Annotated in this window: 38 protein-coding genes; 12 read left to right on the top strand and 26 right to left on the bottom strand. The window is 62.4% G+C overall.

The window, feature by feature from the left end; genetic code table 11:
• Window positions 1-71 precede the first annotated feature (71 nt).
• On the top strand, window positions 72-2,696 hold the full coding sequence (locus ACFRFQ_RS08890) for a LuxR C-terminal-related transcriptional regulator (protein ID WP_378655793.1): 2,625 nt from the start codon (window positions 72-74) through the stop codon (window positions 2,694-2,696).
• Window positions 2,697-2,781: 85 nt separating this feature from the next.
• On the opposite strand, the gene meaB is transcribed toward ACFRFQ_RS08890, so the two are convergent.
• From meaB to mutA, 3 genes are read right to left on the bottom strand one after another with little or no spacing between them, the layout of a single operon-like run.
• Window positions 2,782-3,804 carry a methylmalonyl Co-A mutase-associated GTPase MeaB gene (gene meaB, locus ACFRFQ_RS08885; RefSeq protein WP_378655790.1) on the bottom strand — a complete coding sequence of 341 codons (1,023 nt, stop codon included), beginning with the start codon at window positions 3,802-3,804 and terminating at the stop codon, window positions 2,782-2,784.
• Between the two features lie 17 nt (window positions 3,805-3,821).
• Window positions 3,822-6,074: a methylmalonyl-CoA mutase gene (scpA, locus tag ACFRFQ_RS08880; protein WP_378655788.1), complete on the bottom strand. Its 2,253-nt coding sequence runs from the start codon at window positions 6,072-6,074 to the stop codon at window positions 3,822-3,824.
• Complete coding sequence (mutA, locus tag ACFRFQ_RS08875; protein ID WP_378655785.1) at window positions 6,071-7,966, bottom strand: methylmalonyl-CoA mutase small subunit; 1,896 nt, start codon at window positions 7,964-7,966, stop codon at window positions 6,071-6,073. The genes scpA and mutA overlap by 4 nt, the downstream gene beginning before the upstream one ends.
• Window positions 7,967-8,367: 401 nt before the next feature.
• On the opposite strand from mutA, the gene ACFRFQ_RS08870 reads away from it, so the two are divergent.
• From ACFRFQ_RS08870 to ACFRFQ_RS08860, 3 genes are read left to right on the top strand one after another with little or no spacing between them, the layout of a single operon-like run.
• Window positions 8,368-9,072 carry a TVP38/TMEM64 family protein gene (locus tag ACFRFQ_RS08870; protein WP_378656309.1) on the top strand — a complete coding sequence of 235 codons (705 nt, stop codon included), beginning with the start codon at window positions 8,368-8,370 and terminating at the stop codon, window positions 9,070-9,072.
• A gap of 31 nt (window positions 9,073-9,103) precedes the next feature.
• A complete protein-coding gene (locus ACFRFQ_RS08865) occupies window positions 9,104-9,721 on the top strand; it encodes a hypothetical protein (protein ID WP_378655782.1) in 618 nt (205 codons plus the stop codon).
• Window positions 9,722-9,735: 14 nt separating this feature from the next.
• Complete coding sequence (locus tag ACFRFQ_RS08860) at window positions 9,736-10,269, top strand: hypothetical protein (RefSeq protein ID WP_378655779.1); 534 nt, start codon at window positions 9,736-9,738, stop codon at window positions 10,267-10,269.
• A 52-nt stretch (window positions 10,270-10,321) separates the two neighbouring features.
• Here the strand turns inward: ACFRFQ_RS08860 and ACFRFQ_RS08855 are convergent, their stop codons facing one another.
• From ACFRFQ_RS08855 to ACFRFQ_RS08845, 3 genes are read right to left on the bottom strand one after another with little or no spacing between them, the layout of a single operon-like run.
• Entirely contained in the window at window positions 10,322-11,608 is a 1,287-nt protein-coding gene (locus ACFRFQ_RS08855) for an SPFH domain-containing protein (RefSeq protein ID WP_378655776.1), read from the bottom strand.
• Between the two features lie 3 nt (window positions 11,609-11,611).
• Window positions 11,612-12,043, bottom strand: coding sequence for an NfeD family protein (locus ACFRFQ_RS08850; RefSeq protein WP_138868560.1), 432 nt, complete (start codon window positions 12,041-12,043; stop codon window positions 11,612-11,614).
• A gap of 37 nt (window positions 12,044-12,080) precedes the next feature.
• Complete coding sequence (locus ACFRFQ_RS08845; protein WP_378655772.1) at window positions 12,081-12,914, bottom strand: DUF3097 domain-containing protein; 834 nt, start codon at window positions 12,912-12,914, stop codon at window positions 12,081-12,083.
• Between the two features lie 67 nt (window positions 12,915-12,981).
• On the opposite strand from ACFRFQ_RS08845, the gene ACFRFQ_RS08840 reads away from it, so the two are divergent.
• The gene (locus ACFRFQ_RS08840) at window positions 12,982-13,800 is read left to right on the top strand and encodes a hypothetical protein (protein ID WP_378655769.1); all 819 of its coding nucleotides are present in this window, start codon (window positions 12,982-12,984) and stop codon (window positions 13,798-13,800) included.
• 19 nt (window positions 13,801-13,819) lie between these two features.
• Here ACFRFQ_RS08840 and ACFRFQ_RS08835 read toward each other — a convergent pair whose 3' ends face one another.
• Both ACFRFQ_RS08835 and ACFRFQ_RS08830 read right to left on the bottom strand, forming a co-directional pair.
• Window positions 13,820-15,508, bottom strand: coding sequence for an enoyl-CoA hydratase-related protein (locus ACFRFQ_RS08835; RefSeq protein WP_378655766.1), 1,689 nt, complete (start codon window positions 15,506-15,508; stop codon window positions 13,820-13,822).
• Between the two features lie 261 nt (window positions 15,509-15,769).
• Window positions 15,770-16,258 carry a hypothetical protein gene (locus tag ACFRFQ_RS08830; RefSeq protein ID WP_378655763.1) on the bottom strand — a complete coding sequence of 163 codons (489 nt, stop codon included), beginning with the start codon at window positions 16,256-16,258 and terminating at the stop codon, window positions 15,770-15,772.
• A 77-nt stretch (window positions 16,259-16,335) separates the two neighbouring features.
• On the opposite strand from ACFRFQ_RS08830, the gene ACFRFQ_RS08825 reads away from it, so the two are divergent.
• Entirely contained in the window at window positions 16,336-16,677 is a 342-nt protein-coding gene (locus tag ACFRFQ_RS08825; RefSeq protein ID WP_378656307.1) for a metallopeptidase family protein, read from the top strand.
• Window positions 16,678-16,786: 109 nt separating this feature from the next.
• Window positions 16,787-17,395 carry a transcriptional regulator gene (locus tag ACFRFQ_RS08820; protein ID WP_378655761.1) on the top strand — a complete coding sequence of 203 codons (609 nt, stop codon included), beginning with the start codon at window positions 16,787-16,789 and terminating at the stop codon, window positions 17,393-17,395.
• Window positions 17,396-17,444: 49 nt separating this feature from the next.
• Here ACFRFQ_RS08820 and ACFRFQ_RS08815 read toward each other — a convergent pair whose 3' ends face one another.
• The 12 genes from ACFRFQ_RS08815 to ACFRFQ_RS08760 form a co-directional block, all read right to left on the bottom strand.
• The gene (locus ACFRFQ_RS08815) at window positions 17,445-18,512 is read right to left on the bottom strand and encodes a ferrochelatase (protein WP_378655758.1); all 1,068 of its coding nucleotides are present in this window, start codon (window positions 18,510-18,512) and stop codon (window positions 17,445-17,447) included.
• A gap of 218 nt (window positions 18,513-18,730) precedes the next feature.
• Window positions 18,731-19,606: an LLM class F420-dependent oxidoreductase gene (locus tag ACFRFQ_RS08810; protein ID WP_378655755.1), complete on the bottom strand. Its 876-nt coding sequence runs from the start codon at window positions 19,604-19,606 to the stop codon at window positions 18,731-18,733.
• 125 nt (window positions 19,607-19,731) lie between these two features.
• Window positions 19,732-20,397, bottom strand: a complete 666-nt coding sequence (locus ACFRFQ_RS08805) for a DUF305 domain-containing protein (RefSeq protein ID WP_378655752.1) — start codon at window positions 20,395-20,397, stop codon at window positions 19,732-19,734.
• Window positions 20,394-21,962 (bottom strand): LVIVD repeat-containing protein, encoded by a 1,569-nt coding sequence (locus tag ACFRFQ_RS08800; protein ID WP_378655750.1) that lies wholly within the window; start codon window positions 21,960-21,962, stop codon window positions 20,394-20,396. Before ACFRFQ_RS08800 ends, ACFRFQ_RS08805 begins: the two co-directional genes overlap by 4 nt.
• Before the next feature lie 158 nt (window positions 21,963-22,120).
• A complete protein-coding gene (locus ACFRFQ_RS08795) occupies window positions 22,121-22,888 on the bottom strand; it encodes a hypothetical protein (RefSeq protein WP_378655747.1) in 768 nt (255 codons plus the stop codon).
• A 72-nt stretch (window positions 22,889-22,960) separates the two neighbouring features.
• Window positions 22,961-23,758, bottom strand: coding sequence for an NADH-dependent enoyl-ACP reductase InhA (gene inhA, locus ACFRFQ_RS08790; RefSeq protein ID WP_378655744.1), 798 nt, complete (start codon window positions 23,756-23,758; stop codon window positions 22,961-22,963).
• Between the two features lie 57 nt (window positions 23,759-23,815).
• Window positions 23,816-24,565 carry a 3-oxoacyl-ACP reductase FabG1 gene (fabG1, locus tag ACFRFQ_RS08785; protein WP_138868549.1) on the bottom strand — a complete coding sequence of 250 codons (750 nt, stop codon included), beginning with the start codon at window positions 24,563-24,565 and terminating at the stop codon, window positions 23,816-23,818.
• A gap of 67 nt (window positions 24,566-24,632) precedes the next feature.
• On the bottom strand, window positions 24,633-25,613 hold the full coding sequence (locus ACFRFQ_RS08780; RefSeq protein ID WP_378655741.1) for a VWA domain-containing protein: 981 nt from the start codon (window positions 25,611-25,613) through the stop codon (window positions 24,633-24,635).
• The gene (locus tag ACFRFQ_RS08775) at window positions 25,610-26,584 is read right to left on the bottom strand and encodes a DUF58 domain-containing protein (RefSeq protein WP_045067714.1); all 975 of its coding nucleotides are present in this window, start codon (window positions 26,582-26,584) and stop codon (window positions 25,610-25,612) included. Before ACFRFQ_RS08775 ends, ACFRFQ_RS08780 begins: the two co-directional genes overlap by 4 nt.
• Entirely contained in the window at window positions 26,581-27,675 is a 1,095-nt protein-coding gene (locus ACFRFQ_RS08770) for an AAA family ATPase (protein ID WP_378656305.1), read from the bottom strand. The genes ACFRFQ_RS08775 and ACFRFQ_RS08770 overlap by 4 nt, the downstream gene beginning before the upstream one ends.
• Before the next feature lie 272 nt (window positions 27,676-27,947).
• Window positions 27,948-29,519 (bottom strand): NlpC/P60 family protein, encoded by a 1,572-nt coding sequence (locus ACFRFQ_RS08765; protein WP_378655737.1) that lies wholly within the window; start codon window positions 29,517-29,519, stop codon window positions 27,948-27,950.
• Between the two features lie 406 nt (window positions 29,520-29,925).
• A complete protein-coding gene (locus tag ACFRFQ_RS08760) occupies window positions 29,926-30,468 on the bottom strand; it encodes a DUF6676 family protein (protein ID WP_378655734.1) in 543 nt (180 codons plus the stop codon).
• Window positions 30,469-30,950: 482 nt separating this feature from the next.
• Here ACFRFQ_RS08760 and acnA point away from each other — a divergent pair, with 482 nt between their 5' ends.
• Window positions 30,951-33,752 carry an aconitate hydratase AcnA gene (acnA, locus tag ACFRFQ_RS08755; RefSeq protein ID WP_378655731.1) on the top strand — a complete coding sequence of 934 codons (2,802 nt, stop codon included), beginning with the start codon at window positions 30,951-30,953 and terminating at the stop codon, window positions 33,750-33,752.
• 139 nt (window positions 33,753-33,891) lie between these two features.
• Entirely contained in the window at window positions 33,892-34,458 is a 567-nt protein-coding gene (locus ACFRFQ_RS08750) for a TetR/AcrR family transcriptional regulator (protein WP_378655728.1), read from the top strand.
• A gap of 51 nt (window positions 34,459-34,509) precedes the next feature.
• On the opposite strand, the gene ACFRFQ_RS08745 is transcribed toward ACFRFQ_RS08750, so the two are convergent.
• Window positions 34,510-36,141: an ABC-F family ATP-binding cassette domain-containing protein gene (locus ACFRFQ_RS08745; protein ID WP_138868543.1), complete on the bottom strand. Its 1,632-nt coding sequence runs from the start codon at window positions 36,139-36,141 to the stop codon at window positions 34,510-34,512.
• Between the two features lie 158 nt (window positions 36,142-36,299).
• Here ACFRFQ_RS08745 and ACFRFQ_RS08740 point away from each other — a divergent pair, with 158 nt between their 5' ends.
• The 3 genes from ACFRFQ_RS08740 (at window position 36,300) to ACFRFQ_RS08730 (ending at window position 38,761) form a co-directional block, all read left to right on the top strand.
• A complete protein-coding gene (locus ACFRFQ_RS08740) occupies window positions 36,300-37,439 on the top strand; it encodes a lycopene cyclase family protein (protein ID WP_378655725.1) in 1,140 nt (379 codons plus the stop codon).
• A gap of 19 nt (window positions 37,440-37,458) precedes the next feature.
• Window positions 37,459-37,857 (top strand): DoxX family protein, encoded by a 399-nt coding sequence (locus tag ACFRFQ_RS08735; protein ID WP_378655723.1) that lies wholly within the window; start codon window positions 37,459-37,461, stop codon window positions 37,855-37,857.
• Between the two features lie 82 nt (window positions 37,858-37,939).
• Window positions 37,940-38,761, top strand: a complete 822-nt coding sequence (locus ACFRFQ_RS08730; RefSeq protein ID WP_378655720.1) for a Ku protein — start codon at window positions 37,940-37,942, stop codon at window positions 38,759-38,761.
• 4 nt (window positions 38,762-38,765) lie between these two features.
• On the opposite strand, the gene ACFRFQ_RS08725 is transcribed toward ACFRFQ_RS08730, so the two are convergent.
• The 5 genes from ACFRFQ_RS08725 to ACFRFQ_RS08705 all read right to left on the bottom strand — a co-directional run bounded on the left by ACFRFQ_RS08725 (window position 38,766) and on the right by ACFRFQ_RS08705 (window position 57,669).
• Entirely contained in the window at window positions 38,766-52,928 is a 14,163-nt protein-coding gene (locus ACFRFQ_RS08725; protein ID WP_378655718.1) for an amino acid adenylation domain-containing protein, read from the bottom strand.
• A 338-nt stretch (window positions 52,929-53,266) separates the two neighbouring features.
• Window positions 53,267-55,351, bottom strand: coding sequence for a condensation domain-containing protein (locus ACFRFQ_RS08720; RefSeq protein ID WP_378655715.1), 2,085 nt, complete (start codon window positions 55,349-55,351; stop codon window positions 53,267-53,269).
• A gap of 150 nt (window positions 55,352-55,501) precedes the next feature.
• Window positions 55,502-55,924 (bottom strand): metal-sulfur cluster assembly factor, encoded by a 423-nt coding sequence (locus ACFRFQ_RS08715; protein ID WP_033232097.1) that lies wholly within the window; start codon window positions 55,922-55,924, stop codon window positions 55,502-55,504.
• Window positions 55,921-56,400, bottom strand: coding sequence for a Fe-S cluster assembly sulfur transfer protein SufU (gene sufU / locus ACFRFQ_RS08710; protein ID WP_378655711.1), 480 nt, complete (start codon window positions 56,398-56,400; stop codon window positions 55,921-55,923). Before sufU ends, ACFRFQ_RS08715 begins: the two co-directional genes overlap by 4 nt.
• 3 nt (window positions 56,401-56,403) lie before the next feature.
• Entirely contained in the window at window positions 56,404-57,669 is a 1,266-nt protein-coding gene (locus ACFRFQ_RS08705) for a cysteine desulfurase (RefSeq protein WP_378655709.1), read from the bottom strand.
• Window positions 57,670-57,671 lie beyond the last annotated feature (2 nt).

Here is a 57,671-nt window from a genome sequence, read left to right as displayed (position 1 = left end):
CAGTACAAACGGTAGTAAACGACAAACCGTTCGCATGGCGCGAGTGCTGCCGGTAGAAGGAGTCCGCTCTGGTGATCGGTAAGGACCGCCACAATTGGTCGTCTATTCCCGACCGGCGTGCCTACCCCGAGTCCATTTCACACCGTACGCAATTCACGAAACTCGACAACCATGCTGCCCTGACCATTATCCGCGCGCCGATCGGCTACGGGAAATCAACCCTCGTCGCCTCGTGGTTACGCACCATTCACACATCCGAGCACATTTCCGTCGTGGTCCCGGAGCCCGCTCCCGTCATGACGTCCCGTGAATACTGGGCACACGTGCTGCAACAGTTCCTCAGTGCCGAAAGAGTATTTCCGAATACTGTGATCGATCCGGCGCAAGATCCATTCACTGCGATAGTTCGCATACTCCGCGACAATTCGCGCTCGGTCATTCTCGTATTGATCAGGCCGGACAAGGTGGACGGCAGGTTGGACGAAAGCCTCGCCGACCTCGTCAAATATTGCCAGAATGTCAATCTCGTCGTGACGTTGACGGGTCGCACGATGTTTCCCGAACCACATTTACTCGATATCGATCAGGAATCAATCAGCGCACACGACCTTCTGTACACCATGAAGGACGCGACCAGCGTGCTCGAAGGATCCGGTGCATATATTGTTCCCGGCGACATCGAAACTATTCACTCGATGACCGGCGGATTGCCAGGCCTGGTACGCCGCTCGATATCGGTTCTCAAAAACCTTCCGACGGACGGTCGACGCGAACATCTTCTCGGGCATAACCTGCGACGAGTAATCCAGCACTACACCCAGGAATGTATCGCGGCCGAGGCGCACGTGGTTGGACAATACGATCTCCTCGTCGCTACGGCGCCGGCCCGTGAACTCACCGTTGATACGGTCACATACTTGCTGGAATCCGACGAATCCCCTCAGCAGGTTCGGGATCGACTCATTGCACTCGAAGCGGCCGGGATTCTCTCGTATGTCGACACCGAGGTCGTGGAAACCTGGAGATTGGCACCGGCGATCCGCCAATCCATCCTGGCGTCCCATCCCGCCGGGGGAAGTCACCCGGCTGGCCGCTTGTCCTCACTGTCGCGCGCACAACTCGATGCCGGAGAACACGCATCGGCACTCGACTATGCACTCGAGGCACAGGACTGGCCACTGGCAGTCGACATTCTCGACAAGCACTGGGCAACAATGATCGCGGACAATCTCGAGTTGGTGCGCTCTGCCTTCCAACAGATTCCGCCCGAGTCCACCGCCAAGCACTCGAGTTTCCGGGCCGCCCGAAACCTGTACCTGCAACATCCCGACGAGCAGGTGACTTTCGGGTTCTCACTACCTGAATCGACCGAGGGACTACGTGAACTCGGAGCGAGCGCCGAGGCTGTGTCAGCTCTGACCATTGGTTGCATTCAGGCATTGATGCTCATCCATGCCGGAGAATACAAACGCGCAGTCGACGTCACTGTGCGCCTGATCGAGCTGAGCCGCATCATCGAGGAATCCGATCGGCACGACATCAGCGCCCAGCTTTCCACCATGCGAGCGCAATGGGCGATCACTTTCCAGCTGAACGGCCGGCTTGTCGAGTCGACAAGCCTGGCTCGAATGGCTTACTGGGGTGCGAGTTCACAGAAAATCGGTTACATCGCGCGAAGCGCCGCCGGTACCGCGGCGTTGAACTGGGCGATGGTCGGCGAACTACACCGGGCACGGAAATGGTCGGACCTCGAGGAGCAACATCGGAACATCGAGATCACGATGCAGTCCCAGGTCAAGGTTGCGGGATTGACGGCATGTGCCCTGACATCGCTCGATTCGCTCGATTTCGCGGGTGCCGAACGGGCGCTGACCGAACTCGGACTCCCTGCCGAGAACGACGCACTTTATGCGGACGAATTCTGGGCGTTCACCGTCTACGCGCGGAGCCAATTCGCCCTCAGCAACACCGACGCGTTCTCGGCGTTGTCCCTGCTACGTCGAACAGTCTCCGCCCACCCCAGCCAGTGCAATCCGACGTCCATGGCGGGGCCGTTGATGCGCTCCACCGAGATCGATCTACTCCTGGCCCTCCGCGAAGGAAACAAGGCAGCAGTACTGGCAGAGAGCATCATCGATCCTGAAAGCAACCCGTGGACCCTGGTGTCGGTCGCACGCGTCCGACAACGTATGGGCCAGAACAAGTCCGCAATCACCCTGTGCCATCAGTACCAGTGGGACGGCGAGCCTTATCCGCGCGCACAGATGGAATCCCTTCTGGTTCAGGCAGTTGCGCATTCGGAACTCGGTGAGCAGCGTCATGCAATCAATGCGTGGTCCAAGGCCTGCGCTGTCGCAGACCAGACCGGATTACTGCGCCCTTTCGCGACCATCGCCGCGGAAGACATCGCCGCGCTGGAGGCAGCCGCATCCACGCGGTCCAGTGCACTCGCGGAGTTCATGAAAGTCGTTACTCCGGAATCATTTCCGAAATCCGTGCACATTGTCACCCTGACGGGTGGGGAACAACGGGTCCTCGCACTGCTTGCCCTCGGAATGACCTCAGTGTCGATGTCGAGGGAACTTCATCTCTCCACCAACACGATCAAGTCTCAATTGCGTTCCCTGTACAAGAAACTCGGAGCACACACTCGCGACGAGGCGATAGCACAAGCACATGCACTGCAGTTGATCTGAGGGTCGAAACTGAAAAGGCACGGTCGTTGTATCTCCTCGATATCGATGAGATGCAACGACCGTGCCTTTTCTGAACCCTGTAGTGCTACTTGTCGCTTCCGTCGAATGCGTCCAGAATCCGCTGAGCGGCCAACGCGGCCGTCAACGAACCCTCGCGTACGCTCTGCTCGACATCGGTGCGGATCTCCCGAACACGATCGTTGCTCGAAAGTCGGCGAAGCAGTTGGTCGTTCACCATCGTCCAGGTCCAGTCGACCTGTTGCTGTCGACGCTTCTCCTCGAACTGCCCGGCCTCGGTGAGCACCTCGCGGTGCTTGGTGACAGTTCCCCAGAACTCGTCCAGACCTACTCCCTCGAGGCCGCTCATCGTGATGACAGGCGGCTTCCAAATGGCGTCGTGCGGGTAGATCAGACGAAGTGCTCCGGCCAGTTCGCGGGCAGCGCCCTTCGCTTCGCGCTCGTGCTTGCCGTCGGCCTTGTTGACCGCGACGAGATCCGCGAGTTCGAGTACGCCCTTCTTGATCCCCTGCAACTGATCGCCCGTACGAGCGAGGGTCAAGAAGGTGAAGCAGTCCACCATGTTCGCGACGGTGACCTCGGACTGCCCGACACCGACAGTCTCCACGAGGATGACGTCGAAACCGGCCGCTTCGAGAAGCACGATCGTTTCGCGGGTCGCCTTGGCTACACCACCGAGGGTGCCGGACGTCGGTGACGGACGAATGTAGGCGTTCGGCTCTACGGTGAGCCGAGCCATGCGCGTCTTGTCACCGAGAATCGAACCGCCCGTGCGGGTGGACGACGGATCGACCGCCAACACCGCAACCCGATGTCCCTTGCCCAGCAAGTACATTCCGAGCGCGTCGATGAACGTCGACTTGCCGACGCCGGGAACGCCGGTGATGCCGATTCGGTGTGCTCCCCCGGCCTCGGGCAGCAACTTCAGCAGAAGTTGCTGCGCGAGCGCCCGGTGATCGTCGCGAGTGGACTCGACGAGGGTGATCGCCCGAGCGAGGCCGGCGCGCTGATTGTTGCGCACCGCCTCGGCGAGGGAATCAACAGATGGCCTAGCCGTCGGCGTCGGCATGTCGAGAGACGGACGTGCCATCTTCAGTGAATCCCTTCTCAGCTCTGATCGTGGCCCAATTGAACGGCCAGCTTCTCCAACAATCCGCTGGCAGCGTCGGCGATGACGGTGCCGGGCGGGAAGATGGCAGCGGCGCCGGCTTCGTAGAGCTCGTCGAAGTCACCGGGCGGGATGACGCCGCCGACGACGATCATGATGTCGGGTCGACCGGCCGCAGCCAGAGCTTCCCGCAATGCCGGCACCAAGGTGAGGTGTCCGGCTGCCAACGACGACACACCGACTACGTGGACGTCGTTGTCGGCCGCCTGGTTGGCGACCTCTTCGGGGGTCTGGAACAGCGGTCCCACGTCAACGTCGAATCCGATGTCCGCGAAGGCCGTGGAAATGACCTTCTGGCCACGGTCGTGGCCGTCCTGGCCCATCTTCGCAACGAGGATGCGGGGACGACGTCCCTCGTTCTCGGCGAACTTCTCGACCAGTTCCATTGCTTTGCTGATGTTGCTCACCGATCCTGCCTCGTCGCGGTACACACCACTGATGGTGCGGATCTCGGCCTGGTGGCGTCCGTACACCTTTTCGAGGGCGTCGGAAATCTCGCCGACGGTAGCCATCGCGCGAGCTGCGACGACAGCGAGCGCGAGGAGGTTGTTCTCCATGCCGCCTTCGGTGGATGCCGCTGCGCGCGTGAGGTCGGCGAGTGCAGCCTCGACGGCTACCGGATCACGTTCTGCGCGAAGGCGAACCAGCTTCTCGAGCTGTTCCTTGCGCACCTTGGAGTTCTCGACCTTGAGAACCTCGATGGTGTCGACCTCGTCGGGAACGTACTTGTTGACGCCGACCAAGGGCTGACGACCGGAGTCGATACGTGCCTGCGTGCGAGCCGCAGCTTCCTCGATGCGAAGCTTCGGGATGCCCTCGTTGATGGCTTGAGCCATTCCGCCGGCTTCTTCGACCTCTTCGATGTGCTTACGAGCCCGGTTGGCGAGTTCGTTGGTGAGCCATTCGACGTAGTAGGAGCCACCCCACGGGTCGATGGGACGCACGGTGCCGGACTCCTGCTGCAGCAGCAGCTGGGTATTGCGGGCGATGCGGGCGGAGAAGTCGGTCGGCAGTGCGATCGCTTCGTCGAGTGCGTTGGTGTGCAGGGACTGGGTGTGCCCCTGGGTGGCAGCCATGGCTTCGACGCAGGTACGCGGGACGTTGTTGAAGACGTCCTGCGCGGTCAGCGACCAGCCGGAGGTCTGCGAGTGGGTACGCAGCGAGAGCGACTTCGCGCTCTTGGGATCGAATTTGGCAACCAGCTCGGCCCACAGCAAACGCCCCGCCCGCAGCTTGGCGACCTCCATGAAGAAGTTCATGCCGATCGCCCAGAAGAAGGACAGACGCGGTGCGAACTTGTCGATGTCCATACCGGCGTCGAGGCCGGCGCGGATGTACTCGACGCCGTCCGCGAGGGTGTACGCCAGTTCCAGATCGGCGGTCGCGCCGGCTTCCTGGATGTGGTAACCCGAGATGGAGATGGAGTTGTACTTCGGCATTTCCGCGCTGGAGTACGCGAAGATGTCCGAAATGATCCGCATCGAAGGCTTGGGCGGATAGATGTAGGTGTTACGAACCATGAACTCTTTGAGGATGTCGTTCTGGATCGTTCCGGCCAGCTTGTCCGGGGTGACACCCTGCTCGCCGGCCGCAGCGACGTACAGCGCGAGGATCGGCAGCACAGCGCCGTTCATCGTCATCGAGACCGACACCTGCGAGAGGTCGATTCCGTCGAAGAGCTGACGCATGTCGAGGATGGAATCGATTGCGACACCGGCCATTCCGACGTCACCGGCAACGCGCGGGTGGTCGGAGTCGTAGCCGCGGTGCGTAGCGAGGTCGAAGGCGACCGACAGGCCCTTCTGGCCGGCCGCGAGGTTACGACGGTAGAACGCATTCGACTCGGCGGCGGTGGAGAAGCCGGCGTACTGACGAATGGTCCACGGCTGGTTCACGTACATGGTCGGGTACGGACCACGCAGGAACGGGGCTGCGCCCGGGAAGCTGTCGAGCGGGTAACCCGACTCGGCTGCGGCCGTGCGGTCTGCGCCGGTGAACACCGGCTTGACGTCGATGCCTTCCGGAGTGGACCAGACAACCTGCTCAGCGGCATAGTTGTTGGCGTTGGCACCCTCTTCGATGAGCGCCTGGGCCTGCTCGACCGACGGCGGTGTGGGTGCCGGAGACTGCGGGTCCTCGAGTGGGACCTCGGCGAAACTGCCGATCACGTGCTTGACCTCTCGTGTCGTCACTTGGAGCTTCCCGTCTCGATGAAGTCGAGCAGTTCGGTCAGAGCCGACACTGCGTCGATGCGGGCTGTGAGGAATCCGTCCGGACGAGAATCGCCCGCGGCATCGCCGACGGCCTTTTCCGGTCCGGCCAGCAGCACCTTGGTGATACCGGCGGCGCGAAGCTCGGCGACGGCTGCTGCTGCGCTCTCGCCGTAGCGCTTGTCGGTGCCACACAGCACGGCGACGGTGGCGCCGGAAGCCTTGACCGCTGCGGAGATGGCTTCTGCGCCCACCTCGAGTGGGCCGGGGTTGACTGCGTCGATACCACCCGAAGCGAGCAGGTTGGATGCAAACGTGGTGCGCACGTTGTGTTCTGCAACCGAGCCCAGCGGCGCGAGAAGCGCGGTGGGGCGGGCGCCGCCGGCGGCGAGGAACGCGTCCGAGCGGTCACGAAGTGCTTCGAACGCAGCTGCGTAGCGGGCAACGGCCTGGCCGGGCTCGACGGCTGCGGCGGACAGCGGCGTTTCGCCGAGGTTCGGGAACTCGTTGACACCGGTGACCGTGGTCTTGCGGTGTGCGATGTCGGAGTCACGCTTGGCCTTGGTGGTGGCGATGCGATCGGAGACGATTCCCGCCTCGAGCGCGGCGAGATATCCACCGGCAGCTTCGATTTCCTGGAAGAACTCCCACGCGGTTGCGGCGATCTGCTGCGTCAGGTCCTCGACGTACCAGGAGCCTGCCGACGGATCGAGCACGCGGCCCAGGTGCGACTCCTCGAGGAGAAGCAGCTGCGTGTTGCGGGCGATGCGTGAGGAGAACGACTTGCTGACACCGAGGGTGCCGTCGGCGAGGGCGACGTCGAACGGGAGAACGGTGACGGCGTCTGCTCCGCCGACACCGGCGCCGAACGCGGCGAGGGTGGTGCGCAGCATGTTCACCCAGGGATCACGCTGAGCCATCATCGCGGCGGAGGTGACAGCGTGCTGCGGTGCTCCACCGAAGTCGGATGCCCCGCATACCTGCGCGATGCGGGCCCACACGAGACGTGCGGCGCGGAACTTCGCGATGGTCTGGAACTGATCGTCGGTGGCCGAGTAGCGGAAAGCCAACTGCGACAACGCAGCACCGATGGTCAAGTTGCCGTCTGCGGTGAGGGCGCGGAGGTATTCGAGACCAGCTGCGACTGCTGCTCCGAGCTCCTCGGCGTCACCGGCGCCTGCATTGTGGAATGCCGTGCCGTCGACGGTGATTGCCCGCACTGTTTCGGTGCGAGCGTCAGCGGCAACGGCCAGTTCGACAGCTTCCGTCAGATCGACGTCGACTGCGCCGGAGAACGAACTTGTCAGCGGCGCGGCCCCGAGGTTGACGCGGATGCCGGCGCGATCGCTGACGCCGTCGCCGGACTCGGCGCGGGCATCGAGAAGTGCCAGGATCGCGCGGGTGGCGGCGCTTGCCTCGGCTCCGGCGTCCAGCGTGAGCGGAGCGAGGTCGAGAAGCACACCCTCGAGCGCTGCGGTCAGTTCGTCGACGGACACTCCGCCGAGTCCGGCCTTGAGCCAGATCGCACTGACACCGTTCTCGAGCGCGTCGAGGATGGTCCGGTTGGTGTCTGCAGCGGAACCGGTTCCGAATTGAGCCGAAACCAACCAGCCTGCATTGACGTCACGATGGGCGTCGACGCCGCGGACGTACGGGAAGCTGCCGGGCAGCGTCTGCTCGGGGCGTTCGTCGCGGGGGCTGTACAGCGGTGCGACAGTGACGCCGTCGTATGTAACGGTTTCGAGCAGTTTCTGCGGCTCGGGGCCCAGTTCTGCCGCATCGACTCTGCGGGACTTGGCGAGCACTCCGGCGACGGAGCGTTGCCACTCCGCATATGCCTGCTCGACAGCCTCGGCTTCTGAAGCTATTGACACTGTGTCCGCTGCCTCTCGTTGTGCGTAAGCGTTATACCGATTATCGGATCTGTTCATCGAATTGCTCGTTATGGCTGTGATGCTAACCCGCCTCCGAACGTGCTTATCGTGAGGATCACGTCACGTTCGCGGAGGACGGGTCTGATACGGCCGCCCGACAACCGCCCTACCGGCTGGTACAGCGCGGACGGGCCCCTGGCCCCGAATCCTTACCTATCGATTGTTCAGCGTGTTTACGAGTTACCGGCGAGTTGGTTTCCACCGACGGAACCTTCCACGTCATCCCCACCCGAAGGGTAGTGGTTTTCATCACATCTTGCTGGTAGGGGCACCCGGTTTCCGGACGGCCGGGCCTTATACGTCGGGTTTCCTCACCCGCACCGGTAACCTTGTGCCCTGTGATGGGGCGCCTGCTGGACCGAAGATCGATCGCGATAGTCCTGCTTGTGCTCGCACTCTTCGGAGCCGCCCTCCTGGCGCCACACCCGTCGGTATCTCAGGTCCGGGAGTGGGCGGATTCCATCGGACCGATGTTCCCTCTTGTGTTCTTTCTCGTTCATTCGCTGGTCACCGTCGCGCCGTTCCCTCGGACGGTCTTCACCCTCAGCGCCGGTGTGCTGTTCGGATCGGCGACGGGCATTGCGCTCACGATCGCGGCAACCACAGTCAGTGCCGTACTGGCTCTCTATCTTGTCCGCGCCATCGGCCGAGAAGTGGTGTGGCAACGGATATCGAGTCCGACGATCAGGCGGGTGGACGAGCGGATCGAGAAGCGTGGATGGCTGGCCGTGGGGTCCCTGCGCTTGATCGCGTTCGTTCCGTTCTCGGTGGTGAACTACTGCTGCGGCATTTCGTCGATCCGCTTGGTGCCGTATGTGATCGCCACAGTGGTGGGGATTCTGCCCGGCACGATCGGAATCGTTGTTCTCGGCGACGCTCTGTCCGGCGAAGCCGACCCGCGCCTGCTTGTGCTGTCAGGAATGTGCATCGCCATCGGCATCGGCGGATTGCTGTTCGACGCCCGCAAGACGTCGGTGGAACTGCACGAAACACCCGCTAGTCAACCTGTCAAGGTTGATATTCAAAAGTCAACTCCTAAGGATTGACATATGGAAGTCAACCTCTTAATGTTGACTCATGTTCGTGCTGACGGTCGACCAACGCAGTAGTCGCCGCGACGTCGACCGTGTCGACAGCGTCCTTCGCGACCTCGCGTCCGCTCCCCTTGTCCGACAGTTCGAAAGGACAGCAGGCGACGAGATTCAAGCAGTCACCGACGATCCCCAACTCCTGGTGAATCTCGTCCTCGAACTACTTCGTCGCGAACACTGGAGTATCGGAATCGGAATCGGCCCCGTCGAAGAACCGCTCCCCGCCCAGACCCGCGCCGGGCGCGGTCCGGCATTCGAGGCGGCGCGCCTCGCCGTCGAACGCGCCAAGAAGGCCCCCGCGCGTATCGCCGTCGAGCAGGCCCCTGCCGACGGCGACCTGGCCGAACTCGCCGCGGACATCGACGGCGCCTTGACCATGCTGGGAACAATCGTCCTTCGCCAAACTGCCGACGGACGCGAGGCCATCGCGTTGACGGACAACGGCCTCAGCCAAGTCGCCGCGGCTCAACAACTCGGAATCACCAAGCAGGCCATGTCGAAACGCCTGATCACCGCCGGCTGGCAAGCTGAACTCGCCGGCCGGCGGCTCGCGCAGCGGCTACTTGTCCGAGCACAGACCTACACTGCTCGCACCACACACTGACAGGGGCGCACTACATGGTTGTTCTGGCACTGATCGCACTTGCAGTTGCAGCTGCCGCGCCGCTCATTGCGGCGGCGTTGCCGAAACTCAGCGGCGGCCATGTCCAGATCCCCGAATGGGTGTCCGCCACCGTAGCTCTACCAGCCCTCGGCGTTGCGGCATTGGCCGCGAGCCGAACCATGCCGGTGACGGGTTTTGCACTGGGCGCAACACTCGTCCTGTGTGTCCTGGCCGCTGCCACCGCGGGCGCTCCGGTGGTACTTGCGACGTTCAAAGTCGCACGGCGCCAACCCGACGGCAGCCCAGCACCCAATGCGGGTCCGTTGCGCGGCGGCCGCGTCATCGGAATCCTCGAGCGCATCGCCGTGGCAGTCTCGATCTTGGCCGGTTGGCCGGAGGGAATCGCGATCGTTCTAGCGGTCAAGGGGTTGGCCCGGTATCCCGAACTGCGCGAACCCCGTGCTTCGGAGCAGTTCATCATCGGAACTTTCGCCAGCGTCCTGTGGGCGATTGCCGTGTGCGGAATCGGAAAAGCGCTGATCACGTAGTTCCGTGATCAGCGCTTTTCGTCCGACAAGATTTCTCGATACCGGTCCGCGGCTAGTGTCGCGGTCCGCCCTCCGGCGGTTGGTCCTGGTAGGGGTACTTCTGCTGGAAGTCTCCCGGTTCCGCCTGCTGCTGGAACTGTCCGGACCATTGGCTTTCACCTGGCGGCGGCAGTGCCGGATCGGTGAACCCCTGCGGCGGCTGCGGGGCGCTCTCTCGCTGTGAACGAACCGCTGCCGCCGGATCCTCTACCGGAGTCCTGGCCGCAATTTCAGCCGCGCGGACGGCTTCGGCGATGGCCGGGTCGGACTTTGTCTCGAACCATTCCGCTACCTCGTCGGAATCGTCCTCAGGGCTGGGCAGGTTTTCTTCGGCAGTGGGCGGTTCGTATCGGAACACGCCGTCGTCGCCTGGAGCGCCCAGTGTTTTTGCGAAGCCCTTGAGTGCGTCACCGAAATCGCTTGGTACAAGCCAGACTTTGTTCGCATCACCCTGCGCCATCTGAGGCAACGTCTGAAGATATTGGTACGCAAGAAGTTCCGGTGTCGGCTTTCCTGACTTGATGGCGGCAAAAACCTTCTCGATGGCCTTGGCTTCACCTTGCGCCTGCAGGTACTTTGCGGCCCGATCACCTTGTGCGCGAAGGATCTGCGATTGACGCTCACCCTCGGCGTTGAGAACCGATGCCTGCTTGTTGCCTTCGGCCGACAGGATCTGACTTTGCTTCGCACCCTCGGCCGTCTTGATCGCCGCTTCGCGGTGTCCCTCGGCCGTGAGAATCATGGCGCGCTTCTCGCGGTCAGCCTTCATCTGCTTCTCCATCGACTCCTGAATCGACGGCGGCGGATCGATACTCTTGAGTTCCACGCGTGCGACCCGCAGGCCCCAGCGGCCGGTTGCTTCGTCGAGCACGCCACGCAACTGACCGTTGATGGAATCACGCGAGGTGAGAGTTTCTTCCAGCGTCATACCTCCGACGACGTTACGCAGTGTCGTCGTGGTCAACTGTTCGACGGCGGCAATGTAGTTGCTGATTTCGTAGACCGCTGCCTGCGGATTGGTGACCTGGAAATACACCACGGTATCGATGGACAACGTCAGGTTGTCCTGAGTGATCACCGGCTGCGGCGGAAACGACACCACGCGTTCACGCAGGTCGACCTTCGCTCGCACCCGATCCGCGAACGGGATCAGAAATGTGAGCTGACCCGACACGGTCTTCGAGTATCGGCCGAGTCGCTCGATGACCGCGGCTTCTGCTTGCGGCACCAGCGCTACCGACTTCGCAACGACCACGATCACAAAAAGTATCAAGACGCCAAGAACTATCAGTGCTGCCATGTTTTACGGTCCCCTCCAGACAACTGCTGTTGCCCCGTTGATTTCCATCACCGTCACCGTTGTCCCCGCTGGGTACACGTCAGCGCTGTCCAGCGGACGAGCCGTCCACACCTGACCATCCAGCTTGACCTGACCCGCATGCTCGCCGACCTCTTCGAGAACGACGGCACGTTTACCTTCGAGTGCTTGGATTCCCATCCGAGTTGGCGGCGGAGTACCGAAGCGCCGCAACAGGAAAGGCCGAACACCAAGAATGAGCACTCCCGAAAACACGCCGAACATGATGGCGTCGACCCACACGGGAAAATCGGTGACCGAACTGACACCGGCAGTAGCGAGCGCCCCACCGGCGAGCATCAGCAGAAAGAAATCTCCTGCCAGTGCTTCCGCGCCGGCGAGCACAAGTGCCCCGACAAGCCAAAGAAGTGCAGCCACAACACCATCTAACCAGAGAGTGTGATCTGCGCCGCGCCTACGTCAGGTTCGGCTCGGTGACAAAATCGACCAACTGCTCGACTGCGCCTATCAGGGGAGCTTCCAGGTCCCGGAAGCTCTCCACCGAGTTGTAGACCCGTCGCCAACCCTCCTGAGGCGTGCCCCAGCCGAGTTCACGGCAAATTCCGGTCTTCCAATCCTCACCCCGCGGAATCTTCGGCCACGCCGTGATTCCGACGGACTTCGGACGTACCGCTTCCCAGACATCGATGTACGGATGGCCCGTCACCAACACGTTCGGACCGAGGCCCTGAGTCAGCTGCGTTTCCTTCGATCCGGTTACCAGGTGATCGACCAGGACGCCGACTCGTCGTCCGGGTCCTGGGCCGAACTCGGCAAGCCGCTCCCCCAGATTGTCCAAACCCTCGAGGTGCTCGACGACAACACCTTCCACACGCAGGTCATGTCCCCACACCCGCTCCACCAGGGCCGCGTCGTGGACACCTTCGACCCAGATGCGACTGGGAAGGGCTGTGCGAGCACGTAATCCTTCGACCCGGGTCGAACCGGACGCGGACCTCGCCGGCTTTGCCGACGCCGCCTTCGGTGCCGGACGCACCAACGTCACGGGCGCGCCGTCGATGAGGAAGGCAGCCTCACGCATGGCGAACAGTCGCTTCTGTGAGCGACCGTCCTCCAGCCTGACAAAATCACCGTCGTACGTGCGCTCGAAACCGACGACCGCGCCGCAGAATCCCGTCGCCGCATCCTCGACGACGAGGTCGCGCTCCGCCGCGACCTGAGGCACTTGGCGCTTCTGGGTGCGGGCATGGCCCGCGAAGATGTCACCGTATCCGTTTCCACCGCTCACGCAGGACAACGCTAGGTGACGACGCCCACGGCACACAGGTTGCCACGCCGAACTAAACTCTTCTGTCATGAGTTCTCCCAGCGCAACGCTCACCGTGTGGGCAGCATCATGGCTCGCCGGCGACAGTGCCCCGGACGACGTCATCGATGCGCTCGTGGCGTGGGCGCCGATGCATCTGATCGGTGCCGCTGACGCGGAAACCGCTTCGACTCTCGGACTCGACTGGCCGGGCATTACCGACGGTGGCGCGCCGATGTTGCTCCGAGTACTTCGACGCGCGGGGAACATCGCGCCGGGAGATCTGCGATTGGTGCTGCCGGCACCCGGAGACGTGCGGGGGTTGCCTGCGGGAACAGGGTTCGCGGCCGCCGCCCTAGGTGCCGGTGAAGGTGTCCTCGTGGGCGGTCCGAGATCTGCCGGCATCGGATTGGTGCCGGTGACAGAAGGTCCCGATGTTCTGCGGTGGAGTGTGTACTCCGTGCCGACCGTGACGGGACCGGCCGAGTACGTCGGACTCGGGGAAGCTGAATACGCGATGCGCGAAGCCGTCCGTGATGCCGCTGCGGCACTGCTGACGCTACAGACCGTCCCCACCGGAACTCCGGGCGACGATGCACGGGCCGCAATTACCGAAGCACTCTCCGACCTGGCGCATCACCGCTACCCGGATTCCCTTGCACCTCGGGCGTTGCGCGTCCTCGACAGCGCTGATCAGGTTGCCGCGATTTTGACTGTGGCCGAGCATGATTCGACCAATCAGCCACCCAGCATCTCCGCTGCGCAGACCCGGGAGGCCTTGTTGCGACCATTGTGGGCCGCGGTACGATCCGCGCGAACGGCAGCCGTGGCGAGTGTGGCATCGCACCACCCGGCAGGCGGAAACTAGTCAGCGAACCGTCCATCCCTCACAACTTGAGCACGAAGTTTCGACGTTTCTCCGCGAATCCGTTGCGATTGCCGAACATATCGCTTTTCATTTCTTCGAGCTCGCGCTGCTCGTACGGCTCAACGGGATCACGTTCGAGCCGCAATCGTTTACGCTCGAGCATCGACTCCCGCCGATCTCCGACCACAACGTCGGCTGCAATCTTGTCGAGCCACGCCTCGAACAGAATCTGATCACGCGGTCCGATCTCATCGACAAGTCCGATCTGTCGGGCATGAGTGATGCTGATGGGTTGACACTCGGAGAGCAGCCGCCGAGCCTGATACTCGCCAACTCGGGCCGGGAGTGTGTAGGTGTGCAGTTCCGAACCGAACAACCCCATCGTGGCGTAGTGCGGATTGAGAACTACACCGGCCCGGGCTGCGACGATGTCCGCTCCGAGCGGAAGCATCACACCGCCGGCCCCGGCGTTGCCGGTGAAGGCTGCCACGACAACCTGATCAGTGCAATTGACGATCTCGCTCGCAACGGCATTGATGGCTTTGATGTTCGACCACGCCTCACCGGCCTGATCGGCGGCGGCCTCGATCACATTGAGGTGAATACCGTTGCTGAATCCGGCGTAATCACCAGTCAGCACCAACACCTCGGTATCGAGCCCGACAGCCCAGCGCAGCCGATCGGTCAACCGTCGGCACTGCGCAGTGCTCATCGCGCCGTTGTAACAACGAAACGAAAGGTATCCGATATCGCCGTCCCGGCGGTAGTCGATACCTGGGTACCGGCTTACCTGCACCTGCGGGACAAAAGTGCCGGGGCGAACCACGGCTGTCGCCGGGAGCTTGAAACTCCCTGGATCCACCCGGCGCGCTTGCCCGATCCAGACAGTGCCGGCGCCGGTGGCAACGCGGATTGCCTCGTGGTGATACTCGAGAATGGTGCCGGGCGGCGCGTCGACATGCGCGTCGAGATGCGCGTCGTAGACAAAGACGCGGTCGAGTCCCAGCGCGGTGTTCACGCCGGGAGAACCGTCAGCCGCATTGATCGCCCGCACGACGCTCTGTGCGTCCTGAGACCACGAGAACGCGCGATCTGCTTGCTTCATCACCGGCCGCGTCGTTGCGGACGCCACTGGCCGCGGTATCGATTCGGAGGCAAGAGGCGCAAAACCCGCAGTTCCGAACTTGTCGACCACTTCCTGAATGCATTCCACCGCAGCGCCGGTAACCGCATCGTTGTACACCGCAGATTTGGGGGCGCCGTCGCGCAGGTCGAAAGTTCGCCACGCCCACACCGGTCCACCGTCGAGTTCTTCACGGGCTTCCAATGCCGTAACACCCCATCTGCTTTCACCATCGCTGATCGCCCAGTCCAGCGAAGAAGGACCTCGATCCCCCGGCGGGCCGGGATGAATGATGATCGTGGTCCACCGAGACCAAATCGATTCCGGGATATACGCTTTCAAGTACGGGCAGATGATGAGGTCGAAGTCGGCGGCCGCAGTGGCGGCTAGCGCCGACTCCGCGTCCGACACCACTGCCGTCCGCACCCGATGCCCCGCCTCCCGCAGCACCAGCGCAGCCCGCTGCGACAGCCCGTTGTCCGAGGTGACAAGCAGAAGAACCGTCAGCGTCGGCGTCGCCGGCTCACTTGGCCGGTTTCGCGTGAACAGGCCAGACGCGACGGTGCGCAATCGTCGCCCATTCACCCAACTGGCACGTTGCCTAGACGTTGCTGGTGGCAATATTGCGTCGACTGACGGAACCTGCAGCGACACAGCTGACGAAACCGCCCTGGGGGTCGAAACCATGAATTCCCCTGCTTGCATACTCGGGTATCTGCGGCGTAGACCAGGCTCCCCCAAGCAGGACCGACGCACCGATAGGTTGAATTAGGTACTTGGGGACCATATACCTACAGTCGGTTTGTTTCAACAGCTACTATCAAGCAAATAGTTTGCCGGTGCGCTTTACGAGATTTTGTGATTGATCGCGATATGCCGGTCGATCCGGATGTGCTCGTCCAACGACGGGTAACGCAAACCGGTGTCCTGCCCGTACCCCTGGCGGCGTAACCACGCCAGGACATCTCCCCAGAACCAGATGCCCCCTGCCACCGAGTTGTAGGGAACCGGGAAAGGCGTCGACGCTTGCCGCACTCCTCGCACCCACTGCCCGACGGCTTGCCGCGTCACTCCGGCGCGATCTGCGATGTCCTGCCGGGACACCAGATCCGGATGAGTCCGCTCGGGTCGCACACCGGAGCCGACAAGTTGGTCGACAAGAGTGATCGCGGTAGTCGCTGCCCGCATACCCTCCGCAGTAAGAGTCAACAACTGCAGACCTTTTCGCTCCTCCACCCGTCCACCCAGGGAGTCGGCGAGCATCTGTTCCTGCGAGTGCGTCAGCAAAGGAACGATAAACGTGAATTCGTAACGCTGGTACAGATCATCGGCCACTCCACTAACTTAGCCGCACGCTGCACTGTTTCCAGATGGACACACCCGGAGCGACGCGATACCCGCACAATAGGCAGATGATCGACGTCGACGACGCTCAGTTCGAGGAAATGGTCAAACGCGCCTTGGACACGCTGCCACCCAAACTCGGTGGTGAAATGGCCAACGTTGCGGTCACCGTTCAACTCGAAGGAGGCCCACCCGGACTCCTCGGTTTGTACCAGGGAATTCCGCTCACGAAGCGAACAACCACGTATGCCGGAGTACTGCCCGACCGCATCACCATCTATCGCCGATCGATCTGCTCGATCTGTTCCACCGAGGACGAGGTTGTCGAGCAGGTTCGACGCACCGTCATTCACGAGATCGGGCATCACTTCGGCATCGGCGATCCTCGTCTGAGAGAGCTCGGATGGTGACATCACACTCACCTAGGCCATGAAAACGAGCTAGAGGTTGATAATCACCGAATAGTCATGTCAGCTGTACCGACACGCCCGCAACAACTGAACATCTACAGGAGTTCCCATGGTCAACCTGATCCAGATCGCCCCCAAGAACACGCCGACCTTCGCCATGAGCCGTCAGAAGGCCGCCGAACTGTTGGGCATCTCGGTCGACAGCGTTGCCTTCCTCCTCAAGTCCCGGTACCTACCCGATTTGGACGCGGGCCGCCTGATCACCATGGCAAACCAGCCGTGGATGTACACGGACGGTGACTATCCGGTCCTGCAGCAGGGCGCCTCCGAGCTTGCCCCCAAGAAGTTGGTCCCGCCGCGCAAGTACATCGGCGAGAGTGCAGCGCACTCCGACGCCGAATGTGTGGAAGCAAATCAGGGAGTCTGGGCCGGATTCAACGTCGACCAGGTCCTGGCCGCTCGCTTTCTCCCAGTCACACTGCGCAAGTTCCCGGTGTCTGTCCTCCAGATTCACGAGGTGAACCGAGGCGACGAAGAGAAGGTGTCGTTTGTCGCAACCCTCGCCGGTCGCGTCCGTGAACTGGGTGCTCCGGCGCTCAATTACATCGATCCGTCGCTGAGCGCCGAAGACCAGGCGATCGTCAGCACCCTGCTGACCTCACGAAGCACGTCGACGGTGCCCGGGCCGTGCGGAAAGCTGAAGCAGCCCAACGCCTAGCGCTGCAGATGGGCCTAGCGTTGCAGATGGGCCTAGCGCTGCAGATGACCTAACGCTGGGGCCGCTGCACTGCTGCACAACAGTTGACCGCACAGGAAACGCCGTTGGTGGTCGAGCCGAGTAGCGGCTCGGCCCCGAGGCGGAGCGGCGGCTCGCCGGCCAGACGTTCGGTAATAAGCGTCGGCACCAACCGAGCAAAACGTGGGTCTCGGCCTGGCGTCGCCGCCCGTACAAAATCCATTCCGAGTTCTGCAGCTTTGTCCTTGGCTTCGGTATCGAGATCCCACACCACTTCGAGGTGGTCGGAGACAAACCCGACGGGACAGACGATCACCGCACGAATGTCCTTGGTGGACAACACATCCAGATGATCACAGATATCAGGATCGAGCCACGGCACCTGCGGCGGCCCGGACCGTGACTGCCACACAAGATCAAAATCGTCGACACCGACCGCCGCGGCGACCAGACGCGCGGCTTCAGCAACCTGACGGCTGTACAGGTTTCCGCCCATCTCGGGCGGTCCGGCATTTCTGTCTGCGGCAATCGGCACCGAATGCGCGGTGAAGACCAGTCGTGCATCGCCGCGAGTTGCCTGTGGCAGAGTCGCGCGCGCAGCCTCGACGCCGTCGGCAAACGACCCGATGACCAATGGATGGTCGTAATACTGGCGAAGTTTAGTCAAGGTAGGTGCGCCGTCCCCCACCGCAGTACGGGCTCGCACAATGTCCTCGTGATACTGACGGCACCCCGAGTAACCACCCCAAGCGGATGTGGCGAACACAGCCGCGTTGCGGATACCGTCGTCGCGCATCTTCGCAACGGTGTCCTCGACCATGGGGTGCCAGTTGCGGTTTCCGAAGTAGATCGGAAGGTCCAGTTCAGCCGTTGCCAGTTCGCCCCGGACTCGCTCGATCAGGTCTCGATTGAGTGCATTGATCGGTGAAACTCCACCGAAATGCATGTAGTGCTCCACGACCGCGTCGAGGCGTTCCGGTGGTACTCCCCTTCCCCGCGTGACGTTTTCGAGAAAGGGTCGGACGTCCTCCGGTTTTTCGGGACCGCCGAACGACAATACGAGAAGTGCATCGAACTTGTCGTCAACACCAGCAGTCATACCTTCAATCTTGCGCGATGCCGTTCGGCAGACAAAACCCGGGTACGCGCTGCTGTAGTAGAACTAACAACGGCACTTCACGTGGTTGAGCCGGGAGGCACATTTAAGACAGTGGACTTGCCTGGTCACCCGGGACGCAGAGGTAGCGGGCACGTGAATGTTGGGCCGCACACCCATCGCCCGGTCGAGAACACCGCCCGGTCGAGAACACCGCGCGCTCACAGCGGCGTGAAGTTCTCCAACACGGCGAGCGCATCGAGCTGTTCCAGATAGTGCGCGAAGGAACGGTGAACCGGCCGGAACGGGACCATCGTGACGCCCGCTTCTTCCATCTCGGCCAGCGTTTCCTCCACCTCATCAGGGTGAGCAACCGGGTCCAGGGAGTCAGCTCCGCAAATCACCTCGAAGCCCTGCGGACGCTCCGGAAATCCGGCCAACATTGTCCGGAGGGTATCCATGTCCGGTGCGCCGGGCATCCACCCGTCGCCGAGTGTCACGGCCCGTCGCAGTGCGCGTTTACTGTGCCCGCCTACCCAGAGCGGCACGCGCGGCTGGATCGCATGGGGATCGATGACCAATCCGTCGAAATCGTAGAACTCGCCGTGATACTCCGGTTCCCGCTGTGACAGCGACGCGCGTAGTGCGCGCATCGCGTCGTCGGCACGCGGGCCACGTCCTTCGAACGGCACACCCAGTACCTTGAACTCCGCCTCGACGGTCCCGACCCCCAGGCCCAGAACAACGCGGCCGCCGCTCATCTGGTCCAGAGTCCCGTATCGCTTGGCGATCTCGAGAGGATGGTGATAGCCGAGAACCAGAACATTCGTCACCAGGCGGAGGTGCTCGGTCTTTCCCGCCAGATATGACAGGGTGGCCAGAGGATCCCAATAGCGCGTTCCGCGTCCATTCGGCAGTTGCGGCGACCACACTCCCGGCGGCATACCGATGTGTTCGCTGCATGTCACGAAATGGAAGCCGAGCCGATCGGCATGTTGTGCAATCTCTGCGATTTCCGCGATCCCCGCGTCCAGTTCCCAATCTGCCGTCCGGCCGGGGATGACGCTCACGACCGGTGTACTGATGCCGATTCGCATCGATGAATCTCCCTCGAGTCTGCACCGGCACTGCATCTGTGCCGGTACGCAGTGGTGACGCCTGCTCCTGGAGCTGAACGTACCAGAACAAATGAACACTGTTCATTGTTGGATTCACGGGTCGATTACCGGAGAGGTTGGGCACCACGCTGAGCGAGCATGAGAGTCATCAGGCCCGATTCCTGCCCCTGGGTGGTGATCATGTCGCGGGCTGTTTGTTTGACCGGGCCATCGGCAAGAAATTCGTTAGCCGCTTGGGCCATGATGATCCCGCCGCGGTGATGACGCTCCATCAGTTGCAGGAACAGCACTTCGGCGTCGATCCCCGTAGCGGCACTGAGTGCGTCGAGTTCGGCTATGGTCGCCATCCCGGGCATCCGTGACTCGCCGGGAATTGCGGCTGACGTCGGGGCTCCGTGGTGCGCAGCAAGGTCGGTGGTGGCCGACGCTTCGTGCATCCATTCCATGGGGGTGCGACTACCCGGGGTCACATCGGCGAGCCTCAGCCAGCCGAGCATCATCCCGATCTCGGTCCGTTGAGTGTCCTCGATCTGTTGCGCAAGCCTGCCGACTGCCGGATCGACATCGACGTTCAGTCGCTGGGCGATGAACAGCGCTTGCTGATGATGCGCCACCATGTCGTGAACAAACCCGATTTCGTTGTCGCTCAGAATCTCTGCGGACGTCGACTGCTCCGTGATCATCAGCGGACGCAGTGCCGCACCGAGCACAACCAGCATCACGGCAAGGGAACTGAACGCCGCGATACGCACTACTCGCGTCACCGTCACGACCCGACGGTCGAGTGCTGATCAGCAGGCGGCGAGTAGACGTCGGGATCGAGCTGCAACGCCATGAATCCGTTGTCGGCGCACGTAACCCAGAGATTGTTGCCACGCCACTCCGGTGCCGAGAAGCACCAGTCCGTGGATATGTCGCCTAGCCCGATCATCCCGGTCCGCGAGCTGAGGGCTTGGTTCGGGTCGAATTGCCCACTGATAATCGACTGGCCGATCGCCGGTGCACTGAGGATGGGAACACCCAGAATCGATGCCAACGCGTGCGGTGAGTTTGTCAACGCAAGATTGTTCCCGGTCTTCGCCGGCGGGTTGTAGTAGGCGATTTCCCGGACGTCGAACGGGTCTCGAACATCGAAGACCCTGATCCCGGACGAAATCCACCCACACGCGAGAGCCGCGGGATTGTTCGGGCGATCCGCTGCGCAGTAGTGCGATTCATAGGCAAATGCTGAACCACCGGACGCCGAGGCCAGGGAAGAATCCTGATTTTCGGGAAGGTTGATTTCGAGCTTGATCGAATTGGCGATCGCCGGCCGGACCGGGTCGGAGACATCGATAAGTTTGACTCCGCCCGAACCGCCCTCGTCGACGGTGAACAGATACGGTGCGCCGTCGTAGTTCACCGGAATACTGTGCTGCGTCGCCCAGCCGTCGGTCCACGACAACTGCGAGAGTTGACGCACGTGTGGATTGGGGTCCCGTCGCTGCACCGCACTGACGTCGAGTACGTGAATGCCGCCCATATTGTTCGACAGGTACAGCTGATTTCCGTCGTCGCTGACTCCGATCCCGTGAGTCGACAGCCCGACCAGGTCCTGCCACACAACCTTCGGAGTCGTGGGATCGGTCAGGTCGACAGCGCTGACAATGCCAGGCGCGGTACCGGAGGACCAGTAGGTATTGCCGTCCGGGGAGAACCCACCCTCATGCGATGTGATGGGCAGCAGCATCCCCAGATCCGTTCCCGGTCCCGGATTGAGCAGTTTCGGATGAGCGCAATCGGAGATGTCGTACACCGACATCAGGCCCACACCGGTCAGCAGGGGAACTCCCGTTCCTACCAGTAGCTTTCGCTGCGTGTTGACCTTGAGGCTCTCCCAGGTTCCTGCGAGCATGGCCGGTTCGGTCAGCGTTGCAGTGAGTTTCGGGTTTGCGGGGTCGGAGGCATCGACAACCTGCACACCTTGCGTCGGTCCGAGGAGATTTCCAGGGAAGAAGCTGCCGACGTACGCGCAGTGCTCGAAACTGGTGGAGGTGATTCCGCCGCCCCGGCCCTCATAGCCGCCCAACCGAGAGATGTTGCAGCTGTAGCCTGTTCGGCTGCGTCCATTGTTTCGATCGTCGGCGGGAACATCGCCTTGCAGTCCGGTTTCCGGTCGAGAATCCGCATTACACGCAGCCCGCTCTACCGCTTTGCTGCCGACGTCGTGGGATTCGTAGACCGTACCGGGGGCGGACTCGGGCGCTGCTGCGGCGCCGACCACCGGCAGTAGTAACACGGCCGCTGCGGCAACAATCGCGGACCTGACCGTTCGACGAGCGCTCAGTGGCTCCATCGTGCCCAACCCCCTGTGTATCCGGCGTCGGCGATACAAGACCGTATCCATCCCACCTACCGACGTCTTGACCGAATGTCCGGTTCTGTGGAAAAGTGTGCGTGATGCACACCACTCTCGTCAAGCGTGAACGAGGCTCTCCCTACCGGCCGGAGGTGTCAGGTATTCACGACATCAGCGTCGTATTGCAACGAATCGTTCGGGCTGACCGGGAACGATTCGAGGTCAGGGCATTCCAGGATCTCGTTTGCCGCGGCGCGACTGCACCCCACCAGAGTTGAGTCGAAATCGACCTCCGTGGCAATGCACCACGAATGGTCCTGCGGCCAGACGAGATTCGCGGACGGCGTCCACGGTTTCGCGCCGAGTAGATCGGGAATTGTGGACGCGTCACGGAGCGGTCCCGAGAGCAGAACGTAATCTCGTCCAGGGTGCCGCAATCGCGGCCCGGCATTCAGTTCCCGGGCCAGCGACACAACGGGTGCGGGGCGGAACTGTGGCCGCCCGGCGCCATAGATCGCCGTAGCTCCGGGATGAAAGAAGCCGTTGCCCTCCCACACCGCAAAATAGGCATTTCCCGGTGAATTTGTGTGGCCCGCAAGAAGATCTACGAGACGCTGGTTGTCCGGCGGATCGAGTGATCCGGTATCGGGTTCGCCGCCGTCCCACAACTCGCTGCGCGGATTCACGGAATCAGTTGCGTCGATCAAACGCCACCACTGCACCAGCGGATGAACCCGTCGCCCGGTTGCGGCCGCAACATCACGCCAACGGACCACATGATCGCCGTCGACATCGACGGGATGGAGAACACGCACGTACGCGTCGAAACCCGAAGGTACAACAGCCGTCAGCGACCCCCACCCCGTGGACAACCGGGGCCTGATCCAGTTTCCTACCGACACGTCGTCGACGGGTCCGATCATCGGTGCCCTCCGAGTTCGCCTTCACCTGGGCATAGTTCGCCGCGAAGACGAAGGCGAACCCGAAACACCGTGCTAACCCACCATTGCGTGGAATCCGCCGTCGACGTAGATGATCGACGCCGTTGTGCCCGGCAGCCAATCCGAGAGAATGGTGCAGACCGTCTTCGCAACGGTTTCACGATCTTCGACGTCCCAGCCGATGGGCGCTGCACTGTCCCAGCCGGTGTTGAGCTTGTCCAACTCGGCACCCGGGCCGGTACTGTCGCCGGCAATAGCCTTGGCCGCAAGCGTCTTGATCGGGCCGGACGCAACAAGATTGGAGCGGATGCCACGGACGCCGACCTCTTTGGCGACGTACCGGTTCACTGCCTCGAGGGTGGCCTTGGAGACACCCATCCAGTTGTAGAACGGCATCGCACGTGACGGATCGAAGTCCATACCGACGATGGACGCCTTGTCGTTCAGTACCGGCAGCAGTGCCTTGGCGAGGGCGCTGTACGAGTAGGCGGACACCTCGAGTGCAACGGCGACGTCACTCCACGGTGCGTCCATGAACGGGCTGCCCAGGCAGGAGCGCGGCGCAAAGCCGATGGAGTGCACAACACCGTCGATGCCCTCCGGAGCCAATTCGCGAACCCGATCGGCCAAAGTGGCAAGATCTTCCGCGTTCTGGACGTCGAGTGAGATGGCCGGCGGCACCGGCCGCGGTAGACGCTGAGCAATTCGGTCGATCAGGCGCAGACGATCAAAACCCGTGATCAGCACCTTCGCGCCCTGCTCCTGCGCAACCCTCGCAACATGGAATGCGATGGATGAATCGGTGATGATGCCGGTAACGAGAATGGTCTTACCCTCGAGCAAACCGCCCATGAGTTGTCCTCCTGAAGTGAGACGTACGAAGTGAAAGGAATGTGTGAAAGCGGGAAACTAGTGCCCCATGCCCAGTCCACCGTCAACCGGAATGACGGCACCGGACACGTACGCCGAATCGTCGGAGGCAAGGAAGCTCACCACTGCCGCAACATCTTCCGGCTTGCCGGTGCGCTGAAGCGGAATGTGTTCGGTGGCCTTGTCTTTCACGTCGTCGCCGAGTGCGGCGGTCATGTCGGTTTCGATGAAGCCGGGAGCCACCACGTTGGCCGTGATCGAGCGGGAGCCCAGTTCCCGAGTCAGGGACCGAGCGATACCGACGATGCCGGCCTTGGACGCCGCGTAGTTGACCTGGCCAGGGCCACCGCCGAGACCGACGACGGACCCCAGGAAGATGAAGCGTCCGAAACGCGCCCGCAGCATCGAGCGCGTCGCCCGCTTTGCAACGCGGAACGTGCCCGTCAGGTTGGCGTCGATGACGCTGGTGAACTGATCTTCCGACATGCGCATGATCAGTGTGTCGTCGGTGACGCCGGCATTGGCCACGATGACCTCGACGGGACCCTGATGTGCCTCGACCTCTTTGAACGCGCGGTCGATCGACTCGGAATCGGTGACGTCGCAGACAACACCGAAGAGGCCTTCAGGTGCGCCGCTGCCGCGGTGGGTGACCGCAACCTTGTGTCCGTCTGCGGCCAAGCGCTGCGCGACGGCCAGGCCGATTCCGCGGTTGCCGCCGGTGACCAGAACCGAGCGCGGAGTGGTGACGGTCCGTTCTGACACCACGGGGGTGGAAGGGGTAGACATGGCGATCAACCTATCAATTCGAGGGCCGGGTTCCGGCAGTATTCGGACGAGCGGAAACAGTGCGGGGTTATGGCAGTCGTTGGCGGGTAACCAAGGCAACGATCAAACCTGCGGTGGCAAAGAGAACTCCGAGAATCAACCACGGCTTGCTTGCATCGCCGCGGGCGGTCTCGAATCCGATCTGCTCTTCGAGCGTGTCGTAGACAGCGCGCAACTCTTCGAGGCTGGACGCGGTGAAGAAACTTCCCCCGGACAGATTCGCGATTTCCTTCAGCGAGGCGTCGTCGACAGGAACGGGAATGCGATCACCCTCGATTTCGACGCGGCCGTACGTCGTGCCGAACGAGATCGTCGAGATCGGGACACCTTTGTCCTTGGCCTGACGTGCTGCAGTGAATCCGCCGCGCGGGTCATCCGAATTATCGGGGACCGTCTGCTTGCCGTCGGAGAGCAACACGATCCGCGCCGGTGGAGCCTGATCGCTGCCGCCGAGAACAGCCGACAACGTGTCGATCGACTGCAGTGACGTGAAGATCGCTTCGCCGGTCGCAGTTCGCTCGCTGAGCTTGAGATTGTCGATGGCAACCTTCGTCGCGTCGCGATTTGTCGTGGGAGACACCAACACCGACGCGGTTCCGGCGAAAGCGACCAACCCGAGGTTGATACCGGGTGTCAATCCGTCGGCAAACGATTTAGCTGCTTCCTGTGCGGCCGCGAGGCGTGTCGGTTCCACATCCGTAGCCTGCATGGACAGCGATACGTCGATCACCAGGATGACCGTGGCCCGGTTGCGCGGAACCTTCTTGTCCGCAGTGGGTCCGGCCAGCGCGACGGTGAAGAACACCAACGAGATCACCATCAGAATGGCGGAAACGTGACGCCACCGGCCGGGACGGGACGGGGCTACCTTCTCGAGGAGATCGAAGTTGGTGAATCGCAGCGTGTGTCTCTGACGCTGCTTCTGCACATAGACGTACCCGGCCACCAACGCGGCGATAACGGCGAGGAACAGCAGCCACCACGGCGAAGTGAATTGAGAAAGACTCACGAACGAACGCCCCCAGTTCCGGCGCCGACACCGAAGCTGTGGCGGCGTGCCGAGATGAATCGAACCACGTCGGCGATCCAGTCACGATCGGTGTGCAGTGACATGAGCGGCGCCCCACACCGACGGAGTGCCTGCTGGACCTCGACGCGATGTTCCGCGGCAGCGCGGGCAAAATCCGCGCGCAACTGTGGAGTGGTCGAGAACTCGCGTGTCCGACCGGATTCCGGGTCATGCAATACGACGTCACCGACATCGGGCAGTTCGAGGTCACGAGGATCCACCACTTCGATCCCCAGCACGTCGTGTCGACCGGCAATGGCACGCAACGGACGTTCCCAGTCCGTCGGACCCAGGAAATCACTGATCACGACGGCCAACCCACGACGACGCTGTGGGCGTCGTAACGCCTCGATGGCGCCCACCAGATCTCCGCGCACACCGTCCGGAGCGTGCGGAGTGGTCGCGATCTTGCGAAGCATCGCCTGAGCGTGGACGCGGCCTCCCCTGGCCGGAATCCGTGTCATCTGAGCGCCCGTGGAAATGATGGCGCCGACGCGATTGCCGCCCGAACTGGTCAGGTGCGTCACCGCCGCAGCGGCCGCGACAACCAGATCGCGCTTCTCACAACCTGCAGTACCGAAATCAAGGCTCGCGGACAGGTCGATCACCAACCACGTCTCGAGTTCCCGATCGGCCACCGACTGCCGCACATGCGGGTGCGTCGTACGCGCGGTGACAGACCAATCCATCTGTCGCACATCGTCACCCGGCTGATACTCCCGAGCTTCGCCGGGCTCGGATCCGGGACCGGGGATGAGTCCGAGGTGATCACCGTGCAACACCCCGTCGAGCCGGCGGCGGACCGTCAACTCGAGTGTCCGCAATGCCGCGGTCAGCCGTGGGTCACGAAGTTCACCGGACTCGAACGACGGCGGTGCACCGGCATGACCGGGAAGGTGACTTTCCGTCACTGCGGGCGACTCATCGGATCAGGGCTCATGAACTGCGCACCGTTTCCCGAGGGATTGAACTGCGGTGCGCTCTGCTGGGGTTGCTGCATCGGCTGACCTACCGGTTGTCCCGGTACCGGTTGCGGTCCAGCGGCGGTGGGCACCGGGCGTGCGGCGATCTGAGGAAGACCGACCGTCTGCAGCACTCGCGCGATGACGGCATCTGGGGTTACCTCGTCGGCAAGGGCGTCGTACGACAACACGAGGCGGTGGCGCAACACGTCCGGGATGACCTCGACGACGTCCTGCGGGACAACGTAATCACGGCCACGCACGAGGGCGAGCGCCCGGGAGGCGGCAATGATGCCGAGAGTTGCGCGCGGCGACGCTCCGTACGCGATCCAGCCGGCAACGTCGTCGAGGCCGAATTCCCTCGGCGTACGGGTGGCTGCGATAACCCGAACCACGTAGTCGACCAGGGCATGGTGGACAAAGACGTTGCTCGCAACGCGCTGGAGTCGAACCAACTCTTCGGGGCCGAGGATCTGGTGCGGTTCCGGCGCGGCGACGCCCATCCGGTACACGATCTCGCGTTCTTCTTCGACTGTCGGGTAATCGACCAGGATCTTGAACAGGAAGCGGTCACGCTGTGCTTCCGGGAGAGGATACACACCCTCGTTCTCGATGGGGTTCTGCGTCGCCATGACCAGGAACGGGTCGGGCATGTGGTAGCGCTTGCCACCGATCGAGACGTGACGCTCGGCCATGACTTCGAGCAAAGCCGACTGCACCTTTGCCGGTGCGCGGTTGATCTCGTCGGCGAGGACGAAGTTTGCGACCACCGGGCCGAGTTCGGTATCGAACTCTTCGCGTCCCTGTCGGTAGATGCGCGTTCCGATCAAGTCGGTGGGTACGAGGTCCGGGGTGAACTGCACGCGGGAGAACGATCCGCCGACCACCTTCGCGAAGGTCTCGACGGCCAGTGTCTTTGCCACACCGGGGACACCCTCGAGGAGGACGTGTCCCTTTGCCAGTAGTCCGACAAGTATCCGCTCGACCAAACGGTCCTGGCCGACAATGACGCGTTTGACCTCGTAAATCGCTCGTTCCAGAGTCTGGACGTCGGTGGCGAGCGACGGAACGTCGGCGGCGAGCGACGGAGCTACCCCGTCGGAATTTCCACTCGCCTTGTGTACGTCGACCGATCCGATCGAATCTTCACGTGAGGTCACCAAGAATCCATCGCTTTCACCTAGAAAAGTTCCGACAGTAACGTGTTCCCCGCCAACTATTCCAGGTAGTTGCTCGTGATGCCGCAACACCACGTCAACACATGCAACGAATCGGACATCGAAGGATGAACGGGTTCAGCCTTCCCGCGAGATCAGGACACCAACCGCACGGCGTACGGGGTCATCCCGCCCCACCGAACGGGTGAAACTTTCACACTGGAACCGGACTGCGGTGCTTCGAGCATCTGCCCGTCACCGAGGTACAGCGCCACGTGCTGACTTGCGTTCGGCCCGTAGAAGATCATGTCGCCGCGTTTCATTTCGGACGACGGAACCTGCTTGCCTGCGGTGTACTGGTAGCCGGTGTAATGCGGCAACGAGATACCGATTCCGGCAAATGCATAGATCATCAGACCTGAGCAGTCGAACCCGATCTTGTTGAAGTCTCCGTAACTGTCCGCGACCCCGCCGTCACGAATTCCTCGGGTCGGCCCGTTCTCGTCGCCGCCGCCCCAGGCGTACTGGATACCGATCTGCGACATACCGCGGTCGATGACGGATTCGATTGCGGCGCTTCCGGACACCGACGGCACCGTCGGCTTGGGAGTTGCCGGCTTGGGGGTTGTGGGTTTCGGAGTAACTACCGGAGTATCCGTATCCGAGTCCGAATCGGTGCTCGTGTCGGTATCCGTCTCGTCGTCGTCATCGGGAATGACTGTCGGAGTCGGATCTTCGACGGCAGTGTGCGGACGCTGAGCAGCAGCCAATGCAGCGGCACGGTCCTTGGCAGCCTGATCGGCGGCGGCGCGGGCTGCCGCTTGCTCAGCTGCTTCCTTGGCTGCCGCTTCGAGTGCAGCCTGATGAGCTTCTTCAGCTTTCCGCTGTTCGTCCCACGTCGCGTATGCCTGGCGTTGTCCTTGCAAACCGGCAACCGCATTGCGGGCAGCATCGAGTTGAGCCTGCGCGGAATTGCGCTCCGATTCGATGGACGCCTTCTTGACTACCTGCTGGTCGAGTGCATTGCGGGCGATCGCGATGGCCTGCTCGGCAAGAGCCTGAAGGTTTGCCGCGATTTCGGCGGCCGCGTCGGCGTCCAGCTTGGCCTGCCGGGTCGCGGAGTCCTTGTTCGCCTGTTCGGTTCGTGCGCGCTGCAAACCGTCGAGCACGGCACGCTGGGTGTTCGAGAGAAGTTTGAGGACCTGCGCTCGATCGAGGACGTCGCCCGGGCCCTTGGCGTCGAGGAACGACGAGATGGACGCGGTATTGGTGCCCTGCACGTAACTCGATCGGGCGTACTTGTCGAAGTCGCTCTGCGCTACGTCGATCTGTGCGCCGGCGTCGCGGAGTGCTTGTTTGGTGATGCCGACGGCTTGGGCTGCGGCATCGGCAGCGCCTCGTGCGTTCTGCAGGTCGACGAGTGTCTTGTTGACGTCTTCGCGTTTGACGGCAACTTCGTTGTCGAGTGCAGACAACTGCTCATTTGCCGCGGCAACCTGGTTGATGAGGGCGCTGACCGTGCTGACGCTCGATGAAACCTGCGAATCTGCGGAAGCAATTTCGGAGTCGCTGGGGTTGGGCGGGGGCGGCGGGACAGACGCTCCGACACCGGGGTTTCCGACAACCAGGGCAGTGACGATGCCCGCACCGATAACCAGTTGTGCCAGGCGGGACGACGCTCGGGAAGGTTTACGACGGCCGAATCCGCCTCGTGTTACTTGGCTCACAAATAACTCTCCCTCGCGTGTACGCCACGGGCCCGCTGGGTCGCCGATCCGTGCGGGGAGGGAATGCGCAGGAAGCTATGACGCCGTGTGGCGTCACCGACAAGATGTAGCGAAGTAGCTACCGCTTGTCGCTAACCCGCCGTTCGAGGGCAACGCTCGGCGCCGCCCAGTTTCGGGTGGCGTCGTGCGCAGTCCATCGAACAACAGCCATCTTTCTGCGACACTTCTTCCCCAAAAAGTGCCAGTTGTACCGTACGACACTTGAGAGAACTTTGGAAACTTTAGCCCCAAATAACACATCGGGTATTTCACCCAGGTGGATGGCAGTATCTGAATGAAAAAGCAGGTACTCACCACAAATGCTGGTGGGTACCTGCTTGTCGACGCTCGCGGAGGTGCGCGAGCGTCAAGCGGATCCGGCGTGTCCGAAGGTTTGTTCCGAAGGCTCGTTCACCTGGTCAATTTCTACGGGTTCGGGGCGCCGACGCCATTTGACGACAAAAGTAATTGCAGCAAAAACAGCCACGATCGCCACGAGAAGGACCGTATACAAGGCCCACGGCGGACCCGGCTGGACAATCTCATGAGAAAAGCGATCAGCGATCGCAGCAGAACTGTCACCGAATGAACGATCCTGCGCGGTTTCGAGCTGTACTCGACTGATCGAATCGCTGGAACTGCCCATCCAATCCGGACTCATCACCAAGATCGTGCCGCTCTCGGATTCGCCGACCGTCGTCGCCAGATCCCGGAGATCGGTATCGCGCGAAGGATTGGCGTCGAGAACGATCACACTCAAATCGATCCCCCGCTCGCGGGCATCGGCGACGACGTCCACCAGCGCAGGGACATCGGCGGCCGGTGCGGACACGCCATTCTGAGCCACGTCGGCCACTACGTCGTCGAGATCGACGTTCGGCGGGACTGCGGCGTGAAGAGGACCGCTCATGTGCAAGGGCGTGAAGACCAAATGTGTAGGAGCAGACATCTCTCATCCGGGTGCAGTTCGGCGCTCGTCCACACGCGAGTGTGTGGACGAATCCGAGGTCGTTATCGGCGGTCTGACCGCGACGGGCCTGAATGCACCCTACTTGAGGTTGAGTGCGAAGCCTGCGCCTCTTCGACACTGCGCGCAATCCGTTGTGGGTCAGCTCACCCAGTCCACCCTGCGTTGCGCAGGTCCTGAGACTGCGTGAAGATTGGTTCGGTCAAGTTGCCCCGAAGTCTCACAGGACAAGCGTACTGTTAGACTTCAGACCGAGAGGTACCTCGCCTCGGCCGAGTCCACTTCAGCTCCGATGTTCGGACAGTTCTCACGTGAACTGTGCGATTGGCGTGAGCTGTCACTGGATACGCCGAGTTGTATGTACCTCGCTTCAGCTGCCGACACAGCCCCGTCGGTGGCGACCCTCATAGACGAGTGGAGCAGACGTGAGCACCAGTATTGATTCGTTCGGAGCCAAGGGAACCCTCGAGGTCGGTGAGAACTCTTACGAGATCTTCCGCCTCTCGGCCGTCCCCGGCACCGAGAAATTGCCGTATTCCTTGAAGGTTCTCGCCGAGAACCTTCTCCGCACCGAAGATGGTGCCAACATCACCGCGGATCACATCCGCGCAATTGCAAGCTGGGATCCCTCAGCTGAGCCGAGCATCGAAATCCAGTTCACGCCTGCCCGCGTGATCATGCAGGACTTCACCGGCGTTCCTTGCATCGTCGACCTCGCCACCATGCGTGAGGCTGTCACCACCCTCGGTGGCGACCCCAACAAGGTCAACCCGCTCTCCCCCGCCGACATGGTCATCGACCACTCGGTCATCCTCGACGTCTTCGGCCAGGCCGACGCACTCGAGCGCAACGTCGACCTCGAATACGAGCGCAACGGCGAGCGTTACCAGTTCCTCCGTTGGGGCCAGGGCGCATTCGACGACTTCAAGGTCGTCCCCCCGGGAATGGGCATCGTCCACCAGGTCAACATCGAGTACCTGGCACCGACGGTCATGTCCCGTAACGGACAGGCATACCCCGACACCTGCGTCGGCACCGACTCGCACACCACGATGGTCAACGGCCTCGGCGTGCTCGGCTGGGGCGTCGGCGGCATCGAGGCCGAGGCAGCAATGCTCGGCCAGCCCGTCTCCATGCTGATCCCCCGTGTTGTCGGCTTCAAGCTCTCCGGCGAGATCAAGCCCGGCGTCACCGCAACCGACGTCGTGCTCACCGCCACCGAGATGCTCCGCAAGCACGGCGTCGTCGGCAAGTTCGTCGAGTTCTACGGCAACGGTGTCGCCGAGGTTCCGCTCGCGAACCGCGCCACGCTGGGCAACATGAGCCCCGAATTCGGTTCCACCGCAGCGATCTTCCCGATCGACGCCGAAACCATCGAGTACCTGCGCCTCACGGGCCGCAGCGACGAGCAGCTCGCTCTCGTCGAGTCGTACGCCAAGGAACAGGGTCTGTGGCACAACCCCGACCAGGAGCCTGTCTTCTCGGAGTACATCGAGCTCGATCTGGGAACCGTCGTTCCTTCGATCGCCGGCCCGAAGCGCCCGCAGGACCGAATCCTGTTGTCGGACTCCAAGCCTGCGTTCCGCAAGGACATCCACAACTACGTGGAAGACAACCAGCCCACCGAGCACACCCAGCTCGACGAGGCCGTCGAAGAGTCCTTCCCCGCTTCCGATCCCGCGGTGCTCTCGTTCGCCGATGACGGAGCGGTCGACGTTCTCTCGGCAGCCAACGGTGCACAGGGCCGTCCGAGCAAGCCCGTCGTCGTCAAGTCCGACGCCGGTGAGTTCGTTCTCGACCACGGCGCCGTCGTCGTTGCCGGCATCACGTCGTGCACCAACACGTCCAACCCGTCGGTCATGCTCGGTGCTGCACTGCTCGCACGCAACGCCGTCGAAAAGGGCCTTGCCACCAAGCCGTGGGTCAAGACCAACATGGCTCCCGGTTCGCAGGTCGTCACCGACTACTACGAGAAGGCCGGCCTGTGGCCGTACCTCGAGAAGCTCGGCTACTACCTCGGTGGCTACGGCTGCACCACGTGCATCGGTAACACCGGACCGCTGCCCGAGGCAGTCTCCAAGGCGATCAACGACAACGACCTCTCGGTCACCGCGGTGCTCTCGGGTAACCGTAACTTCGAGGGTCGCATCTCCCCCGACGTCAAGATGAACTACTTGGCTTCCCCGCCGCTGGTTATCGCCTACGGCCTCGCCGGAACCATGGACTTCGACTTCGAGACGGATTCGCTCGGTAACGACACCGACGGAAACCCCGTCTACCTCAAGGACATCTGGCCCTCCACGCAGGAGATCGAAGAGACGATCAAGTCTTCGATCGACCAGGACATGTTCCGCAAGTCCTACGCGACCATCTTCGCGGGCGACAGCCGCTGGCAGAACCTCGAAACCCCGAAGGGTGACACCTTCGATTGGGACGAGAACTCCACCTACGTGCGGAAGCCACCCTACTTCGACGGCATGACGATGGACCCGGCTCCGGTCAAGGACATCAAGGGCGCCCGCGTCCTCGCGCTGCTCGGCGACTCGGTCACCACCGACCACATCAGCCCGGCAGGTCCGATCAAGGTCGGCACTCCCGCCGCGCAGTACCTCGACTCTCATGGCGTCGAGCGTGCGGATTACAACTCGCTCGGATCGCGTCGCGGTAACCACGAGGTCATGATTCGCGGAACGTTCGCGAACATCCGTCTGCGCAACCAGCTCCTCGACGACGTCTCGGGTGGATACACCCGCGACTTCACGCAGGAAGGCGCACCGCAGGCATTCATCTACGACGCGTCGCAGAACTACCAGGCAGCCGGCATTCCGCTGGTCGTCCTGGGCGGCAAGGAGTACGGCTCCGGATCCTCGCGTGACTGGGCCGCCAAGGGCACGAGCCTGCTCGGCGTCAAGGCCGTCATCACCGAGTCGTTCGAGCGTATTCACCGCTCCAACCTCATCGGCATGGGCGTTGTCCCGCTGCAGTTCCCGGTCGGCGAGTCCGCAGGTTCGCTCAAGCTCGACGGCACCGAGACCTTCGACATCGAAGGCGTCGAGAAGCTGAACGAGGGCGTCACCCCGAAGACCATGAAGGTCACGGCAACGCGCGAGAACGGCGAGAAGGTCGTGTTCGACGCAGTCGTACGCATCGATACCCCCGGTGAAGCGGACTACTACCGCAACGGTGGCATCCTGCAGTACGTGCTCCGCAACATGATCCGAGGCTAGTTCGCCAGCCTGCCTTTTCCGCACGGCGGACTCAGCGACCTTGCTGAGTCCGCCGTGTGCGTTTGGTATCGGTTCACTGGTGGTGCCAACTCCGACACAGAGTCGGCACCGTCGAGATGCGCGAGACGAGGACAAGAACGTGCCCAAGGTCAGTGAAGACCATCTCGCGGCACGGCGCAGTCAGATCCTTGACGGTGCCCGCCGCTGCTTTGCGGAATACGGCTACGACGGCGCCACAGTCAGAAGACTGGAAGAAGTCACCGGGTTGTCCCGAGGCGCGATCTTCCATCACTTCAAGGACAAGGACGGACTGTTCCTCGCGTTGGCGAGCGAGGACGCAAGCCGCATGGCCGACGTCGTCGCCGAAGAAGGCCTTGTGCAGGTGATGCGCGACATGCTTGCCCAGCCCGACCAGTTCGATTGGCTGGGCACGCGCTTGGAAATTGCGCGGCGACTGCGGACCGATCCGGATTTCCGGGCCAAATGGTCACAGCGGTCAGCTGAACTCACCGAGGCCACCAGTGCACGTCTGGCCTTCCAGAAATCAGCCGGACGTTTGCGCGACGACGTTCCCACCGACGTGCTGATCGGCTATCTCGATCTGGTGATGGACGGCCTGGTTGCCCGAATAGCGTCGGGCCATGCCGGCAACAATCTGTCGGCCGTCCTCGATCTGGTCGAGGAATCTGTGCGTCGACGGGACTGATTGCTGTGCGCCTTTGTTAACCGCGGGCGGTTAACAAAGGCGCACAGCAATTTAGGCCAACTGAATCAGTTCGAGGTATTCCTGCGACCAGTGATCCTCGTTGCCGTCGGGCAGAAGGATGACACGCTCGGGGTTGAGAGCCTCAGCCGCGCCCGGGTCGTGAGTCACCAGGACAACAGCGCCGGTGTAACTGCGGAGCGCGTCCAGGACCTGCTCGCGGGAGATCGGGTCGAGGTTGTTGGTGGGCTCGTCGAGCAGCAGGACGTTGGCTGCGGACGACACGAGGCCGGCCAGTGCCAGACGTGTCTTCTCACCACCGGAGAGCGTGCCGGCCGGCTGCTCGAGCTGCGGGCCCGTGAACATGAAGGCACCGAGGAGCGAACGCAGTTCCTGCTCCCCCGTATCCGGAGCCGCGTGGCGGATGTTCTCCCACACCGAATCGTTGTCGTCGAGAGTGTCGTGCTCCTGCGCGAAGTAACCGATCTTGAGTCCGTGACCCGCGATCAGCTCACCGGCATCGGCTTTCTCGGCGTTAGCAAGAATGCGCAGCAGGGTCGTCTTGCCGGCACCGTTGAGGCCGAGGATGACAACGCGAGATCCGCGGTCGATCGCAAGGTCGACACCGGTGAAGATCTCGAGCGAGCCGTACACCTTGGTGAGGTTCTTACCCATGAGCGGCGTCTTGCCACACGCCGCGGGCTCGGGGAAACGGATCTTCGCTACCTTGTCGGAAACACGCTCGGCGTCGAGGTTGGCCATCAACTTGTCTGCGCGCTTTGCCATGTTCTGAGCGGCAACAGCCTTGGTCGCCTTTGCGCCCATCTTGGCGGCCTGGATGCGCAGAGCGCCGGCCTTCTTCTCGGCGTTGGCGCGCTCGCGGCGTCGACGCTGCTCGTCCGTAGCCCGGGCGTCGAGGTACTTCTTCCAGTTCATGTTGTAGATGTCGGCTTCACTGCGCACAGCGTCGAGGAACCAGACACGGTTGACGACGTCGTTGAGCAGGTCAACATCGTGACTGATGACCACGAGGCCACCCTCGTGATTCTGGAGGAATCCGCGTAGCCACGTGATGGAGTCGGCGTCGAGGTGGTTGGTGGGCTCGTCGAGGAGCAGGGTTGTATCCGAACGCGCACCGCTGCCGTCGGAAGCGGCAAAGAGAATTCGAGCCAATTCGACGCGTCGACGCTGACCACCGGACAGCGTGCTGAGCGGCTGGCCGAGGATGCGATCTTCGAGACCGAGGCTGCTGGTGATGCGCGCAGCTTCACTCTCGGCTTCGTAGCCGCCCAGGGCGGAGAAGCGATCTTCGAGCTGGCCGTACTTCTTGACTGCTTTGTCCTGTGATTCCTGGTCGAGAACCTCGCCCATCAGAATCTGCTGCTTCTCCATGTCGCGGAGCATCGTGTCGAGGCCGCGAGCGGACAGGACGCGATCCTTGGCGAGCACGCTCAGGTCGCCCTCTTTGGGGTCCTGGGGCAGGTAGCCGAGGTCGCCGGTACGCACTACCTTGCCCGCGTACGGCTCACCTTCGCCGGCGAGCAGACGCAGTGTGGTGGTCTTGCCGGCACCGTTACGACCGACCAAACCGATGCGATCACCGGGCTGAATTCGCAAGGACGGACCGGGCGCCGTGAGAAGGGTGCGGACACCGGCACGAACTTCGAGGTCAGTGGCGGTAATCAAGCAGAACTCCTCAGAACTAAAGACAACTACGGGCAAACGTGGTCTGACGGCAGACACAAGAACTTCCAATTTTACCGTGAGCTGAGGCCGTCTCCGACCAGCGGCGTGTGAATCCGCTAACAGTGGGACATCTGCGATCCAGATGGAATCCTCGGGGGATGACAACCCGATCGCACACCGCAGACGTCGCCATCGTGGGCGGCGGACCGGCCGGGCGGGCACTGGCGACGCGATGCGTCGCCCGCAATCTGTCGGTCATTCTGGTCGATCCGCACCCCGCACGTGTGTGGACGGCTACGTATGCGGCGTGGCGCGATGAGCTTCCGACCTGGCTTCCTGACGCCGCAATTTCCAGCAGCATCCACCACCCGTCGGCGTGGGCGGAACGACAGACAACCCTTGATCGCACCTATTGCGTATTGAATACACCAATACTGCAATCAATACTGTCGACCGGATCTACCCAGGTCATAGCAACAAAGAGCGATCATCTGACCGCCGACACGGTCAAGTGCGCCGACGGTACTCGTGTCCGCGCAGAGGTGGTAGTCGATGCCCGCGGCACGACGCTCACTCCGCGAACGGCGCAGCAAACGGCCTTCGGAATTGTGCTCGATCACGCCGCCGCGGAACCCGCACTCGACGGCAATGCGGCCTGGTTCATGGATTGGCGACGCGACAACGGAACGGCCGAAGACGCGAGCCCGTCGTTCCTCTATGCCGTTCCTCTCGACGACAACCGGATGCTTCTCGAGGAGACGTGCCTTGTGGGTCGGCCACCGCTGCCGCTCGGCGAGCTGAAACGCCGGCTGCACATTCGGCTCCGCAACCGAGGTGTCACCGTTCCGGAAGACTCACTTGTCGAACGTGTCCGATTCGCTGTGGAATCGCCACCGGGTCGAAGCGGTGACACTTTCCGGTTCGGGGCGCGCGGCGGACTGATGCATCCCGGTACCGGGTACAGCGTCGCCACGGCTTTGAACGAAGCGGATGTTGTCGCGTTGGCGATTGCCCGCGGCGACGACCCTCAGCGCGCACTCTGGCCACGCTCGGCACGACGCGTCGCGGCGCTACGGCGGGTAGGACTGAACGCGCTTCTCGCTCTCGAGCCCAGTGATGTCGAGACGTTCTTTGCGACGTTCTTTGCGCTGCCCGTCGATCACCAACGGGCCTATCTGTCCGACCGCCGCGATGCGACCGCGACGGCGAAGGTCATGACGTCATTGTTCGCCGCTTCACCGTGGCGGGTCAGACGAACATTGATGGGAGCGCCATTTTCGGCCTCGAGATCGAAATGACTGTCATTGATAGCGTTCAATGACTCTCGTCCGAGAATTGTCTGTCGCCTGCCACAACATCGGAGTTTCCTTGTTCATCATCTATGTCGTCGTCGCTGTCATCCTGACGGCCACTCTCGCCGGATCTGCCTATCTCGACATCACTCGCGAAGAAAAGCTGGTCGACACCCTGACCGGTTTGGGCGTTCCCGAAGAATGGATTCCCGGGCTCGGCGTGATCAAGTTGGTCGGCATCGTCGGCTTGCTGGTCGGGCTCGTGGTGCCTGCAATCGGAATTGCCGCTGCCGTTGGACTGATCCTGTATTTCATCGGCGCCGTAGCCGCTCACCTGCGTTCCGGCGACCAGAACATCGTGCCTCCCGCGATGCTCGGACTCCTCGCCGTTGCGGCATTGGTGTTGCGTATCGCCTCGTCGTGACCCGCCGGTGCGGCGATCGCGCACAACGATCCGACATCGAGCCCATCGTTTTCTCTCGCGCAATTGCGTTGCAGCGACCATCATGGGAACCATGCGATCGATTTGGAAAGGCTCGATAGCGTTCGGTCTGGTCAATGTTCCGGTCAAGGTGTACTCCGCAACAGAAGATCACGACATCAAGTTTCACCAGGTCCATGCCAAGGACGGTGGTCGGATCAAGTACAACCGCGTGTGCTCCGAATGCGGAAACACCGTGCAATTTGCCGATATCGACAAGGCATACGACGCGGAAGACGGTACGCGTGTCGTTTTGACCGACGAGGATTTCACAAAACTGCCGGCCGCCGAAAAGCATGAAATTCCGGTGCTCGAATTTGTGGCGAACGATCAGATCGACCCCATCCTTTTCGAGAAGAGTTACTTCCTCGAGCCGGATTCCGCGTCACCGAAAGCGTACGTCCTACTCTCCACGGTGCTGACGGAGAGTGATCGCACCGCGCTCGTCCACTTCACGCTCCGGCAGAAAACGCGTCTGGCAGCGTTGCGCGCCCGCGACGGTGTCCTGGTGATTCAGACGCTCCTGTGGCCGGACGAGGTCCGCGCGGCCGAGTTCCCTTCCCTCGACGGTGCGGACAAGCCGAAGCCGAAGGAACTCAAAATGGCCCAGACACTGGTGGACAGCATGGCGGGCGATTTCGATCCGACGGAGTTCACCGACGACTACCAACTGCAACTTCGCGAACTGCTCGACAACATGATCGAAAGCGGCGGAAAGAAGGTCATCCCCGCAGCCGAGGTGGAACAGGGCGGCGAGGACGCCGACGTCGTCGATCTTGTGGCGGCACTGCAGCGAAGCGTCGACGAGGCAAAATCCAACGCGTCGAAAACCCGTAAGCGCGCCTGAGCCCTTACCGCCTGATGTCCTGTTCGTCGATCAAGGCATCCAGTTCAGCGTCGACGTCGGGGCCTCGATCACCGTCCGATGCGATGGCCAGTGTCAACGCAGGCCCGATCGCCGCCAGTCCGACGTCCGTGAACATGTCCGCGTGCGAGGTCGGCACCGGACGGTCCATGATTGCTCCGGATACGAACGGTCGCCACGCCGACGCAGTGCGCAGCGGGTCGAAGGTGTCCGTCTGCGCCGAGAAGAACAGCAGATCACCGACAAATCTGCCGGGCCGATAGTGATGCGCAAGATGAGCCCCGGCGCAGTACTCGTCGTACAGTCGCGCGATCGTCTCGCTGGAGGCCAACGGATGATCGCCGATATTCTGACGAATGAGCACTTCTGCGGCTGCCGGCGTCAACTCCCCAGCATCAGGGACCGCTATCCCCAGCCCCGCCACCAATTCTGCGAGGGTGGGTTGCGCGCCGTCCATTGTCGGATCCTCGAGGACAAAACTGTCCAGCAGAATCAGTTCGGCAACGTTCTCCCCCATTGCCTGCAGTTGCACCGCAACTGCGTGCGCGATCAGTCCCCCGATCGACCATCCGAGTACGTGATAGGGACCGTGCGGCTGAACTCGGCGGATCTCCGCGACGTAGTGCGCCGCAAAATCCTCGATCAACTCTGCCCGGAATTCCGGGTCCGTGAGGACTGGCGACTGCAGACCGTACAGCGGCCGGGCCGGATCGACGTACTGCGCCAACCCGCTGTAGCACCAGGCCAAGCCGATCGCCGGATGGACGCAGAACAGCGGTTCGGCTTCCCCTGGCGTTCGGATCGGCAGTAGAACCGACAACGCTGTTTTATCCGATTCGGACGCGCCTGCGCTGGAAGCCTTGCGTGCCAGAGCCTCCGGCGTCGGATCCGAGAACAACCACCCGACGGGAACTGTGCTGCCGGTCTTCGCTTCGATCGCCGCGACCAGACGTGTTGCCATCAGCGAATTTCCGCCGAGATCGAAGAAGTTCGAATCGGCATGGACCACGTCGAGATCGAGTACCTCGGCGAACGCCGCGCAGACAGCAATCTCGTCGGCCCCTTCCGGCCTGCGCCCGCCGTTGTCGTCCCACGTCGGGGCCGGGAGCGCGGAGCGATCGACCTTGCCTGCCGGCGATGTCGGGATCGACTCGATTGTCACGAAGGCGGACGGCACCATGTGCGTCGGCAGCAAGCGGGCGGCATGACGGCGCAGCACCGCCGCATCAATACTTCCGCCGGAGATGGGGACGACGTACGACACGATCCTGGAATCGCTGCCTGTTCCCACGACGGCCGTCACGGCAGCGCGGACCGAAGGCTCCGATGCCACGACAGCGTCGATTTCCCCCAGTTCGATGCGGAATCCCCGCACCTTGATCTGATGGTCTGCCCGTCCGAGGTAGTTCAGTGAACCTGTGCGGTCGCTACGGACAAGATCGCCGGTGCGGTACATCCGCGTACCGGCCTGGCCGTGCGGGTCCGCGACAAACCGTGTTGCGGTCAACGCGGGATTGCCGAGATACCCGCGCGCGAGTCCGGCTCCGCTGACGTACAACTCACCGACGAGTCGCCCGGGCACCGCGTGCAGGCGGGAATCGAGAACCCGCGCATCGACGCCTCGAATGGGGCCGCCGATCGATACCGAATCCCCTACGGTCAACGCGTCGCTGATAGTGACCGCGACGGTGGCCTCGGTCGGACCGTAGGCATTGAACATCCGTCGCCGTGGAGCCCACCGGGATACCAGATCGGCTGAGCAGGTGTCGCCTCCCACGATCACAACATCGAGCTGATCGAGCCCGCCGGGATCAACCGTCGCCAAGGCTGCGGGGGTAACAAAGGCATGAGTGACCGCACAGCGCTGCAGTACATCCCGCAGTTCGGAACCGCCGTAGACCGTCGGTGATGCAATCACCATGGTTGCGCCGGCGCCGACGGCAAGAAGCAATTCGAGAACAGACGCGTCGAAGCTGGGAGACGCAAAACTCAGGGTGCGGGAATCAGCTGTGACGGCGAATCGCTCGCGCTGTTCCTCCGCAAAAGCCGCCAGTCCCGCATGGGTGACCAACACACCCTTCGGCTTTCCCGTCGAACCGGATGTGTAGATCAGGTAAGCCGGCTGATCGAGTTCGAGCGGCACCGAACGGACGTCTGCACTGTCATCGGTGAGGTCGAGGGACGAGAGTGTCAGCCATCGCACGGTATCCGGAAGGCCGGCGAGATAGTCACCGTCTGTCACGCCCAGAACCGCGCCGCTGTCCGCAAGCATGTGTTCGATGCGTTCGGCCGGGTACGCGGGGTCGACGGGCAGGAACGCCGCGCCCGACTTGGCAACGGCCCACACTGCGATCACGTAGTCGACGGAGCGCGGAAGTGCTATCGCGACAATTGTTTCCGGGGCGGCGCCGTTCTGTACCAACACGCGGCACAAAGCGTCAGAGCGGCGATCCAGTTCGCCGTAGGTCAGCGAGTGTGTCCCCGCCGCGTCGATCAATGCCAGTGCCGACGGGTCGGACGCGGCGCGGACAAGAAGTTGCGGCAGCGTCATGGCGCCGGTGGCCGTGGCACCGCGCACAGCACGAGACTCGTTCGATCCGGCGAGTGGCACATCGCCGACCGCAACGGTCGGATCGACAACCGCCGCGGCGACGAGCGTCTCCAGCATTGTCGCGAACGACGCAGCGGTGTCGGCGTCGAACAGATCTGTTGCATACGTCAGCGACGCGGTGTAGCCGCCGCCTTCGTCTTCCGTCTGTTCCACAACCGTAAATTGCAGATCGAACTTCGCGACGTCTGGCGTGATCTCCTCTACCCGCACGTTCAGTCCGGGTAGTTCCCACGCCACCTGATGCGCGGCGTGGAACGAGAACATCGTCTGGAACAGCGGATGGCGGTCGGTAGTACGCGTCGGGGCAACGACCTCCACAACCTGCTCGAACGGAATGTCTGTGTGCGCAAACGCGTCCAGGTCAACGGCGCGAACGGTGCGCAGTACGTCTGCGAATGTCGCTGCGGGATCGACAATCGTGCGCAGGCCAATCGTATTGACGAACATTCCGACCAGATCGTCGAGAACGCGGTGGCCACGACCGGCGACGGGTGAGCCGATCACGATGTCGCTGCTGCGACTCAGGCGAGACAGCAGTGCGGCGTAGGCCGCGTGCAACACCATGAACGGCGTGGCCGCGTTCGAGGTGGCCAGAACTTCCACGGCGGCGCGAATGTGCGCCGGCAGAGTGAGGCCGACGTGGGCGCCGGCCAGCGTTTGGGTGAGCGGGCGCGGCCGATCGGCGGGAAGATCGATCAACTCGGGTGCCCCGAGCAAGGTTTCACGCCAGTACGACGCCTGTCCGCCGAGCACACTTTCCGGCTCGTCCACAGTTCCCAGGGCCTGGCGTTGCCACAGCGCGAAGTCTGCGTAGTGCACGTCGAGGGGTGTGAAGTGTGGAGCGTGTCCGGAGCATCGCGCCACATAGGCGGTGAGCACGTCCTTCATCAAGGGGGCGATGGACCATCCGTCCGCCGCAATGTGGTGCACGACAATGACCAGAGTATGGCGATCCGGTGCCGTCTCCATCAGTAGTGCGCGGATGGGTGCTTCGGAGGTGACGTCGAAGCCGCGAGAGGCAAATTCGCGGGCGGTCGACATCCACCCGGGGTCGCCCGCGGTCTCGAATTCCACGGCGGTGACGTTGCGCTGCACCACTTGATGCGGCCCCGAGTCGGAGTCGGGAAAAACCGTTCGCAAGATCTCGTGACGCTCGATCACGTCGAGTACTGCAGCTTCGAGAGCAGGCACGTCGAGGCTGCCGCCCAGTGAAACTGCCGCCGGAATGTTGTAGGCAGGCGAGGCCGGATCGAGGTGGTTGAGGAACCAGATGCGTGCCTGCGCGTACGACAGGGGAATTCGCTCGGGGCGCTCGCCGACGGCGATCCGCGGCAGCGCCCGAACCGGCGCCGTTGAATCCAGCGTGCCTGCAAGGTCTCGAATGTCTGGATGTTCGAACAGCATGCGGACCGGAACCTGGCGACCCAGTGACTCACCCAGGCGCGCAACCAGTCTGGTCGCGAGAAGTGAATTGCCGCCCAGTTCGAAGAAATTGTCCAGGGCGCCGATGTCCTCGGTACCGAGTAGTTCTCCGAATGCATCGGCGACCATCAGTTCGGTGGCCGTGACCAGGGGCGCCACCGTTCGCTCGATCATGCCCAGTACCGGCTCTGGTAGTGCAGCGCGGTCCAGCTTTCCGACGGGGGTGAGCGGGACGTGTCCGATCGGAGTGATCGCCGATGGCACCATGAACGCCGGCAGGGATCGCCGGGCGTGGCTCAGAAGTTCTTCTACTGCAACTGTTTCCGTTGCCAGCACCACGTACGACGCCAACATCGTCTCGCCTGCCGGGCCGTCCACTCCGACGGTGACGGCAAATTCGACGCCGGGGTGGCTGCTCAGAACCGAATCGATTTCACCGAGTTCGATGCGGAACCCACGAACTTTCACCTGATGATCGGACCGTCCGACGTAGTCGATGGTTCCGCCGGCAGTCCATCGCACCAGATCACCGGTCCGGTACATCCGAGTTCCGCTGGGGCCGAAGGGTGCCGCCACAAAACGTGATGCGGTCAGCGCAGGCTGATCGAGGTATCCGCGGGCCAGCCCGAGACCGGCGATGTAGAGCTCCCCCGTCACACCGACAGGTACCGGGTTTCCGGATCCGTCGAGAACAACAGCGGACACTCCACGAACCGGTCCCCCGATGCTGACCGGTTCCCCCACGGTCAACGCGTCGCTGATGCACACCATGACCGTGGTTTCGGTGGGTCCGTAACCGTTGAACAATCGGCGTCCCGGCGCCCATCGCTGCACCAGTTCGGCCGGGCACGCTTCGCCGCCGACCACGATCGATTGGAGTACGTCTAGTCCGGTGGGATCGACCGATGCAAGCGCGGCCGGTGTGATGAAGGCGTGCGTGACGCCTTCATCGACAATGAGATCAGCCAGATCCTGACCGCCGTACACATCCGGTGAAGCAATCACCATGGTCGCGCCGGTATCGACGGCGAGCAGTAATTCGAGGATGGAAGCGTCGAAGCTCGGTGACGAAAAATGAAGCGTCCGCGACGAGGCGGAGATGCCGTATCGCTGCGATTGTTCTGCGGCCAAGGCGCTCAGTCCACGATGAGTGACGCTGACGCCCTTGGGTTTACCCGTCGAACCCGACGTGTAGATGATGTACGCGAGGTTGTCGGTGCGGATCGGCGCTGCCGGAACCACGTGATCGCGCGGTTCGAAGGCCGCTTCGTCCATCGTCAACCAGGGCACAGACCGTGGTAGCGCCTCGAGCACGGACTGCGTCGTCAATCCGCGTGACGCCCCGGAATCGATGAGCATGTGCAGGATTCGATCAGCCGGATATCGCGGATCGACGGGTACAAAGGCTGCACCGGTCAATGCCACGCCCCACAGTGACACTATCGAGTCGACGGATCGCGGAATCGCAATCGCCACAATGTCTTCGGCGCCGATTCCCTCCGTCGCCAGCCGATGCGCCACGGCGCAGGCACGGGAATAGAGTTCGCGATAGCGCACGGTGAGTTTTCCGGATCGGAGCGCAATCGACTGTCCGGACTCGATTGCCGTCTGCGTGATCATGTCCGCCAGGGTTCGCGATCCGACCCAGGCCGGTCCGCGAACCGGCATCAGCGACGCGTGCTCGTCTTCGGTGAGCAGTGCGATGTCGGAAATCGTGATCTGCGGATCTGCGATCACAGCTCGCGCCACCGAGTCGAACCGTGCGGCGATCCGGGCCGCGGTGTCCTCGTCGAACAAGGCGCGCGCGAAACGAAGGGAACCGGTGATCTCCGGGTTGTCGGAATCGCCCGCCACGAGCGTCAGTTCGAGATCGAATTTCGCTGTCTCAGGTTCGAGGGGCTGCGCATGCAGATGGACTCCGTGCACATTCACCTGCGGAGACACAAGATTCTGGTGGTAGGACAGCATGATCTGGAACACCGGGTGACGCGGAGTCGACCGATCGAGATCAAGGGCGTCCACCAGCACATCGAAGGGCAGATCGGCGTGTTCGAATGCGGCGAGATCGCTCTCGCGCACGGTGTCGAGGAGGTCGGCGAACGGTGCTCGGTGATCAACCGCCGTGCGCAGCGGCACCGAATTGACGAACATCCCGATCAGCGCGTCGAGTTCGGGGCGCCCACGGCCGGCGACCGGTGTTCCGATCACCACGTCGTCGGTAGCACCGAGACGAGCAAGAACAACGGCAAGAATCGCGTGCAGGACCATGAACTGCGTTGTTCCGCTCTCGCGGGCAATTGCTCCGATGCGCCTGCCGGTTTCGGCGTCGAGGAGAACGGGGACGGAACCGACCGAGGTGGTGGACTCGGATCCTCGTGGACGGTCCCGGGGCAGTAGCACTTCGTCCGGCGCGCCGGCCATTGTTGCTGTCCAGAATTGCAGCTCACGAGAAAGCAGGCTTTCGGGATCGTGTGCATCGCCGAGAACCCTGTGCTGCCACAGTGCGTAATCGGCGTACTGCACCTCCAACGGCATAAATGTCGGTGAGTCGCCCACTGCCCGAGCCGAATAGGCAGCAATGAGATCCGCGGCGAACGGTGTCAACGACCAACCGTCGAAGGCAATGTGGTGGATAACTACCACCAGGCGATGCACGTCCGGGCCTTCGCGTAGCAGCAGCGCCCGCAGCGGTAGGTCCGAACTCAGGTCGAACCCTCGCCCGGTGAACTGGTCCGTCGCGATGTTGACGTCCTCGGTGGGCCGTTCCACTGCAAAATTCATGTCGGCCAACGCGCGAACAATCTGACTGGGCCCGTCGGCGTCGTCGACATAGATGGTTCGAAGTGCTTCGTGACGTGCCATGACGTCGGCCAAGGCCGCTTCGAGCGCGTCGACCGAGACATTTCCGGTGATCCGAATCGAGAACGGAATGTTGTACGCGGAGGACGTCGGATCGAACCGGTTGACGAACCACAGTCGCTGTTGCGCGGCCGAGAGCGGCACGCGATCGGGGCGGACACCGGCAGTGAGCGTCGGGCGATCGTCCACCGCCTGTGTCCACGACTTCAGTCGCAATGCAAGACCCTCGACGGTGGGGTTCTCGAAGATCGAACGCACGTCTACCGCGATGCCCGTCGCCGCGGTCAATCGTGCGGTGACCTGCGTTGCGATCAGCGAGTTACCCCCGAGATCGAAGAAACTGTCGCTCGCCCGCACTGCGCTCACATCCAGGAGCGAGGCGAACACGTCCGCCACTACCTGTTCGAGACCTGACTCCGGAGCGCGCCCGGCACCAAGGCTTTCACGCGCAACCGGCGCGGGTAGCGCCCGACGGTCCAGCTTTCCGACCGGAGTCAGTGGGATGGCATCGATTGCGGTAATCGACGACGGCATCATGTAGCGCGGCAGGGTTTCCCCGAGCAACCCGAACAGAGCTTCGCTGTCGCGGTTCTCGCCGCTGAACAGCACGTACGACGCCAGAGCGGTCCCCACCGACGATTCGACGGCGATTGTCGTCGCGAACCGCACGAACGGTGACTCCATCAGGGCAGCGTCGATCTCGCCGAGTTCGATGCGGAATCCGCGGATCTTGAGTTGATGATCGCTGCGCCCCACGTAGCGAAGTGTGAAGTCCTTGGTCCAGCGAACGAGGTCGCCGGTTCGGTACATCCGTGAGCCGGGTGCCGAATAGGGATGTGCGACAAAACGATCCGACGTAAGACCGGCACGACGGTGATAGCCGCGAGCCAGCCCCGGTCCACCGATGTACAGCTCGCCCACACCGCCGACCGGCACCGGTTGCAGCCGCGAGTCCAGGACAACAACGTCGATACCGCGTATCGGTCCGCCGATGGTGATCGACTCGCCGGGTTCGATCGGGTCGCTGATCGCCACCATGACTGTGGTTTCGGTGGGCCCGTATCCATTGTGCAGTCGACGTCCCCGGCCCCAACTCTCGACGAGTTCCGGTGTGCAGACGTCGCCACCGACGACGACACATTCAAGGTCGGAGATACCGGCGGGATCCACCGTCGCGAGCGCCGCGGGCGTGATGAAGGCGTGTGTCACCGAACTGGTTCGAAGGAACTTCCCGAGCGCGTCGCCACCGTAGATATCGGCCGGCGCGATCACCATTGTCGCGCCCGTGGAACCCGCGAGCAGAAGTTCGAGTACCGCACCGTCGAAACTCGGTGACGCAAAATGCAGACTCCGTGAATTCTCGGTGATCCGATATCGATCCTGCTGTTCACGCGCAAGATTTGCCAGCCCCGAGTGCGTGACGACAGTGCCCTTCGGCACACCGGTCGATCCGGACGTATAGATGATGTAGGCCGCTGACGCCGGTGTAATCGGTGTGGATTGCGCGTCCCGGACGATCGGCGAGTCCGGGTACGCCGCGACCTCCGCCGCAGTGTCCGGGTCACGGAAGTCGATCCACGCGCCAATGCTGCCCCCTACGGCAGCTTCGACTGATCTGATACCGATCCGTGCTTCGGAGTCCGCGAGCATGTGTGCGACGCGATCTTCCGGGTACCGCGGGTCGACGGGAACAAAGACTCCGCCGGATTTGGCAACTGCCCACACCGCAAGAACCGAGTCGACCGACCGCGCTACTGCCAGCGCTACCGGCACCTCACCGCAGACTCCCAGGTCCATGAGGTACCGAGCGATTCGATTGGATTCACTGTCGAGCTCGCGATACGTCAGCACACGCACACCGTCTTCGACGGCAATTCGGTCCGGATACGCCCCCGCCGTTTCGCCCAGAATCTGCGCCAACGTCGCGTCCGGCACCCCTGTCTGACCACGTCGTGGCAGTACGGCGGCAATTTCACCGCCGCCGAGCGTAGGAAGATCACCGACCCGCGCTGTCGGGTTCAGAACCGCAGACTCCACCAACGTCACGAAGTTCCTGGCTATCGCTTCGATCGTCGAGCAGTCGAACAGATCGGTGGAATACGTGAAAGCAGCGTCGATTCCGTCTGGATGCGCGGTCCCCTCGCTCGCAGCTTCGTGCCGTTCGGCGATCGTCAATTCGAGATCGAACTTGGTGAGGCCGGTATCGACCGCGCTGGCCGACATCGAGATCCCGGCAATTTCTCCGGTGTGAGCGGTCGCGATCCGAGAGGTGATTGCCACCTGGAACACCGGATTGTGCGACGACGAGCGATCGAGTTCGAGTGCGTCCACCACAACGTCGAACGGCACGTCGGCGTTGTCGAAAGCGTCGAGGTCGATGCTTCTGACCTGCTCGAGGTACTCGTGGAACGTCATGCCGCGATCGATGACCGTCCGCAGAGCGAGTGTATTGACGAACATGCCGACGATCGGATCCAGAGACCTGTCCCCTCGACCGGCGACAGGCGTGCCGATGACGATGTCGTCCGTGCCGCTGTACTTGGCCAGGAGCAGGGCAAAACAGGCGTGCAGAGCGATGAACGGCGTGGCACCGTGGCCGGCGGCGAGGGCCGTCAACTTCTGATGAGTGGACGCCTCGATTGTGAAGTCCACGTGCGAACCTCGCAGCGACGGCTCGATCGGGCGAGGTCGATCGATCGGCAGATCAAGTTGTTCGGGCGCGCCTGCGAGTTGCTCGGTCCAGAACAGAATCTGTTCGGATACAAGCGAATTCGAGTCGTTGGCGTCACCGAGGAGCTGACGATGCCACAGCGCGTAATCGGCGTACTGGACGGCAAGCGGATTCCACATCGGAGCTTTGCCGGTAACCCTGGCTGCGTAGGCGCCGGTGAGGTCGGCGGCCAGCGGAGCGAGCGACCAACCGTCCGCGACCATGTGATGCAGGACAACCACCAGGACAGCTTCGTCGGTACCGGAAACCTGGATCAGCAGGAACCGCACCGACGATTCGCGCACCAGATCAAAACCGGCCGAAGCAAATTCGAAGATCCGGGCATCGAGCACGCTCGGTTCGACGTCGATGGATTCCAGCGCCTCGAAGCTCTCTCGTGGATCGAGGACCTCCTGAACTGCCTGGTCACCTCGTTGCGGAAACACCGTGCGCAGCGATTCGTGCCGAGTCACGACGTCGAGCAGAGCCTGCGACAGCGCAGCGGTGTCGACGTTGCCCCGAAGCGATATCGCAAACGGAATGTTGTATGCACCGGACTCCGGGGCCACACGCCCGAGGAACCACAATCGCTGCTGCGCGGGCGCGAGCGGTAGCGTCTCCGGCCGTGGGGCAACCCGCAGGGCATCCTCATCTGTCGACTGCGTTGGATGTTCGACCGTCGCGGCGATTCCGGACACGGTCGGGTGATCGAACAGCGCGCGCAGGGGAATTCGCACACCCGTTGCCTCGGCCACGCGGGCCACGACCGTCGTCGCAACCAAGGAATTTCCGCCGAGACGGAAGAAGTTGTCGTCGAGTCCGAGCGGGCCACTGCCCAGGATTTCGGCAAGTACAGCGGCAACAGCGATTTCGGTCGCGGTAACCGGCGACCGGAATGCCGTCTGCGAACCCAGGATCGGGGCGGGCAGACTCCGTCGATCGAGTTTTCCGTTGGTGGTCAAGGGAATTGCGTCGATCATCATGAACGCGTCGGGAACCATGTACGTCGGGAGCATTCCGGCCGCATGGGCTCGCAACGCCGCAGCGTCGTAGGCATCCGTCGTGGTCACGTACGTGACAAGGACGTCGCCGGCCGGTGTGGGTGCCACCACCGTCACGGCTTCGTTTACTCCAGGAGCGGCGAGGACTACGGCGTCGATCTCACCGAGTTCGATCCGGAAACCGCGAATCTTGACTTGAGCGTCACCGCGGCCGAGGTACTCGAGCCGGCCGGGTTCAACCCAGTGAGCCCGGTCTCCGGATCGGTACAGCCGCCCGCCACCGGCGTTGAACGGGTCGGCGACAAACCTGCACGCAGTCAGGTCCGGGCGACCGAGGTAGCCTCGGGCAAGTTGGCCGCCGGCAACGTAGATCTCCCCCGCAACGCCTACGGGGACCGGTGCGAGATGGTCGTCGAGTAGGTAGACCCGAAGCCCGGCGATGGCGTCACCGATCTGGCTGCCCGCCCCGGAGCGTGCGTGTGCACTGTCGAGTTCGAGACGAGTGACGTGCACTGTCGTTTCGGTGATGCCGTACATGTTGACGAGAGTCGGTGCCGAATCACTGTGGTTGCCGGAATCACTGTGGTTGTCATACCAACGCCCGAGTCGACGCAGGTCCAGCGCTTCGCCGCCGAAGATCACGTACCGAAGTGCGGTCTCCGACATCGCGCGCGCATCCGCCTCGATGTACTGGTAGAACGCCGACGGTGTTTGATTGAGCACGGTGACGCCCTCGCCGGCGACAAGGGCGCGGAAGGCATCGGGATCACGCGACAGGTCGTGGTCGACGAGTACCAGCGTTCCGCCGTTCAGCAGCGCTCCCCACAATTCCCACACCGAGAAGTCGAAGGCAAACGAGTGGAACATCGTCCATACATCGGTGTGGTCGAACCCGAAATCGCGACGGGTGTTCTCGAATAGCCGCATCACCGCCGCGTGCGTTACGGGAACGCCCTTCGGCCGCCCCGTCGAACCCGAGGTGTAGATGACGTACGCCAGGTTGTCGGCACTGTGCAAGCCTGCGAGCTCGCCCAGAGCATCTGCGGAGAATTCGGCGGATTCGACGCCGACCACCACCGCACCCGGTATCTCGGAGTCGGAGATGATGCACACCGGCTTCGCGTCGTCGATCACAAAGCTCACACGGTCGGCCGGGTGCGCACGATCGAGCGGAAGGTAAGCACCGCCGGCTTTCAACACGGCCACCACCGCGACGATCATGTCGAGCGATTTCGTCAGCATGATGCCGACAAGCGATTCGGAGTGCACGCCCTCCTGGATCAGTTTGCGGGCCAGCTGGTTCGATCGCTCGTCCAGCACTCGATACGACATCCGATCGGTGCCGGCGACCACGGCAACAGCATGTGGCAGGTCTCGGATTCGACCGGCCAGAATTTCGGTCAGGGTGCGGACCGGTATCGGCGCCGGCGCCGGCGGTACAAGCGCAACGCGCTCCTCTGCACGCAATAACGTGACCGCACCCAGAGCCGAACGAGGTGACGTCACCATCGCAGTCAGGATCCGAGTAAAGCGGTCTGCAAGGTCCGCTGCGGCCTTCTTCGGGCCGAGCCAGTCCACAACTCCGATGATGGCCTGGTCGGCCTGACCACGATTTCCCGTCGGAACCGTCACAGCGACAACAAGATCCGGATCGGTAGCGATGTCGGACCCGATGGGTACGCCCACCATCAGTCCGGGAAACCGAGGATGCGCGTCGAGAGGTTCGTCGAAGCAGAGCATCGCCCGGAACAACGGCCCGGTCTCCACCGTGCGTCCGTCACCGAGTGCCGCGGTGACCGACGCCAGAAGGGTGTCCGCATGTTCGAATGCTTCGACGGTGACGCCGTCCACGAGTTCGACCACATCTGCCAACGTCGCGGACGTCGACACTTCGGTTCTCAGGACCAATTGATTGGCGAACATCGACACAAAATCGTCGGGGCTCGGCGAACCGTATCCACGCACCGATACCCCGAGTGAAATTTCTTCAGCGGAACCGTGGCGCCGCAGCAGACCCACCATCGCGGACTGCAGCAGCACGAACATGCTCGTGTCCATCGCAGCGGCCATCGATTCGAGACGCCGGAACACATCGGATTCGATGACGACAGGCGCCTGAGAGCGCACTCCGTCCGCCGAGACCGGCAATCCCAGTTCTTCTGCCGGGGTCGAGAGTTTCCGCGCCCAGTATTCGATGTTGCGCGAATGCCGGACATTGTCGACCCAGCTCCGCGCCCCTTGAAAATCGATATCCGACAACCTTGTGTCTGGACCAGCAGCGCAGAACAATGCGAGGAAATCGAGGAATCCACGATGGTGGGTTGTGATCGTCTCGTCGGTATAGAGATCCGGGTTAGCCGCAAAGTCGATCTGAATGTCGCCGGTTGTGGACGGCTGATAGACGTTGACCGACAAATCTTCCACCGGCCCCGTCGAGATCACCCTGAGTTCACCGGCGGCAGCGCCGAGAGTAATACCGGAATGGAACAACATCAGATTGATCAGTGGTCCGTGAAATCCACGGCCGTCGGCAATAGCTTTACTACCCGCGTTGAGATCTCGTCGCAGATCCTCGTGCCGATACTTCTGATGCCGCAATGCGCCGGTGAGCTCGAGTTTCACCTCGCGGAGCACGTCCCTGACGCACAAGTTCGGGTCGATCGTTGCCCGAAGCGGCACAACGTTCGACATCATTCCGCCCGACCGCCTGGCGGCCTTTGTCGTCCGTCCGGACACAGGCAAACTCAGGACCACGTCACGGGTGCCGATCGCGCGAGCCAGGTACGCCGCCAAGGCTCCGATCACGACGGACGCGGTTGTCACGTCATGAGCGTCCGCGACGGTTGCAAGTGTGTTTCGCAGCCCCACAGGCACAGTCGCCGATCGAATCCTGGCCCACGACTGCGCCGGGGCCGTCGTGGATGCGAGTGACGTCCCGGCTGGTTGATCAGCCATCTTCGTGTTCCAGTACTCACGATCACGGTCCCATCGCGCCGAACCTAGATAATCGGACTCGGACTTGACCAGACCTGGGAGCGACGCCGCTTCCTGGTCAGGAGCCGGTTCGCTCCGAACAGATGCGGTGTAGATCTCCGCGGTGCGATTCATCATCGACATCGCCCCGAAGCCGTCGAGAGCGACGTGGTGGATCCGGCTGTACCAGTAGCAACGGTTGTCGTGAAGCAGGAGAACGGCCATCCGCACCAGACGATCGACAAAGGGATCCATCGGGGTGGTGTGCTCGCGGTGCATCCAATCCTGGGCTGCTGCTTCAGGATCCGGCTCGCCGCGCAAGTCCACCACATCCAGGTGGTCATCCATGTCCACGTCGAGCCGTTGCCGCGGTGTGCCGTCCACCTCGACCAACCGAAGGTATCCGGATCCGATCTCCCGCCCCGTTTGCTTGCTCGCCGCAGTCAGCACTTCAATGTCCAACGCTCCGTCCACGTCGACGTACTGCGCAATGGTGACCGGAATTTCGGGCCTCAACTGTTGCGCGACAAGTAAGGACAGCTGCGACGGGGATAGCGGGAAAGTGTCGGACATGCTTCCTCGATAGGGGCTATCTTCCACACGGATCTCCCTTGAACGAAGTAGTCGTGACACACGTGCACAAACGAACTAGTTGACAAGCCGAGCCCAGAAAGGAGCAAATGCCGAAAGCTGACAAATTGCCCACTTGAGATCTCATCGTGACAATCCGCCGCGGCGTTACCACACAGAGATACGAGAGAGGATCACAAATGCGGCAAAACAGGACTATCGTCCTGCATATAATGGCTAAAAGTCGACCATCAAACAAACTGGCGGGTCAGATACTTGAAATCCACGGCTCGATACCTTGGCCACAATGATGTGAAAACTGACCGTACAAAGATCAAACCTCACAGGTCGTGATGCGCCAAATCCACGGTCCCGAGCGCCGCGGCCGAATCTTCGACCATTGCACGGAGTATCCGCGCAAACCCGACGGCAAGGTCACGGGCCTGCTTCGACGGAGCAATGCAGTCCACATAGCCGACCGCGCGGGCGTTTCCCGTTCGAGTCGGCAGCGCGAAATACAGTTCCGGCATTTCGGCAAGTTCGAATCCGACAGGTAGCCCGCCCATCACGGCCCGGAACCGCGGGTGTGTGTCCATCGGCGTCTGTGCGAACACCAGTGTCCTGAACAGCGGCCCGTAATCGAGTGAACGATGCGCATCCAGTGCAGCCGCCACCGAGGACAGCCGGATATCCGCGTGAATCAACGCGTCGACAACGGCGTCGTCGGTACGCTCGATCAACCGGGTCAGACTCTCCGCGGTATCGATGCTCGAACGAAGTACCACGTGATGGGCGTACATCGAGGCGAAGTTGTCCGGGCTCGGCGCACCATACCCTCGTAGCGGGATCCCGATCGAGACTTCCGACGACGAACTGCGTCGACGCAACAAACCGGCGACGGCTGCGTGATACAGCACGAACATGCTCGTGCACATCGATGCTGCCAGCGATTCGAGTCCTCGAAACAGCTGCGGGGAAATGACGATCGGTGCCGACGAGCGCTCTCCTGTGCCGGCGGGTATCAAACCCAATGCCGGCACAGGAGTGGACAGCGCCTCACGCCAATACATCAAGTTACGGGCCTGCAACCCGACTGGATCTTCTGTCGCGTCGGCTCGCGGATCGACGTCGGCCACGTGGGTCGCTTCGTCACCGGAACTGATCATTGTGAGAAATTCGAGAAAACTGCGGTGGTGCCCGGTGAGTGTTGCCTCGGGGTACAGATCAGGATGCGCGGCAAAATCGACCTGAATCCCGCTCGTTTCGGAGAGCACGGACAGCGTGACCTCGAGATCGTCCACTGGTCCGACGGACGCAACCTGCAGCTCACCCAGCGCGTCACCAAGAGTGATTCCAGATGGAAACAAATTCAGCGTCAAAGTCGGTGCATGGAGCGATTGTTGGTCGCGGAATCGCCGGTGGCGAAGCGCGCCCACCAGTTCGACTTTGACTGCCCGCACCAATTCGCCCACTCTGCAATGCGGATCGATCATCACGCGCAGCGGGACGATATTCGACGTGCCGGCACCGGCCACTCGAGCCGTCGACGAGGTGGGCGCCGGCATGGGGATTCGAAGAACAACGTCGTCAGAGCCCGTCAGGCGTCCGAGGTACAGGGCAAAAGATGCGATGAGCACCGTGGACAGGCTCACGCTCTCGGCTTCGGCAATGCTCTCCAGAGAGACAATGACATGTCGCGGAACAGTTCCGGATCGGACGCTCGGCAACGCTACCGCGGTCGCGGTTTCGGCAGCCAGCGACGTCCGGACCGGCGCGCCCGCAAGCGTTGCGTCCCAGTACTTCTGATCCTGGCTCCAGCGCTTCGACACCCGGTACGCGACCTCGGTGTCCACCGTCGGGCGAGGCAATTCTGCGGGATCGGGAGTCGAATTCGCTGCGAGAGCGGTGTAGATCTCGGCCGCTCGAATCATCATCGACCGCGCACCGGCAACATCGAGCGCGATCCGATGCGCTCGGACATACCAATACCAGTGCTCGTCGGCGAGAACGAGAACGGCCCACCGTGCCAGTTGATCAGTGGACGGATTCATCGGATCAGCCGATTCGCTCTGCATCCAGTTCCGGGCCGCGGTGCCCGGATCCGCCTCGGCCCGCAGGTCGAGAATTTCGAACGAATTCGAGCCCCGCTGGTCGATGTGACTCAAGACGACATTCTGCGTCTCCAGCAGCGACTGGCATCCGAATTCACGGCTTGCCAGTGAACTCGCCGCTTTCAGGGCCGCGAGATCCAGCTTTCCTGTGGCGTCGACGTAGTGGCTGACGGTAAGTGGCACGTCGGGTCGCGACTGCTGCGCATCGAGAAGTTCCTGCTGCTGCGGCGAAAGCACGCTGAGTTGGCCTTGACGAGGTGACCGGCGATCACGCGAGGTTCCGAGTGCTTGTCGCCTACCGGAGCTGCCTTTCACGCGGATCTCCCTTTGGGATGTTCGGTACGAAAGCGGCAAAATGCCTACGGTGGTAAACATCGCGCGAACGCATAACTCCGTTACCGGACAACGCCGAACGCCGGCACCTTGATCAGGTACCGGCGTTCGGCGGAGAAAAGTATCAGTAACTCAAACGGTGAAACCCAACGCGCGAAGCTGTTCGCGTCCGTCTTCGGTGATCTTGTCCGGGCCCCACGGCGGCAGCCAGACCCAGTTGATCTTCATGTCGGTACACAGATCGCTGCGAACCAACGCGCCACGTGCCTGATCTTCGATCACATCGGTCAGCGGGCAGGCCGCGGACGTCAGCGTCATGTCGATCGTGACAACGCCGTCGTCCTCGAAGATCCCGTACACAAGACCGAGGTCGACGACATTGATTCCCAGTTCGGGGTCGACGACGTCGCGCATCGCTTCTTCGAGCTCGTCGAGCCGCTCCGGCGAAGGGAGCGTCCCGGAACCCTGCGCGCCACCGAATTCCGCAGTGGAATCAGGATTCGGGTTCACCGGAGCGGTGGCCTCGGACTCCTGTGTTGCTTGTGTCTCGGTCATGATCCCTGTCCTCTAGTCGTATCGACCAAATCACTGCTGCCATCCACAATCTGGACAACTGCATCCTTGAACGCCATCCAGCCGAGCAACGCGCACTTCACACGTGCCGGGTACTTCGAAACCCCCACAAAGGCAATCCCGTCGCCGAGAACGTCTTCGTCGCCCTCGATCTTGCCGCGGCTGCTCACCATCTCGTTGAAAGCAGCCACGGTCTCGAGCGCGTCCGTGACCTTCATACCGATGACAAGGTCGTTGAGCACCGACGTCGACGCCTGGCTGATCGAACAACCTTGACCGTCGTACGACACATCAGCGACAGTGCCGTCGTCGGCGATGTGCACGCGCAGCGTTACTTCGTCGCCGCAGGTCGGATTGACGTGATGAACCTCGGCGCCGAACGGCTCACGCAGGCCACGGCCATGCGGATGTTTGTAGTGATCGAGAATCACTTCCTGATACATCTGCTCCATACGCATGACTCAGTTCAACTCCCCTGCGACACCGAAAAATTCCTGAGCCCGTTTGATCGCTGCAACGAGCACGTCGATCTCCTCAGCGGTGTTGTAGAGAGCAAACGACGCTCGGGCCGTAGCCGCAACCCCGAGACGGCGGTGCAGTGGCCAGGCGCAGTGGTGGCCGACGCGGATGGCTACACCCTCGTCGTCGAGAACCTGACCGAGATCGTGGGCATGGATGCCGTCGACGACAAACGAGATTGCACCACCACGGTTTTCGGCGGTTTGCGGACCCACGATGCGTAGGCCGTCGATTGCCGAGAGCTTCTCGAGTGCCACTTCGATCAGTGCATGCTCATGTGCGGCAATGGCATCCATCCCGAACTCGTTCAGGTAACGCACCGCAGCACCGAGACCGACTACCTGCGAGACCATCTGCGTGCCTGCCTCGAACCGCTGTGGCGCCGGCGCATACGTGCTGGCCTCCATCGTGACGGTTTCGATCATCGACCCACCCGTGACGAACGGAGGCATCGCGGCAAGTAATGCGGCCTTGCCGTACAGAACACCGATGCCCGTGGGGCCGAGCATCTTATGACCCGAGAAGGCTGCGTAGTCGACATCGAGTGCATGGAAGTCCACTGCCATGTGCGGAACCGACTGGCACGCATCGAGTACCACAAGAGCGCCGACCGCGCGGGCCCGACGAACCAATTCCTCGACGGGAGCGATCGCCCCCGTCACGTTGGACTGATGCGTGAAAGCAACAACCTTGACGGCGTCGGTCAGCTCGAGCGAATCGAGGTCGATCCGACCGTCGTCCGTGACGCCGTACCACTTCAACGTCGCGCCGGTGCGCCGCGCAAGTTCCTGCCACGGAACAAGATTGGCGTGATGCTCGAGTTCGGTGATGACGATCTCGTCGCCGGGACCGACGTGCCGATCGAACCGGCTGTCACCGAGAACGTACGTCACCAGGTTCAGAGCTTCGGTGGCGTTCTTGGTGAATACGAGTTCGTCGGAGTCCGCCCCGACGAACTCCGCGATCAGTGCTCGTGCGTCCTCGTAAGCGTCGGTGGCCTCTTCTGCCAGCTGGTGAGCACCTCGGTGAACCGCCGCGTTGCACGTGGTGAGAAATTCCCGCTCGGCATCGAGTACCTGGAGGGGCCGTTGCGACGTGGCACCGGAATCCAAGTACACCAAGGGCTTTCCGTCGCGCACGGTACGTCCCAGGATCGGGAAATCCTTCCGGATCCTGGTGACATCGAGCTCGCGCACCGAGGTGGTCATCG

Source organism: Rhodococcus sp. NPDC056743, from assembly GCF_042790355.1.
In the GTDB taxonomy this organism is placed as follows: Bacteria; Actinomycetota; Actinomycetes; order Mycobacteriales; family Mycobacteriaceae; genus Rhodococcus_F.
Note: the sequence above shows the minus strand (reverse complement) of the source record. Positions and strands in the feature narration are given on the sequence as shown.

What these genes read in the sequence shown, in the direction of transcription:
- sufU (WP_378655711.1), bottom strand. Translation starts at nt 56,400, where the DNA reads ATGCGTATGGAGCAGATGTATCAGGAAGTGATTCTCGATCACTACAAA.
- ACFRFQ_RS08855 (WP_378655776.1), bottom strand. Translation starts at nt 11,608, where the DNA reads ATGGCAGCACTGATAGTTCTTGGCGTCTTGATACTTTTTGTGATCGTG.
- ACFRFQ_RS08740 (WP_378655725.1), top strand. Translation starts at nt 36,300, where the DNA reads ATGACAACCCGATCGCACACCGCAGACGTCGCCATCGTGGGCGGCGGA.
- ACFRFQ_RS08735 (WP_378655723.1), top strand. Translation starts at nt 37,459, where the DNA reads ATGACTCTCGTCCGAGAATTGTCTGTCGCCTGCCACAACATCGGAGTT.
- ACFRFQ_RS08815 (WP_378655758.1), bottom strand. Translation starts at nt 18,512, where the DNA reads ATGACTGCTGGTGTTGACGACAAGTTCGATGCACTTCTCGTATTGTCG.
- ACFRFQ_RS08715 (WP_033232097.1), bottom strand. Translation starts at nt 55,924, where the DNA reads ATGACCGAGACACAAGCAACACAGGAGTCCGAGGCCACCGCTCCGGTG.
- ACFRFQ_RS08840 (WP_378655769.1), top strand. Translation starts at nt 12,982, where the DNA reads ATGAGTTCTCCCAGCGCAACGCTCACCGTGTGGGCAGCATCATGGCTC.
- ACFRFQ_RS08795 (WP_378655747.1), bottom strand. Translation starts at nt 22,888, where the DNA reads ATGATCGGACCCGTCGACGACGTGTCGGTAGGAAACTGGATCAGGCCC.
- ACFRFQ_RS08860 (WP_378655779.1), top strand. Translation starts at nt 9,736, where the DNA reads ATGGTTGTTCTGGCACTGATCGCACTTGCAGTTGCAGCTGCCGCGCCG.
- fabG1 (WP_138868549.1), bottom strand. Translation starts at nt 24,565, where the DNA reads ATGTCTACCCCTTCCACCCCCGTGGTGTCAGAACGGACCGTCACCACT.
- meaB (WP_378655790.1), bottom strand. Translation starts at nt 3,804, where the DNA reads ATGGCACGTCCGTCTCTCGACATGCCGACGCCGACGGCTAGGCCATCT.
- ACFRFQ_RS08705 (WP_378655709.1), bottom strand. Translation starts at nt 57,669, where the DNA reads ATGACCACCTCGGTGCGCGAGCTCGATGTCACCAGGATCCGGAAGGAT.
- ACFRFQ_RS08725 (WP_378655718.1), bottom strand. Translation starts at nt 52,928, where the DNA reads ATGTCCGACACTTTCCCGCTATCCCCGTCGCAGCTGTCCTTACTTGTC.
- ACFRFQ_RS08760 (WP_378655734.1), bottom strand. Translation starts at nt 30,468, where the DNA reads ATGAGCGGTCCTCTTCACGCCGCAGTCCCGCCGAACGTCGATCTCGAC.
- ACFRFQ_RS08825 (WP_378656307.1), top strand. Translation starts at nt 16,336, where the DNA reads ATGATCGACGTCGACGACGCTCAGTTCGAGGAAATGGTCAAACGCGCC.
- ACFRFQ_RS08730 (WP_378655720.1), top strand. Translation starts at nt 37,940, where the DNA reads ATGGGAACCATGCGATCGATTTGGAAAGGCTCGATAGCGTTCGGTCTG.
- ACFRFQ_RS08870 (WP_378656309.1), top strand. Translation starts at nt 8,368, where the DNA reads ATGGGGCGCCTGCTGGACCGAAGATCGATCGCGATAGTCCTGCTTGTG.
- ACFRFQ_RS08865 (WP_378655782.1), top strand. Translation starts at nt 9,104, where the DNA reads ATGTTCGTGCTGACGGTCGACCAACGCAGTAGTCGCCGCGACGTCGAC.
- inhA (WP_378655744.1), bottom strand. Translation starts at nt 23,758, where the DNA reads ATGGGCGGTTTGCTCGAGGGTAAGACCATTCTCGTTACCGGCATCATC.
- ACFRFQ_RS08820 (WP_378655761.1), top strand. Translation starts at nt 16,787, where the DNA reads ATGGTCAACCTGATCCAGATCGCCCCCAAGAACACGCCGACCTTCGCC.
- ACFRFQ_RS08800 (WP_378655750.1), bottom strand. Translation starts at nt 21,962, where the DNA reads ATGGAGCCACTGAGCGCTCGTCGAACGGTCAGGTCCGCGATTGTTGCC.
- ACFRFQ_RS08810 (WP_378655755.1), bottom strand. Translation starts at nt 19,606, where the DNA reads ATGCGAATCGGCATCAGTACACCGGTCGTGAGCGTCATCCCCGGCCGG.